The sequence below is a fragment of the Halalkalibacter oceani genome, from assembly GCF_040544555.1.
Lineage (GTDB): Bacteria > Bacillota > Bacilli > Bacillales > Bacillaceae_D > Halalkalibacter > Halalkalibacter oceani.
The window spans coordinates 57,672-115,342 of record NZ_JBEPKD010000006.1; the positions used below are offsets into that span (position 1 = coordinate 57,672).

General features: G+C 47.0%; 52 protein-coding genes (2 of these 52 cut by a window edge). 41 read left to right on the forward strand and 11 right to left on the reverse strand.

Going from position 1 to position 57,671, the window contains the following annotated elements; genetic code table 11:
- Positions 1-73: the beginning of a B3/B4 domain-containing protein gene (locus ABMB67_RS09040; protein ID WP_354571865.1), read on the reverse strand. Its footprint begins 602 nt before the window's first position; only the first 73 of its 675 coding nucleotides appear in the window; the start codon lies at positions 71-73; the stop codon falls past the left edge of the window.
- Between the two features lie 117 nt (positions 74-190).
- On the opposite strand from ABMB67_RS09040, the gene queG reads away from it, so the two are divergent.
- The 5 genes from queG (at position 191) to ABMB67_RS09065 (ending at position 4,668) form a co-directional block, all read left to right on the forward strand.
- Positions 191-1,330: a tRNA epoxyqueuosine(34) reductase QueG gene (gene queG / locus ABMB67_RS09045; RefSeq protein WP_354571866.1), complete on the forward strand. Its 1,140-nt coding sequence runs from the start codon at positions 191-193 to the stop codon at positions 1,328-1,330.
- 69 nt (positions 1,331-1,399) lie between these two features.
- Positions 1,400-1,930, forward strand: coding sequence for a methylated-DNA--[protein]-cysteine S-methyltransferase (locus ABMB67_RS09050; protein ID WP_251221403.1), 531 nt, complete (start codon positions 1,400-1,402; stop codon positions 1,928-1,930).
- Positions 1,931-2,242: 312 nt separating this feature from the next.
- Complete coding sequence (locus tag ABMB67_RS09055) at positions 2,243-3,133, forward strand: amidase domain-containing protein (RefSeq protein WP_354571867.1); 891 nt, start codon at positions 2,243-2,245, stop codon at positions 3,131-3,133.
- Between the two features lie 149 nt (positions 3,134-3,282).
- Positions 3,283-3,756, forward strand: coding sequence for a tRNA (uridine(34)/cytosine(34)/5-carboxymethylaminomethyluridine(34)-2'-O)-methyltransferase TrmL (trmL, locus tag ABMB67_RS09060; RefSeq protein WP_251221405.1), 474 nt, complete (start codon positions 3,283-3,285; stop codon positions 3,754-3,756).
- 354 nt (positions 3,757-4,110) lie between these two features.
- On the forward strand, positions 4,111-4,668 hold the full coding sequence (locus ABMB67_RS09065) for a DUF5366 family protein (RefSeq protein WP_354571868.1): 558 nt from the start codon (positions 4,111-4,113) through the stop codon (positions 4,666-4,668).
- A 62-nt stretch (positions 4,669-4,730) separates the two neighbouring features.
- Here ABMB67_RS09065 and ABMB67_RS09070 read toward each other — a convergent pair whose 3' ends face one another.
- Positions 4,731-6,587: a transglycosylase domain-containing protein gene (locus tag ABMB67_RS09070; RefSeq protein WP_354571869.1), complete on the reverse strand. Its 1,857-nt coding sequence runs from the start codon at positions 6,585-6,587 to the stop codon at positions 4,731-4,733.
- A 207-nt stretch (positions 6,588-6,794) separates the two neighbouring features.
- Between ABMB67_RS09070 and ABMB67_RS09075 the strand changes: the two genes are divergently transcribed.
- From ABMB67_RS09075 to ABMB67_RS09090, 4 genes are all read left to right on the forward strand, one after another.
- Positions 6,795-8,690 carry a PrkA family serine protein kinase gene (locus tag ABMB67_RS09075; RefSeq protein ID WP_354571870.1) on the forward strand — a complete coding sequence of 632 codons (1,896 nt, stop codon included), beginning with the start codon at positions 6,795-6,797 and terminating at the stop codon, positions 8,688-8,690.
- Positions 8,691-8,931: 241 nt separating this feature from the next.
- Positions 8,932-9,468, forward strand: coding sequence for a signal peptidase I (lepB, locus tag ABMB67_RS09080; protein ID WP_349775589.1), 537 nt, complete (start codon positions 8,932-8,934; stop codon positions 9,466-9,468).
- A gap of 391 nt (positions 9,469-9,859) precedes the next feature.
- Complete coding sequence (gene yhbH, locus ABMB67_RS09085; protein WP_251221409.1) at positions 9,860-11,032, forward strand: sporulation protein YhbH; 1,173 nt, start codon at positions 9,860-9,862, stop codon at positions 11,030-11,032.
- Positions 11,033-11,230: 198 nt separating this feature from the next.
- The gene (locus ABMB67_RS09090) at positions 11,231-11,677 is read left to right on the forward strand and encodes a hypothetical protein (protein ID WP_354571871.1); all 447 of its coding nucleotides are present in this window, start codon (positions 11,231-11,233) and stop codon (positions 11,675-11,677) included.
- Between the two features lie 262 nt (positions 11,678-11,939).
- Here ABMB67_RS09090 and ABMB67_RS09095 read toward each other — a convergent pair whose 3' ends face one another.
- The gene (locus ABMB67_RS09095; protein WP_251221411.1) at positions 11,940-12,293 is read right to left on the reverse strand and encodes a YhjD family protein; all 354 of its coding nucleotides are present in this window, start codon (positions 12,291-12,293) and stop codon (positions 11,940-11,942) included.
- A 420-nt stretch (positions 12,294-12,713) separates the two neighbouring features.
- Between ABMB67_RS09095 and ABMB67_RS09100 the strand changes: the two genes are divergently transcribed.
- The 13 genes from ABMB67_RS09100 (at position 12,714) to ABMB67_RS09160 (ending at position 24,893) form a co-directional block, all read left to right on the forward strand.
- Entirely contained in the window at positions 12,714-13,502 is a 789-nt protein-coding gene (locus tag ABMB67_RS09100; RefSeq protein ID WP_251221412.1) for an ABC transporter ATP-binding protein, read from the forward strand.
- A gap of 1 nt (position 13,503) precedes the next feature.
- Positions 13,504-14,334, forward strand: coding sequence for an ABC transporter permease (locus ABMB67_RS09105; protein WP_251221413.1), 831 nt, complete (start codon positions 13,504-13,506; stop codon positions 14,332-14,334).
- A 22-nt stretch (positions 14,335-14,356) separates the two neighbouring features.
- A complete protein-coding gene (locus ABMB67_RS09110; protein ID WP_354571872.1) occupies positions 14,357-15,397 on the forward strand; it encodes an ABC transporter substrate-binding protein in 1,041 nt (346 codons plus the stop codon).
- A gap of 9 nt (positions 15,398-15,406) precedes the next feature.
- A complete protein-coding gene (locus tag ABMB67_RS09115; protein WP_354571873.1) occupies positions 15,407-16,831 on the forward strand; it encodes a UbiD family decarboxylase in 1,425 nt (474 codons plus the stop codon).
- Positions 16,832-17,130: 299 nt separating this feature from the next.
- A complete protein-coding gene (locus ABMB67_RS09120) occupies positions 17,131-17,925 on the forward strand; it encodes a LamB/YcsF family protein (protein ID WP_354571874.1) in 795 nt (264 codons plus the stop codon).
- Positions 17,918-19,633 (forward strand): FAD-binding protein, encoded by a 1,716-nt coding sequence (locus tag ABMB67_RS09125; RefSeq protein WP_251221417.1) that lies wholly within the window; start codon positions 17,918-17,920, stop codon positions 19,631-19,633. Before ABMB67_RS09120 ends, ABMB67_RS09125 begins: the two co-directional genes overlap by 8 nt.
- A gap of 2 nt (positions 19,634-19,635) precedes the next feature.
- Positions 19,636-19,947: a 2Fe-2S iron-sulfur cluster-binding protein gene (locus ABMB67_RS09130; RefSeq protein ID WP_354571875.1), complete on the forward strand. Its 312-nt coding sequence runs from the start codon at positions 19,636-19,638 to the stop codon at positions 19,945-19,947.
- Between the two features lie 13 nt (positions 19,948-19,960).
- Entirely contained in the window at positions 19,961-20,785 is an 825-nt protein-coding gene (locus ABMB67_RS09135) for an FAD binding domain-containing protein (protein WP_354571876.1), read from the forward strand.
- 18 nt (positions 20,786-20,803) lie between these two features.
- Positions 20,804-21,763 (forward strand): substrate-binding domain-containing protein, encoded by a 960-nt coding sequence (locus ABMB67_RS09140; RefSeq protein ID WP_354571877.1) that lies wholly within the window; start codon positions 20,804-20,806, stop codon positions 21,761-21,763.
- Positions 21,764-21,789: 26 nt separating this feature from the next.
- Positions 21,790-22,278, forward strand: a complete 489-nt coding sequence (locus ABMB67_RS09145; protein WP_354571878.1) for a (2Fe-2S)-binding protein — start codon at positions 21,790-21,792, stop codon at positions 22,276-22,278.
- The gene (locus tag ABMB67_RS09150; RefSeq protein ID WP_354571879.1) at positions 22,262-24,499 is read left to right on the forward strand and encodes a xanthine dehydrogenase family protein molybdopterin-binding subunit; all 2,238 of its coding nucleotides are present in this window, start codon (positions 22,262-22,264) and stop codon (positions 24,497-24,499) included. Before ABMB67_RS09145 ends, ABMB67_RS09150 begins: the two co-directional genes overlap by 17 nt.
- Before the next feature lie 15 nt (positions 24,500-24,514).
- A complete protein-coding gene (locus tag ABMB67_RS09155; protein WP_251221423.1) occupies positions 24,515-24,763 on the forward strand; it encodes a ferredoxin in 249 nt (82 codons plus the stop codon).
- Positions 24,756-24,893 carry a hypothetical protein gene (locus ABMB67_RS09160; RefSeq protein WP_251221424.1) on the forward strand — a complete coding sequence of 46 codons (138 nt, stop codon included), beginning with the start codon at positions 24,756-24,758 and terminating at the stop codon, positions 24,891-24,893. Before ABMB67_RS09155 ends, ABMB67_RS09160 begins: the two co-directional genes overlap by 8 nt.
- Positions 24,894-25,089: 196 nt before the next feature.
- On the opposite strand, the gene ABMB67_RS09165 is transcribed toward ABMB67_RS09160, so the two are convergent.
- Together ABMB67_RS09165 and ABMB67_RS09170 are read right to left on the reverse strand one after the other, a co-directional pair.
- On the reverse strand, positions 25,090-26,511 hold the full coding sequence (locus ABMB67_RS09165) for a sigma-54 interaction domain-containing protein (protein WP_251221425.1): 1,422 nt from the start codon (positions 26,509-26,511) through the stop codon (positions 25,090-25,092).
- Between the two features lie 29 nt (positions 26,512-26,540).
- Positions 26,541-27,740, reverse strand: coding sequence for a trans-sulfuration enzyme family protein (locus ABMB67_RS09170; protein ID WP_354571880.1), 1,200 nt, complete (start codon positions 27,738-27,740; stop codon positions 26,541-26,543).
- 307 nt (positions 27,741-28,047) lie between these two features.
- On the opposite strand from ABMB67_RS09170, the gene ABMB67_RS09175 reads away from it, so the two are divergent.
- On the forward strand, positions 28,048-28,197 hold the full coding sequence (locus ABMB67_RS09175) for a hypothetical protein (protein WP_251221427.1): 150 nt from the start codon (positions 28,048-28,050) through the stop codon (positions 28,195-28,197).
- A gap of 383 nt (positions 28,198-28,580) precedes the next feature.
- Here the strand turns inward: ABMB67_RS09175 and ABMB67_RS09180 are convergent, their stop codons facing one another.
- The 3 genes from ABMB67_RS09180 to ABMB67_RS09190 form a co-directional block, all read right to left on the reverse strand.
- Positions 28,581-31,640 carry a hybrid sensor histidine kinase/response regulator gene (locus tag ABMB67_RS09180; RefSeq protein ID WP_354571881.1) on the reverse strand — a complete coding sequence of 1,020 codons (3,060 nt, stop codon included), beginning with the start codon at positions 31,638-31,640 and terminating at the stop codon, positions 28,581-28,583.
- Between the two features lie 167 nt (positions 31,641-31,807).
- Complete coding sequence (locus tag ABMB67_RS09185; protein WP_354571882.1) at positions 31,808-33,286, reverse strand: protein adenylyltransferase SelO; 1,479 nt, start codon at positions 33,284-33,286, stop codon at positions 31,808-31,810.
- Between the two features lie 233 nt (positions 33,287-33,519).
- Entirely contained in the window at positions 33,520-34,122 is a 603-nt protein-coding gene (locus ABMB67_RS09190) for a YdhK family protein (RefSeq protein WP_354571883.1), read from the reverse strand.
- A 166-nt stretch (positions 34,123-34,288) separates the two neighbouring features.
- Here ABMB67_RS09190 and ABMB67_RS09195 point away from each other — a divergent pair, with 166 nt between their 5' ends.
- The 9 genes from ABMB67_RS09195 (at position 34,289) to ABMB67_RS09235 (ending at position 45,461) form a co-directional block, all read left to right on the forward strand.
- The gene (locus ABMB67_RS09195; protein ID WP_354571884.1) at positions 34,289-35,677 is read left to right on the forward strand and encodes a sensor histidine kinase; all 1,389 of its coding nucleotides are present in this window, start codon (positions 34,289-34,291) and stop codon (positions 35,675-35,677) included.
- Positions 35,670-36,347: a response regulator transcription factor gene (locus ABMB67_RS09200; RefSeq protein WP_354571885.1), complete on the forward strand. Its 678-nt coding sequence runs from the start codon at positions 35,670-35,672 to the stop codon at positions 36,345-36,347. The genes ABMB67_RS09195 and ABMB67_RS09200 overlap by 8 nt, the downstream gene beginning before the upstream one ends.
- 182 nt (positions 36,348-36,529) lie before the next feature.
- Entirely contained in the window at positions 36,530-37,567 is a 1,038-nt protein-coding gene (locus ABMB67_RS09205) for a LacI family DNA-binding transcriptional regulator (RefSeq protein WP_251221431.1), read from the forward strand.
- A 109-nt stretch (positions 37,568-37,676) separates the two neighbouring features.
- Positions 37,677-39,179 (forward strand): MFS transporter, encoded by a 1,503-nt coding sequence (locus ABMB67_RS09210; RefSeq protein ID WP_354571886.1) that lies wholly within the window; start codon positions 37,677-37,679, stop codon positions 39,177-39,179.
- A 132-nt stretch (positions 39,180-39,311) separates the two neighbouring features.
- Positions 39,312-40,073: an SDR family NAD(P)-dependent oxidoreductase gene (locus ABMB67_RS09215; RefSeq protein WP_354571887.1), complete on the forward strand. Its 762-nt coding sequence runs from the start codon at positions 39,312-39,314 to the stop codon at positions 40,071-40,073.
- Between the two features lie 110 nt (positions 40,074-40,183).
- Entirely contained in the window at positions 40,184-42,412 is a 2,229-nt protein-coding gene (locus ABMB67_RS09220; protein ID WP_354571888.1) for a YcdB/YcdC domain-containing protein, read from the forward strand.
- A 403-nt stretch (positions 42,413-42,815) separates the two neighbouring features.
- Positions 42,816-43,769, forward strand: a complete 954-nt coding sequence (locus ABMB67_RS09225; protein WP_354571889.1) for an ABC transporter permease — start codon at positions 42,816-42,818, stop codon at positions 43,767-43,769.
- On the forward strand, positions 43,759-44,709 hold the full coding sequence (locus tag ABMB67_RS09230; RefSeq protein WP_251221436.1) for an iron chelate uptake ABC transporter family permease subunit: 951 nt from the start codon (positions 43,759-43,761) through the stop codon (positions 44,707-44,709). The genes ABMB67_RS09225 and ABMB67_RS09230 overlap by 11 nt, the downstream gene beginning before the upstream one ends.
- Complete coding sequence (locus ABMB67_RS09235) at positions 44,703-45,461, forward strand: iron ABC transporter ATP-binding protein (protein WP_251221437.1); 759 nt, start codon at positions 44,703-44,705, stop codon at positions 45,459-45,461. The genes ABMB67_RS09230 and ABMB67_RS09235 overlap by 7 nt, the downstream gene beginning before the upstream one ends.
- Before the next feature lie 115 nt (positions 45,462-45,576).
- On the opposite strand, the gene ABMB67_RS09240 is transcribed toward ABMB67_RS09235, so the two are convergent.
- Both ABMB67_RS09240 and ABMB67_RS09245 read right to left on the reverse strand, forming a co-directional pair.
- Positions 45,577-46,014, reverse strand: a complete 438-nt coding sequence (locus ABMB67_RS09240; protein ID WP_354571890.1) for a hypothetical protein — start codon at positions 46,012-46,014, stop codon at positions 45,577-45,579.
- 77 nt (positions 46,015-46,091) lie between these two features.
- Complete coding sequence (locus tag ABMB67_RS09245) at positions 46,092-47,270, reverse strand: DUF418 domain-containing protein (protein ID WP_354571891.1); 1,179 nt, start codon at positions 47,268-47,270, stop codon at positions 46,092-46,094.
- A 203-nt stretch (positions 47,271-47,473) separates the two neighbouring features.
- Here ABMB67_RS09245 and nfsA point away from each other — a divergent pair, with 203 nt between their 5' ends.
- Both nfsA and ABMB67_RS09255 read left to right on the forward strand, forming a co-directional pair.
- On the forward strand, positions 47,474-48,214 hold the full coding sequence (gene nfsA / locus ABMB67_RS09250; protein ID WP_251221444.1) for an oxygen-insensitive NADPH nitroreductase: 741 nt from the start codon (positions 47,474-47,476) through the stop codon (positions 48,212-48,214).
- Between the two features lie 395 nt (positions 48,215-48,609).
- On the forward strand, positions 48,610-49,797 hold the full coding sequence (locus ABMB67_RS09255) for a pyridoxal phosphate-dependent aminotransferase (protein WP_251221445.1): 1,188 nt from the start codon (positions 48,610-48,612) through the stop codon (positions 49,795-49,797).
- A 139-nt stretch (positions 49,798-49,936) separates the two neighbouring features.
- Here the strand turns inward: ABMB67_RS09255 and ABMB67_RS09260 are convergent, their stop codons facing one another.
- Positions 49,937-51,031, reverse strand: coding sequence for a polysaccharide deacetylase family protein (locus tag ABMB67_RS09260; RefSeq protein ID WP_354571892.1), 1,095 nt, complete (start codon positions 51,029-51,031; stop codon positions 49,937-49,939).
- A gap of 209 nt (positions 51,032-51,240) precedes the next feature.
- On the opposite strand from ABMB67_RS09260, the gene ABMB67_RS09265 reads away from it, so the two are divergent.
- From ABMB67_RS09265 to ABMB67_RS09295, 7 genes are all read left to right on the forward strand, one after another.
- Positions 51,241-52,452 (forward strand): CaiB/BaiF CoA transferase family protein, encoded by a 1,212-nt coding sequence (locus ABMB67_RS09265; protein ID WP_251221447.1) that lies wholly within the window; start codon positions 51,241-51,243, stop codon positions 52,450-52,452.
- Entirely contained in the window at positions 52,452-53,237 is a 786-nt protein-coding gene (locus ABMB67_RS09270) for an enoyl-CoA hydratase-related protein (protein ID WP_251221448.1), read from the forward strand. Before ABMB67_RS09265 ends, ABMB67_RS09270 begins: the two co-directional genes overlap by 1 nt.
- A gap of 13 nt (positions 53,238-53,250) precedes the next feature.
- Positions 53,251-53,670 (forward strand): PaaI family thioesterase, encoded by a 420-nt coding sequence (locus ABMB67_RS09275; protein ID WP_354571893.1) that lies wholly within the window; start codon positions 53,251-53,253, stop codon positions 53,668-53,670.
- 164 nt (positions 53,671-53,834) lie between these two features.
- Entirely contained in the window at positions 53,835-54,854 is a 1,020-nt protein-coding gene (locus ABMB67_RS09280) for a tripartite tricarboxylate transporter substrate binding protein (protein ID WP_251221450.1), read from the forward strand.
- An 80-nt stretch (positions 54,855-54,934) separates the two neighbouring features.
- Entirely contained in the window at positions 54,935-55,381 is a 447-nt protein-coding gene (locus ABMB67_RS09285; protein WP_251194878.1) for a tripartite tricarboxylate transporter TctB family protein, read from the forward strand.
- A 21-nt stretch (positions 55,382-55,402) separates the two neighbouring features.
- A complete protein-coding gene (locus ABMB67_RS09290; protein ID WP_251221451.1) occupies positions 55,403-56,917 on the forward strand; it encodes a tripartite tricarboxylate transporter permease in 1,515 nt (504 codons plus the stop codon).
- Positions 56,918-57,028: 111 nt separating this feature from the next.
- On the forward strand, positions 57,029-57,671 hold the 5' portion of the coding sequence (locus ABMB67_RS09295; RefSeq protein ID WP_251221452.1) for a GntR family transcriptional regulator. The gene runs 41 nt beyond the window's last position; only the first 643 of its 684 coding nucleotides appear in the window; it begins with the start codon at positions 57,029-57,031; its stop codon lies off the right edge, out of view.

The window sequence follows — 57,671 nt, forward strand, 5'->3', positions numbered from 1 at the left end:
CGTAGTGGACGACCCCGATTTTAAAGCCGGAAAGGATTTGACTGAGTGATTGGTGAATATGTACATGAATCACAGATAGAGAACCTCCTTTATTTGCTGGTTTGGATTGGTCCGTTATATGTAGGAAGATAGTGGCTACATCGCCTATTGTAGCATAATAATAGAAAAAGATAGAAGAAAGGTGAGGGCTATGACAAACGCCCAATTTAAGGATGAGCTTATTGCATATAGTAAGTCAATAGGAGTGGATAAGATTGGGTTTACGACGGCTGACCCCTTTCTTAAGCTGAAGGACCGCCTGCAAACGCAACAGGAGCTTGGCTACCAGTCTGGTTTTGAAGAGCCGGATATTGAAAAGCGGGTCGAGCCAAGGCGGGTTTTGCCGGAAGCCCGAACGATTATTTCAATTGCGCTTGCTTATCCATCAAAAATGAAAAATCCTCCTAAGAGCACAAAGGAAGAACGGCGCGGCATTTTTTGCCGGGCATCGTGGGGGAAAGATTATCATGATGTGTTGCGTGAGCGTTTGCAGAAAATTGAACAATTCATTCAGTCACGCTTTCCAGATGAAAGGACGCTTTCAATGGTAGATACAGGTGAGCTGGCTGACCGGGCTGTCGCCGAGCGGGCGGGCATTGGCTGGAGTGGAAAGAATTGCGCGATTATCACACCGGAATTCGGAAGCTATGTCTACTTGGGAGAGCTTATTACGACGCTGGCGATCGAGCCTGATGTGCCGATCACGGAGCAGTGCGGCTCGTGTACAAAATGTATTGATGCTTGTCCGACTGGTGCTCTGGTTCAGGGGGGACAGCTGAATTCCCAGTCGTGCATTGCTTTTCTGACACAAACAAAAGGCTTCCTCCCGGAGCCATATCGCAAGAAGCTGGGAAACCGGCTTTACGGTTGTGACACATGTCAACAGGTCTGTCCTGAAAACAAAGGGAAAGATTTTCATATACATGAGGAAATGGAGCCCGATCCAGAGATTGCTAAGCCGAAGCTGTTGCCGTTGCTAACGATGACGAATCGGCAGTTCAAAGAGAAGTTTGGTCATGTTTCCGGCTCTTGGCGTGGAAAAAAACCGATTCAGCGCAATGCGATTATCGCGCTTGCCCATTTCAAAGACGAAAAGGCGTTGCCCTTGTTAAGCACGCTGCTTACGGACGATCCGCGCCCTGTCATTCGAGGAACAGCAGCCTGGGCGATTGGAGAAATAGGGACGATAAAAGAGAAAAACGAGCTTGAAAAAGCGAAAAACAGCGAAACAGACGAGGAAGTCGCGCGAGAGCTGGAAAATGCGATAATTTTGTTGGAAAATAAACAGTAAGCCGCGAGCAATTCATGATAGGGTAAGGTAAGATTAGAACAACCTTGACAATTGGAAGGAAGGGATATCATGACAACGCAACTGACACATTTTGTTGACGAAATGGATAGTCCCATTGGTAAACTTACAATCGTTGCATCGGATCAAGGCGTTTGTCACATCCATTTTGGCGAACTGGAAGCAAGTATGGTCAACATAAAAACATGGTTAAAGAAAAATGGCCGAAAAGGCGAACTGCTCCGTTCGAAAGAACATATCCGCCCGGTTTGTGAGCAGCTTGAGGATTATTTTGCAAGGAAGCGTTTTGAGTTCGACCTTCCGATTGACTTGTGTGGTACGCCTTTTCAAAAGAAGGTTTGGAATGCGCTGCGAACAATTCAATATGGAACGACCAAGTCCTATAAGCAGATTGCCCAGGAAATAGGGGCTCCGAAAGCGATCAGGGCGATTGGTGGAGCCAACAACAAGAATCCGCTGCCGATCATCATTCCTTGTCACCGTGTTATTGGTAGCAATGGAAACATGGTTGGGTATGGAGGCGGCCTCGATAAAAAAGAAATCCTACTTGGCCTTGAGGGTGCGATCGAACAAATTTCATAACAAACGCAATAAGGATGTCCCGGAAAAGTCAGGGGCATCTTTTTTCAATAGAGTAAGAAAGTATAAAATCTTCGGGTTGATTCGGGGCGGGGCGTCGGCTTCGCACGTTACGCGCCTGGCTGAAAAAAGCCCGTTTTCAGCCAGCTTTAAATGATGGTAACGGCTGCGCACGCCGCTTCTAAGAAACCGCTGTGCGGTTTCTTATGTATGAAGGACAAAGGGCAAGGCATAGGATTTTTATAGTAGAAGATTTATTCCCATTTGCTCCGTACATCGAATCCTTTTGCGGCGTTACGAGAAAGGAGTAGCAGGATGAACAACTCAATTGTCAGGATGCTCCATCATCATATTGAAAAAGAAAACAAAGCCTTTGTCGAGCCACAAAAGCTTGACAGAACATCATTATCGGCTGAACGGGCGCAAAGAACAGTTCAGATGCATGAAAAACGGTCAGCGAAAATCGTCCGCTCTTATGTGGAAGGGGATGTTTTGCGAACAATCCGTGTTGGCACGCGGCAAATCATCGATTATTTTCTTCACTGTGAACAGTTAATTGCCTTGAAGGACACGGTATATTTGGAGGAAAAGCTGGAATTCAGAAGGGCGACGATTGAAGATAAACAGGTGAAAAGCGATGAGGAGCTGTTTCATCTCCCGGAAAAAAAGGCGCAGGCGAGAGATTCTGCTGACGTAAGACAATCTAAAAAAGGGAAGAGTGCGTATAATCGACGTGAAGCTGTGCGGTATGCTGAACTTTGGTGGGATGACTATAATCCGGCCTATCATCGGTTCACGGACAACTGTACGAATTTTATTTCGCAATGTCTGTATGCCGGAGGAGCACGAATGACCGGTTATCCGAACCGGGCAACGGGCTGGTGGTATCAAGGAGGAAATTGGAGTTTCAGCTGGTCTGTCGCCCACTCCCTGCGCTGGCATTTAAGCGGCTCAAAGGACGGCTTGCGGGGAGAGGAAAGACAATCGGCAAAGGAGCTGGAGCCGGGAGATGTGATTTGCTATGACTTTAACGGGGATGGGCGCTGGCAGCACTCAACGATTGTCGTGGCGAAGGATGCCAATGGTGAACCGCTCGTCAATGCCCAGTCTTCAAACAGCCGGATGCGCTATTGGGCGTATGAAGACTCAACGGCCTGGACGCCGCAAATTAACTATAAGTTTTTTCATATTATTGACGATGCGTAGCGGTTATTGAATGCAAGCATCCTCAAGCTGTAAAAAGATGCAGCTTGAGGAGACATTGACGCTATCTCTTTTTTGAATAGGAGGAAGGTGGTATAATACGGGAGTTGACGATATCGACAAAAGTGATGCAGAAATAGAGGTGCATGGATGTGGGTTTACATATCGTGCTTTATCAACCGGAAATTCCAGCGAATACAGGAAATATCGCCAGAACCTGTGCCGGAACGAATACGACGCTTCATCTGATCCGGCCGCTTGGCTTTTCCACTGACGACCGCATGCTGAAGCGGGCAGGCTGTGACTATTGGCCGAGTGTGACGATCCGCTATTATGACTCGGTGGACGAGCTGTTTTCGACTTATCCGCAAGGGGAATTTTATTTTATTGAGACGGTTGGAACGAAAAACTATAGTGAGTTTGATTATTCGAACCAGGAGCGGGATCATTTCTTCGTGTTCGGCAGAGAGACAACCGGACTTCCGGCTGAACTGATCGAACAGTATAAAGAGCGCTGCTTTCGCATTCCGCAGACGGAGCATATCCGCTCGTTGAATTTATCAAATACGGCGGCGATTGTCATTTACGAAGCGATTCGGCAGCAAGGCTTTCCCGGTTTGTCATAATAAAGTGCTTGAACCTATTGGCAATGGCTTCACACGCCAAAAGCCCGTTGTGAGTGCATTTCTCACAACGGGCTTTTAAAAAGATCGTGGCGGTTTGGGCAAAAGGTAAAAAAAACAACCTTTTGTCCCAGCCTCTTCATTAATGCTTGTGAGGGTTGTCCTCGTAGCCGGCTGTAAAGATAGCCGCAAGGAATACAACACAAACACCAAGGATGAGTAAAGTACCCATAAAGATTCCTCCTTGTGACAATCATAGTTTTATTATATACGAACTTCGATGTAAAAGAAATGAAAAGTCAATGAATTCTCAAACAGCTTACGTAAAAAGCGATCAGGAGATAGGAGCGCCAGCGCATGTCAAATCGATACATTACAAGTCATTTTCCGCTTATTTCAATCGTTTTATTCAGTCTTGCCTTTGCCATGTACAGCCAAACGCTCATCTTAAATGAGCTGGCCAAGCTTGGTCTTTACGAAGGAATGCGTGAATTTTTTTCGGAGAACGGCATTAAGCTGACCTTGCTTTTTTTACTCGTTTTATTCTTTTTTATGGTTTTTTCCGCATTGAAATTGATCGCCGATACGATAATCGAGCTTTCAATGCTGTTCTTTTCAAAGGATGAGGAAGGCAATGAGCTTAATAAAGCAAAAGCGGGCTCCTCGATTTACTTAGCTGCGAGTATTATCGTGCTTTTGCTGTCGGGCGAGCTTCTCTTGTTGATTATTGTATTCCTCGGGGCTAGTCTTATTTATTTTATTTACCTTGTTTATAAATTAACGGATGCCTTTCATCCGGCAGGGCTGATCGGAATGATTTTCTTTCATATGATTTTTTGGAGTGCCTTTGTGCTTGCTGTTGCCTATGCTGGACTCAAGCTGTATAACAGCTTTATCGCCAGTTTGCCGCTGTAGGAGGCCTCATCAAAAGGAAGGTCGAAAGGAAGCGACTTCAAGCACAGAGCCGCTTCAGCCGTCTACTGCAGCTTTCTCCAAATATGCAAATGCGGCGCCTCGCGGTAAATGGCAGACAGGTCAGCTGGCGTATCCTTTCCAACCCATACCCCGGTCGTATACGTGTCGGTCAAACCGACAAACCACAGGTCATAAAAGTCATTGGTCGTCCCTGTTTTGCCCCCGGCGTAACCGCCCTCAATCCGAGCCCGTTGTCCGGTGCCGCTCTCAAGCACGGCAGCGAGCAGCCTTCGCATTTGTTCGTTGGTTGACTCTCTCCATAGTTGTGTCTCCGTCTGCTCCCAGCTATATAGCACCTTGCCTTCCTTATTGGTCACCTGACGTATTCCGTAGGAGGGGGTAAAAGCGCCTCCTGTTGCGAACGTTGTATAGGCAGAGGTCAGCTCAAGCGGGGAAACCCCGTAGGTGAAGCCTCCTAAAGCAGCCGGAAGCCGGTAATCTTCAGGAGCAATCTTTGTGAAAGGCAGTTGCTCCAAATAAGAAAAGGCTGTTTCGACCCCAACCCGATCCATAATCCGGATAGCAGGTGTATTAAAGGAATGCTTAAAGGCCGTTTCAAGCGAAACCATCCCATATTGCCCCCCGCCGAAGTTTCGCGGACAATAATCGCCGCGACAGACATCGTTGGCGTTTATCGTGCTCTGCAACGGAATATCATATTCATTTAAATAAGGTGCATAGACAAGCAGCGGCTTGATTGCCGAGCCTGGCTGACGAAAGCTTTGAAAGGCGCGGTGGAAATTAAACTTTTTATAATCCTTCCCGCCGGTAAGCGCGACAATCTCATGCTTCGTGTGATCGATCATGACGACGGCGCTTTCAATATCGGAGCGGGGCAGCTCCTGCTGAACGGTTTGGACAGCCTGTTCCTGTTTTAGCGGATCGAGCGCTGTTTCAATTCGAACCCCCTGCTCAAGCACCTCCTGGACCTTTTCCTCCAGCTCAAACCTGATTTGTTCCTGCGCTTCCTCGGAAGCAGCCTGGCGCAGCCGCTGCTCATAGCCGTCGCTCGCTGAAATAAGCCTGGTCAGTTCGTGATGGATATAGGTGACGTAATCAGGATAACGATCGACACGCTGGCGCACCTGCAGCTTGATTTCTTCGGCAAGAGCGTCCTCATATTGTTCGGTTGAAATATAGCCTGCTTCGAGCATTTTCTGCAAGATCCATTCCTGTCTGAGCTTTGTCTGTTCACTTCGGGTCAGTGGGTCATAATGCGTCGGATTGTTCGGTACGGCGCTCAAAAAAGCGACCTCGGCGAGGGAGAGCTCGCGGCTTGGCTTACTGAAATAAAACGTGGAAGCCGCCTCAATCCCGTAGACGCCGTTGTGGAAATAAACCGTATTCAGGTAAAGCTCGATGATCTCTTCCTTCGTATAGCGTTTCTCCAGCTCACGTGCATAGAGAATTTCGCTCATTTTGCGATTATAGGTTTGATCATGTGACAAAAAAAGATTACGGGCCAGCTGTTGGGTCACGGTGCTTGCTCCTTCTTCGATCCCCTGCTGTCTGGCATTGGATACAATCGCGCGGGCAATCGCGATGGAGTCATACCCGTTATGCTCAAAGAAACGCTGATCCTCAGTGGCGATAAAGGCTTGTACGATTAAGGAAGGGATTTCCTCATACGTAAGGTATATTCGATTTTCATCGCGGTAAATATCCGAAATCAATTCCCCGTTACGGTCATACATTGCGCTGTTGGAGGAGAGCGTAACGTCTTCTATATTAATGTGCTGCTCAAGCGCACTGGAAAGAGATTGAACTTCTTCGACCTCTGCGGTGACTTCGGCCAGGAAAAAGATAAAGATGAACAGAAATCCGGTCGTCATCATCCAGCCTGTAGCATGTTTTAGCATATCCTCACACTCACTTCATCGTTCTCGCTCTCATTGTACACCAAATCAGGAGAAACAGTGGGAAAAATCTTCCGGCTGAGGCAACCGTTCCGTTCGGGTCAAGAGGCCTGGCAGGAGTGAAATGGAATTGAGATGCATGTTCGCCTTAGTTGGCGCATAAAGTGTAGTAATCTCGCTCTTGAACACGAGGATGGAGGTATTCGCCACATGAGTATTTTAAAAAAGATTGAGGACTTTAGAGAAGAAGAAGAACGTTTGAAATGGGAAGGAACCTTTGCTGATTATTTAGATCTTCTAAAAGAGAAGCCATGGATTGCCCAAACCGCTCACTCCCGTGTTTATCATATGATTAAGGATGCTGGTGTCGAGGAGGAAAATGGCAGAAAGAAATATGCCTTCTTTAGTGAACAGCTTTACGGAGTAGAGGAGTCGATTGAGAAGCTGGTTGAGGAATATTTCCATTCCGCGGCAAAGCGTCTCGATGTCCGAAAACGTATTTTGCTGCTGATGGGCCCGGTCAGTGGGGGGAAGTCAACGCTCGTCACGATGCTCAAGCGCGGGCTTGAACAATATTCCAAGACGGAGAGAGGCGCCGTTTACGCAATCAAAGGCTGTCCGATGCATGAGGATCCCCTCCATCTGATTCCGAATCATCTTCGCCAGGATTTCTATGAAGAATACGGGGTTAAAATTGAAGGAAATCTGTCACCGCTGAACATGATGAGGCTGGAAGAAGAGTATGGCGGCCGGATTGAGGATGTGCTCGTCGAGCGGATTTTCTTTTCGGAAGATAAGCGAACCGGGATCGGGACGTTCAGCCCGTCCGATCCGAAATCGCAGGACATTGCTGATTTAACCGGGAGTATTGACTTTTCCACAATCGCGGAATACGGCTCTGAGTCTGACCCGCGAGCGTATCGTTTTGACGGCGAGCTGAACAAAGCGAACCGGGGGATGATGGAATTTCAGGAGATGCTCAAATGTGATGAGAAATTCCTTTGGCATTTGCTTTCGCTTACACAGGAGGGAAATTTTAAGGCGGGACGCTTCGCCTTGATCAGTGCCGATGAGTTGATTGTCGCTCATACGAATGAGTCGGAGTATCGCTCCTTTATTTCAAACAAAAAAAATGAAGCGCTCCATTCACGCATTATCGTCATGAAAATTCCTTACAATTTAAAGGTTAGCGAAGAAGAGAAAATTTACAAGAAAATGATAGCCGAAAGTGATCTGTCTCACGTCCATATCGCTCCGCACGCCTTAAAAGTAGCGGCGATCTTCACGATATTGACCCGGCTGCAGGAGCCAAAAAAGCAGGGCGTCGATCTGCTGAAGAAGATGCGTCTTTATGACGGAGAAAGTGTGGAAGGCTATAATTCGCAGGACCTGGAGGAGTTAAAGCAGGAATATCCGGATGAAGGAATGAGCGGAATCGATCCGCGCTACGTCATTAACCGGATCTCATCGGCGATCGTGCGCAAGCAGCTCACGTCGATTAACGCACTTGATGTTCTGCGTTCGATTAAAGAGGGACTGAACCAGCATGCGTCGATTTCCAAGGAAGATCGTGAACGCTATTTGGACTTTATCTCAATCGCGCGCAAGGAATATGATACAATCGCTAAAAAAGAAGTGCAGAAGGCCTTTGTTTATTCGTATGATGAATCGGCGAAAACGCTGATGGATAACTATTTAGACAACGTAGAAGCCTATTGCAATAAAAATAAGCTACGTGATCCATTAACCGGCGAGGAAATGACACCTGATGAAAAACTGATGCGCTCGATCGAGGAGCAAATCGGCATTTCAGAAAACGCGAAGAAGGCGTTCCGTGAAGAAATCTTAATTCGAATTTCCGCCTACGCCCGCAAAGGGAAACGATTTGATTACAACTCGCATGAGCGTCTGCGCGAAGCGATTCAGAAAAAGCTGTTTGCCGACCTGAAAGACATCGTCAAAATTACAACATCAACAAAAACACCGGACGAATCCCAGCTTAAAAAGATTAATGAAGTCATTGCCCGTCTTATTGACGAACACGGCTATAATTCCGTCTCGGCCAATGAACTGCTCCGCTATGTAGGCAGCCTGTTAAATCGGTAAAACAAGCAAGGCTTCTCCCGCCGGTACATTCTCTGGCAGGAGGAGCCTTTTTTAAAAGGAAAGGCAGCGGCCACGCGTGTAGCATGCCTCACCCTTATGGAGAGCAAAGACCTTGAAACGACCCTGCACACTGCTTTGAGCACAGACAAAAGGGAAAGCTAACTTTTGTTTATGCCTCTGGGACTTGAGCTTGTCCGAAAACAGTGTTAAGTTAATAAGAAAAAAGGTCGGAGGAGCTACCGTGGAGACGAAGAAAAATGAGTGGCTTGAGTGGACAAAAGCAATTATGATTGCTGTCATTCTTGCCGTAATCGTGCGGACTTTTTTGTTTACGAGTTATGAAGTACAAGGTGAATCGATGATGCCAAATGTCTATGACGGAGAGCGGTTTATTATTAATAAAATCGGCTACGGTTTTACAGAACCGTCCCGCTTTGATCTGATTGTCTTCCATGCGACAGAATCAGAGGACTATATTAAACGCGTCATTGGCTTGCCGGGGGATACAGTAGCGGTGAAAGAAGATGTGCTCTATATTAATAATCAACCGGTAGAAGAACCATTTCTTGAACAGAAAAAGCAGGAATATGAGTTTGGCTTTTACACAAATGACTTCGCTTTCCCTGAGGAAATTCCTCCAGGTCATGTTTTTGTTCTTGGCGACAATCGGCCTAACAGCCTTGACAGCCGCCGTATCGGACCGGTTCCGATTGACCAGATTGTCGGCAAGGTTGACTTGCGTTTCTGGCCTTTGACGGAAGCTGGTGTCGTGGAATAATATCCACCCAGCCTCTCTAAGCAATGAGCGGAACCGCCACGATCTTTTAAAGCCCGTTGTGAGTGGGTTTCTCACAACGGGCTTGTGGCGTGTGAAGCCATTGCCAGTAGGTCCAAAGCTAGTTTTGTCTCAAGCTCTTTTTTATCTTTTAGCTAAAGGAGAGATGGTGAGTTCTCCATGCTTGTCCGCTTATTTTCCCTCTATTTGTCAGAATTTATTAGCAACTCTCTGACCTGTCTGCATAGGATAGAGTAAGTCATTTTAGATATGGCTCGAGACCATTATATTCAACCGGCTCAAAAGAGTGAATCATTTATAACATGGTCAGTTGCATGATCATTCTTTTTATAGGGATGTGACGGAAAAAGCAAGAAAAGAGGAGGGAAAGTACATGACAAGCAAGGACCAGCGCCAATTTGTTGTGTCACAAGAAAACTGGAGTCTGCATCGAAAGGGATATCAGGACCAGCGCCGCCACCAGGAAAAGGTCCAGGAAGCGATTAAGAAAAACCTGCCCGACCTTGTCAGTGAGGAGAGCATCGTCATGTCAAACGGACGTGACGTCATTCGTATTCCAATTCGTTCCCTCGATGAATACAAAATCCGCTATAACTATGATAAAAATAAACATGTTGGTCAGGGAGAAGGAGAAAGCAAGGTTGGAGATGTCGTCGCCCGCGATCCGAATGCGAAGCAGCAAGGTCCAGGCAAAGGTCAAGGAGCCGGCGACCAGGCGGGTGAGGATTATTTTGAAGCTGAAGTATCGATTATGGAGCTCGAAGAAATCCTCTTCCGTCAGCTCGAACTGCCAAACTTGCAAAAGAAGGAAGAAGACGAAATCGTGATTGAGGATATTTCGTTTAATGATATCCGCAAAAAAGGGCTGATGGGCAACATCGACAAGCGCCGGACGATTTTATCGGCGATTAAACGAAATGCGCTGGAAGGACGCCCCGGCCTTATTCCGATTCAAAATGATGATCTTCGCTTTAAGACATGGAATGAAATCATCCGCCCCGAATCAAAGGCTGTCGTGCTGGCGATGATGGATACGAGCGGCTCGATGGGACGCTGGGAAAAGTATATGGCTCGCAGCTTCTTTTTCTGGATGACACGCTTCTTACGGACGAAGTACGAAACCGTCGACATTGAATTCATTGCCCATCATACTGAAGCGAAAGTCGTCTCAGAGGAAGATTTCTTCTCAAAAGGAGAAAGCGGCGGGACGATTTGCTCCTCGGCCTACCGCAAAGCGCTCGAACGAATCGAAGCCGAATATGACCCGGCACGCTACAACATCTACCCGTTTCACTTCTCCGACGGCGACAACCTGACCTCCGACAACGCCCGCTGTCTGAAGCTCGTTGAAAAGCTGATGGAAGTATCAAGCATGTTTGGCTACGGCGAGGTCAATCAGTACAGCCGCCATTCAACCCTTATGAGCGCCTACAAAAACATCGACGACCCGCGCTTCCGCTACCACATCCTCAAGGAAAAAGGCGATGTGTACCACGCGATGAAGACATTTTTCAAGAAAGAAGAGGAAGGCGTGGCTGTCAGGTAACGTCTAACCAAATGAACGCAAGCAGGGAGAGGGTATCTTCCTGCTTGTCTGTTTTTAGAAAGCAGGAAATAGATGGGGATTAGCGCCTGCTTTCGTCGTTTTTTTATTGCTGATTACACTTTCATTATTGTCATGATATGATAATTTACGTGATACTAGCTGGAAGAGGAAGGTGCTGCGGGCATGGGGCAAATGAAAATGAAGAAACTTCTATGGGGGCTTGTTATAGTGGTCTCCGTTTTGTTTATAGGAAATCAGGAAAGTTTCACACCTTTCCATAAAGCGATTTCTTTTATTGAAGTGGAGAAAGAAGAAGCAAATCAGGATGTGGCATCGTTTATCCAGACGGTTCAAGAGAAAAATGGCGCCCATTTGTATTTTGACCGACAGAATGCGATTTATGTTTATTTAAACGAAGCAGCAGTAGAGGTCGGTGTACAGCCTGTTTCTTATACCGACTTTTCTGTTGAAGAGGATGGAGATACGTTGAATGTGTTATATCGTACGGAAGGAGCGGCGCTTGATTCAGACAAGCCGGTCAAGTTTCAGCGGCTATATAAAATTCAATTGAACAAAGCGTATGAAAACGTAATAGGATTTAGAAATGGTGAGGAAGAGCCATTTGCCGTAGTATCAGGGAATTAGTACGCCGATGCTCGTCATTTTGTTCCTTAAAAAGGAGATGTCATTTTGTGAGCACCTTTCATATACACCCCTTCAATATACTCCTTTTTCTCATAAGTGCAGCTTTGTTTTTAGAATTGACAGGATTGAAGGATCTCCCTTTTTTAACGCGAAAAAGATCATCATTAGAAGCTTACTGACGGTGATCCTAAATGTACTACTCCTGCTCATTTTGTTGTTTATTATCGGCAGCGCAAGTTTGCTTGGGTAACATGTCGTATGCTCATTTCTGAATGAGCGTCCGCTTTAAATAATCACTCATCATATCTGTTACGTGCCGGCGCATGGCGTCAGGGGTGTAACGGACCTCACTGCGGTATCCCCGCCATACGACAAGGTAGCTTTGTTCTTCTTTGTATATGGTAAGACCGCTTCTTCTCGCTTCTCTTCGTAGATTTCTCAGGTCAAGCGTAATTTTTGCAATCGCAGCATCGATCATTTGCATGTACGGGAAAGGGATTTTAAGTCTGGCCTGCTCAATCTTTTGTCGATCTCGCTCAAGAACGGTGCGGGTCAGCGGCAAAAAGATGAACTGGTGGACAAGCTGCTGAATCTGCTCTTCATGGAGGATACTCATCTAATCACCCTTTCTTTTTTTAAAGTTCAAATTTAGTAGGTTGTTCGAGAAAGGAAGTCGGCTTCGCACGCCGCTTCTAACAAGACCGCACAGCGGTTTTGTTATTTATTATATGCGAATATACGTTCGTTATACTAGCGGAAAAATGAACCAGTTGGCGCAGAAAGGTAAAGAAGTTTTATCGTTTGTGAGAAATTTATTTTTGTGAATAAGAAAAATCTAATTTTATTATAAGATTTAAAAATATTTTAATTATTCTGTGTAAGATTTGGTTACGAGATGATTGAAAGGAAGTTAGTTCTCGCCTAACATAAATGTCAAGAAACAAGAAAATTCTTAATTTTGATAAAATTCATTCTCACTTGAGAAAAAACAGTTGATCCATGACATTGCCAAAATCAGTTTCTGAAAGGAGAACGTATGACTGAAAGAAAGCCAAAGCTCGAAATTCAAAATCTGTCCGTAAGGTATCATTCCAAGGAACGAAGCACGCTTGCATTAACAGAGGTCGATTTAACAATTGAGGATGGTCAGTTTGTCGCGGTGGTTGGTCCTAGTGGCTGTGGGAAATCGACGCTTTTAAAAGTTGTATCAGGTTTGATTAAGCCGGCGGAAGGGAGGGCATTGCTTGATGGCGAGGTAATCGAAGGAATTCCGAACGAGGTTGGCATGGTGTTTCAAAACGATGCGCTCCTTCCGTGGAAGAGCGTGCTCGACAATGTCAGGCTGCCGTCTGTTGTGAAAAATAAATCACGCGAGGAGCAGGAAGAGATTGCGAGAAAGTACATTAACATGGTTGGATTAACAGGGTTTGAAGAGTTCTATCCGAAGCAATTGTCCGGGGGGATGAAAAAGCGTGTCGCGCTTGCCCGCGCTTTTGCTTATGATCCATCACTTTATTTGATGGATGAACCATTTGGTCCGCTTGATGCGCAAACGAGGGTGATCATCGGCGAAGAGTTTTTAAGAATGTGGGAGCAGGTTGGCAAAAGTGTATTGTTTATTACTCACGACATTGAAGAAGCGATTGCGCTGTCGGATAAAGTTGTTGTGATGTCAAATCGGCCGGGAAGGATAAGCGCTGAATTTGAGGTTGATATTGAACGGCCCCGACCATTTTATGAAACGCGCTTTGATCCTCGTTTTCAGAGGTTGCAAAAAGAGATTTGGGAAGCGTTAGCTGATTCAAAAAAGGAAGTAGGTGTATAACATGCTGAGCACGGAAGAAAGCAAAGTGAAAATCAGTACGGCCGCAAAGCGTGCGAGTGTTTCGGCGAACAAGCTTCAAGTTAATCGTGAATCGCTGCTTGTCTGGGGCGGAAGAGTAGCTGTCGGGCTGATCGTTCTGCTTATTTGGGAATTGACGTCGGGAACATTATTTAATGATTTTTGGATTAGTAAGCCGTCCGCGATCATTGAGCGGATCGTCACGTTGTCAATTTCTGGTGATTTGTGGTTTCATGTCGGTTTTACGTTGCAGCAGGCGTTGATCGGTTTAATTATCGGGATGGTTTTAGGGACGCTTCTTGGAATTGCGCTTGCTTCAAGCAACTGGATGGATAAATTGTTATATCCATACATGATGGCGCTGTATAGCTTGCCGCGTGTCGCGTTAGCCCCTTTATTCGTTGTCTGGTTTGGCATCGGGATGTCATCGAAAATCATCATGGTCATTGCAATGGTGATCTTCGTCGCCTTTTACAACGCTTATGAAGGAGTGAAAAACATTGATAAAGACCTGCTCGATATGATGAAAACCCATAAAGCGAAAAAGCGTGAAGTGTTCACATGGGTCATTTTGCCGTCGATTACGGTCTGGCTGTTAACAAGCTTACGGTTAAATATCGGCATGGCGCTCATCGGCGCGGTGATTGCCGAATTAATCGGCTCCAACCGCGGGCTTGGTTACTATATTACTTACTCTTCGGGTCTGCTTGATATTACAGGGGTGTTTACAGGGCTTGTCTTGATTATGATTCTTGCTGTGATCTTGGAGCAGCTCATTGTTCAATCTGAAAAAAGATTGTTGAAGTATCGATAATATGAAGCTGGAGGGAAAATCGATGAAAGTAAAAAGCTCTGTGTTGCTCATAACGATTGGCTTCCTAGTAATGCTAGCAGCGTGCAGTGGCGGAAATGAAGCGGGACAAAGCGCTCCTGAGCCAAATGATCAGCCTGCGGAACAGCAAGGGGCAGCGGAAGAAAATGACGAAGCCGCAACGGAACCGCTTGGAACGATGAAGGTTGGTCTCGTATGTGGGGGGATGACGCCGCTTTTAGCGCAAATCGGGATCAACGACGGGTCGTTTGCGGCAGAAGGGCTGGAAGTGGAAGAGATATGTTTTAGCTCCGGTGCTGATGCGGTCCAAGCTTTAGTCGGCGGCAGTATTGATGCCAACTTAGGCTCCTATGAACATGTGCTGCGATTTGCCGATAATGAACTCGATGTCAAAACCTATGGTCAGCTTTACAACGGTGCCAGTTATTCTCTAGTTGTAAAAGAGGATGCCCCGTTTCAGGACATTAGTGAACTGGCGGGCGAAACGATAGCGGTCACAAGAGCCGGCAGTCTTTCTGATACGGCGCTGCGAAAAGGCTTTGAAGGCACAGATATTGATCCTGACCGCGACGTCGAAATTATCGGCAGCGGCAGCGGGGCAACGATGCTCGCAGCGATTGAAAATAATCAGGTTGCCGGCGGAATGGTGTCAGAGCCTACGGTTTCACAAATGGTGGCGACAGGCGATTACCGTGTTTTATATGATCCTGATTTTGATTATGCGGGAATCGTCGTGATGTCGATGGCTGACTGGGTCGATGAGCACAGTCGGGAGATGGAGACATTTTTGAAAGTGATGCTCGACATTTACGAGCGTTCCGTAGAGGACCCGGCCTCAGTCGTCGAGGTCATGCAAGGAAACTTTCCTGAAGTGCCGCCGGATGTGCTGCAAATGGCGATTGAAGCCCAGCTTTCAAAAGTGCCTGATGGGTTGAGAGTTACCGAGGCTGGGGCGGAAAATGTCGTTGAAACGGCGATCGAGCTTGGCGTTATTGAACAGCCTGTCTCGTATGAAGAAGCGGTTGATTTATCATATTTGCCATAGGAGGCCAGCATGGGAAAAGACTTAAGAAGTTATTTGAAGCAGCTTAATGAAGCATACCCGGACAGTGTGAAGGTGGTGGAGCAGGAGGTGAATCCCCGTTTTGATATTACGGGGCATGCCGCTGCTCTCGCCGCAAAAGGAGAGTATCCGGGATTGATTTTTCATAATGTGAAGGGAGCCTCGCTTGCCTGCATGTCAAACTTGCTTACGACCTATGAGCGGATCGCGCTGTTTCTCGATTGTGACGTGCAGGACATTCCGCGGGTATTCGGCGAGAAAATCTTGAATTCCATTCCTCCGACAGCTGTTGAACCAGAGGAGGCGCCTGTGAAAGAAGTGATTCTCACTGGCGAAGAAGCGGACTTAAATCGATTGCCGATCCCCATTCACAATGAGCAGGACGGCGGACCGTACTTATCAGCGGGTGTGATGGTGATTAGAGATCCAGAAAGCGAGAAAATCAACGCCGGTATTTATCGTCATCATATTTACGGGAAGGACGAAATGGGCGTCTGGTTTTTAGGCGCTCATCATGGAGGGCTTATTTACAATAAATACAAAAAGGCGGGCAAGCCGGCGCCTGTTGCGATTGTTTTAGGACACCATCCGGGCTTTTTAATGGGGGCGGTGTCAAGAATCGAAGGAATCGGCGGCGAGTATGAAGCCGCGGGAGCGTTGATCGGTGAATCGCTTCGTTTAGTAAAAGCGGAAACCTCTGATTTAATGGTCCCGGCAGACGCCGAAATTATTATCGAAGGGGAGATCCTTCCTGACAAAGAAGCGCCGGAGGGTCCGTTCGGGGAGTGGCCGGGGCATTATTTAGGCGGCGGCTCCGTTCCTGTCATTCGGGTGACAGGCATCACGCACCGCAAGCATGCGATTTTCCAGGATATTGTCGCCTCGAGCCGTGAGCACTTAGTTGTCGGAGCTGTGCCGCGGTCAGGCAGTATTTATCGTGCAGTCAAATCAGTTGTTCCGAGCTTGAAAACCGTCAATGTTCCTCATTACGCAAGAATGCACTGCTATCTTTCCCTCAACAAGGAACGGGATGCCGATGTGAAAAAAGCCGCTTTTACGGCGTTAAATACAGAACAGGAAAATTTGCGTCATATCGTCGTCGTGGATGAGGATATTAACGTCTTTAATGGAGAGGAGGTCGCCTGGGCGATTGGAACGAGGTTTGACGCTGAACGGGATTTATTGACGATTCCAAAATGGAACGGCCCGGGCGGATTGCTGCCGACAAACTGGGATTATCATCAGGATGGCAGCCATACAGCGAGAATGTCTAGCGCGGTGATCGTTGATGCGACAAAGCCGGCTCCGCCTGTTCCGTATCCGGCGCGGGCCGTTGTGCCAAAAGAACATGTGAAACAAATTCAGACGAACAAGCTGCGTTCATTCAACGACGAGGAAAAAAGCAGATGGTTCTAAGAGCAGTGCGGCGCAAGATAAGCCAGCCTTAAGCTGGGCGAAGCTTAAAGATCGCGCCTCGGAGCAGGGGAGAAAAGGGCAGTTCAAGAGGAACTGGATTCCGTTATGCCTCTATTTTGATGCCCATTTCCATGACAAGAGGAACGAGATTTCGTTCGCAGGCAAAATTCGTGGAGGCAGTCCCTTGTAGCTCGCAATAGCGGAATAGGGTTCCTAATTGTCTGTGGAGAAGGCGCTGGAAGCGGAATGAGGCTTTCTTTTTCATGGCGAAGAAAAAAATAAGCAGGAGGCAGGGGCGTATGAATGTCGTTGATTTGAATTGTGATATGGGTGAAAGCTTTGGCGCGTACAAAATCGGAGCCGATGAAGAGCTGCTTCAGTATGCGACCTCAGTGAATATCGCTTGCGGGTTTCATGCCGGTGACCCGGCAACGATTAGAAAGACAGTCGGCTTCGCTTTAGAACGTGGAGCTGGAATAGGGGCACACCCCGGATTACAAGATTTAATCGGCTTCGGCCGAAGAAATATCGATATTTCGCCGCAGGAAGCGTATGACCTGGTTGTGTACCAAATTGGTGCTCTCTCGGCATTCGTCAAAGCGGAAGGCGGAAATGTTCAGCATGTGAAAGCCCACGGGGTGCTTTATAATATGGCCGCGATAAATAGTGCGTTATCGGAAGCGATTGCTGAAGCAGTGTATAAGGTCGACCCTGAGCTGATTTTGTTCGGACTCGCCAACGGAGAGCTGCTGAAGGCGGGGCGGCGGATCGGACTGCGGACAGCGAGCGAAGTTTTCGCCGATAGAACGTATCAGCAGGATGGGACATTAACGTCAAGGCGGCTTGCCGATGCGATGATTGAGGATGAAGAAGAGGCGGTCCGGCAAGTAATTCGGATGATTAAGGAGAAGAAAGTCCTGTCCCGGCAAGGGGTGGATGTCGGGATTGAAGCGGAAACGATCTGTATTCATGGAGATGGTCCGAATGCCCTCCATTTTGCCAAAAAGATAAGAAATGAATTGGAACAGGCCAACGTTGAAGTGAAGGCCATCGCTCAGATGAAAAAAGAGAGGGGAGAGGCGACAAATGTCTAAAGCGGTTGAAAACTTGCAAACGGATGTGCTAGTGATCGGAGCAGGAGCAGCCGGAATGATGGCGGCACGCGCCGCCGCGGATAAGGGCGCGAATGTCGTTATTGCGGACAAAAGCTTGATTGGCCGTGGCGGGGCGACGATTATTGCCCAGATGACGGTCGCGGTCGCGCTCGGGGAAGCGGACGATGACAGCACAGATCTGCACTTTGAAGACACGATGGCCGGCAGCCGCGGATTAGCCGATCCGGAAATTGTCCGGGCGATTGTCGAACGCGGACCGGAAGTGATCAATGAAGTCGAAACATATGGCGTCAAATGGGCCAAAATCGAAGACGGCAAGCGGTCTCAGGTCGTTTCGCCGGGCCATTCACGGAAGCGCTGCGTCTATGTCGATATTCTAAAGACGGGTGAATCAACGGCCAATGGCTTAAAGCGTTCGATCTGGCGTGATGAGAAGGTGACGCGTTTAAAAAACGTTATGATTACCCGCCTTGTCAAGCACGAAGGACAAATTGCCGGAGCGCTTGGTTTTTCAATGGAAACGATGCAGCCAATCAGCATTTCAGCTTCGCAGACGATTTTGGCGACAGGCGGACTGACCGAGGTGTTTGAACGCAATAGCGCCTCCTCCAATATGACGGGTGACGGTCATATTTTAGCGGCGGAGGCAGGCTGTGAGCTCCGCGATATGGAAATGGTGCAGTTTTTCCCGATTGCCCATCTGTATCCGCCGCTTGTCGGGATTGATCCGATTATGTGGGACCCGTTCCGCTATAAGCTTGGCGGGCGGTTATTAAATGGCAATGAAGAAGAGTTCATGGAACGATATGCTGGAGAAGTCGCCGGTAAATATACCGCAACGAGAGATTTAACGAGCTATGCGATTTTTAAGGAAGTCGAAGCGGGACGAGGCTCCAAGCATGGCGGGGCGTATCTCGATTTCCGCATGGTGCCGGAGGAAAAGCTGAAAGAAGGCTTCGGCCCGGTGATCGATATTTTAAAATCACAGGGAGTCGATTTGACGAAGGATTTAGTCGAGGTCGCGCCGATGGCCCATTTTATGCTCGGCGGTGTACGGGTTGACACTTCCATGAAGACGACTGTCGAGGGGCTGTATGCGTGTGGAGAGCTTATTTACGGCATGCACGGGGCCAACCGGTTATCAGGCAACGCGATAACGGAAGCGCTCGTGACGGGAAAAATCGCCGGAGAGCAGGCGGCCGATCGGCTTGTGGCCCGGGCTGATGATATCGTAGCTGAGGAGCTTGAACGGGAATGGGAGAGGCTGCAGCAGTTTTGGCATCCGCGCGAGGTGGAGCAGGACGAAAAGTCAATGCTGGCGTTAAGGCGCGATATACAAAGAACGTTATGGAAAGGCTCAGGGCCGCTGCGGCTTGAGGAAGAGCTGGTGCAGGCGCTGAAGGAGATCAAAGCGATTCGGACGGAAATTGAAAGGACAGCGCTGCAGCCCCAGGAAGACTATGCACTTTCTCTCGTTGAAAAAATCGAAGCCTACCATATGACATTGTTAGGTGAAGCGATTATTACAGGGGCGATTGAGAGGAAGGAGTCGCGAGGAGCCCATGTGCGGCTCGATTATCCGGAACAGCTTGACGAGGCTTACAGCAGCCGCTTTTTCCTAGAGGAAGAGAAGGAATGGAAGCTGGACAGACTCGTGCTGGAAGCAAAAGTAGGAAAGGGGTCATAACGATGGCAGAATTCAGCTTACAAATTGTCCGTGGTCAGCAAGGAAGCGAAAGGGCAGTTGAAAAACATACTGTTCCATTCGTCGAAGGAATGAGCTTGCTTGATGCGATTTTTTGGATCAGGGAACATAAAGATCCGTCGATCGCCGTTCGCTATTCCTGCCGCTCGGCAAACGCGTGCAAGGAATGCATGGCCGTCGTCAATGAGAAGCCCGGCTATTTATGCAGCTTGCGCGCAGAAGAGAATGCCGAGTTTAGCATTGAGCCTTTAGCAGCAAGGCCATGGCTGAAAGATTTGGTTACGTCGATTGAATAGAGGTGAAGCGTAAATGAGTTGGCACAGCCCCTCTACCTTAGAAGAAGCTTTGAATCTGCTTGAGGAGGAGCAAGCGCAAATTGTTTGCGGGGGAACGGATTTATTTGTCAATTTTCAAGCGAAACAGGAGCTGCGAAATCGGTCATGGCTCAATATTCAACATCTGCCAGAGCTACGGCAGATCAGGCGAGTGGAAGGCGGGATTGAAATCGGAGCGGCGGTGACAGCTTCCGAGATATGGCAAAGTACGCTGCTGGAAGAATTGCCCGCCCTTCAGGAGGCGAGCCGTGTCATCGGCGGCTGGCAAATCCAAAACCGGGCATCGATCGGCGGCAATCTCGCGAATGCGTCCCCGGCCGCTGATCTGATTATCCCTTTAGTCGCCTATGAAGCGACCGTGACGCTGAAAAGCAAAGAGCGGACGCGCATCGTTCCACTTGTTGATTTTGTAACGGCACCTAAGAAAACAACCCTTGAAAAGAATGAAATGATTACAGCTATTTTCATACCTGATAAAGTGAGCGGTCTTCCGCAAACATTTTTACGGCACGATCAGCGCGGTGGAACAGATATTTCGCTCGTTTCCGTTGCGGTCGTGCTGGAAGAAAGCAGCCGGCGGATGAACTGGCTCAATGTCGCTGTCGGTGCCGCGAATGGGAAGCCGGTATTCGCGGCGTTTCATGATGTCGAAAGCAATGAAACCGCCATCGCGCGGCTGGCAGAGCTTGTTGCCGCTCAATGTCAGCCGATCACCGATGTCAGGGCGAGCGCGGCGTATCGTCAGGCGATGGTCAGCGTTTTTATTAAGAAGGCTTTGACGAAGCTTGCCTTCACATGAAAGGAGAGAACGCTAACCGTGAAAGCACAAGTAAGCACAGCGGTGTCAATCAGCAGTCGCACGAATTGGATTGTTTCCGGGGAAGAACAGCTTCCTTCCTTTCAATTCAATCTGAAAAGCACGAATATAGAAGAGATTTTTGAGAAGCAAGTATCGGAAGCGTGCTATGATCTGTCGGAGCTTTCCCTTGCCTCCTATCTCATTGGCCTTGATCGGGGCGATCAGCGGCTGACGGCGATTCCGGTTTTTCTTTCGCGATCCTTCCGCCATAATACGCTCTATGTCCGCGCGGATTCACCGTGGAAGCACCCGTCAGAGCTAAAGCGTCTTCGCATCGGTCTTCCTGAATATCAAATGACCGCGGCCGTTTGGATAAGAGCCTATTTCCGTCATCTGTGGGACGTGAAGACAGAGGAGATTGACTGGGTGACGTTTCGCCCGGAACGGATCCCGATTGACACGCCAGCAACAGCAGCTAAGACGGCGAATATTTTCGATGCTCTCGTCGAGGGGGAGGTCGATGCCATTATGACTGTCAGACGTCCACCGGAGCACTATTTTCCTTTGGATGGGGAGGGAGGGAAGATTCGTCGCCTCTTTCCCGATGCCTGGGAGGAGGAAAAGAGATATTATCGGGAAACGAATGTTTTTCCAATCATGCATCTTGTCTCACTGAAAAAAGAAACGGTGAAAGCCTATCCGGCATTGCCGCAGCAACTGTATCAGCGCTTTCTCGCCCAAAAAAATGAAGTGATGAAAAGCACGTTTGAAACGATCAGCAATCAATCAATTGTGCCGTGGGTCTGGGAATCGGCGGAGCGTTCAGCTGCCTTAATGAAGAACGACCTCTGGCCTTACGGGCTGCAAAAGAACTGGCCGCAAATTGCGCAGTTTATCGAGTTTTTAAAAGAAGACGGCCTGATCTCAAGAACATTTACGAAAGAAGAGATGTTTCACGAGTCTGTCTTAACAACGTAAGAAACAGGAATGTCAGGAGGGCAGCTATGACGAGCGGAGAAACAGTTCAATTGAAACTGAATGGACAGCAGCAGACTTGGCACGGGTCACCAACGAAGCCTTTAGTGGACTATATTCGGGAAGAAGCAGGGTTAACAGGGACGAAAATCGGCTGTAAAACGGGGGAATGTGGAGCTTGCATGGTGTTACTGGACGGCAAGCCTGTTGTCTCTTGTATTTTACCAACAGCGGCTGTGCAGGGGGCGCACGTGGAAACAATTGAAGGAATCAAGCAGCATGACATCTTTCAAAGGCTGACCGATTCAATGATTGTACATGGCGGTGTCCAATGTGGATTTTGCACGCCAGGCATCATGATGACAGTAACCGCTTATGTCAATGCCCCCGCTCCATTCAATGGAAATGTAGCACAGGCGTTGAAAAATAATCTTTGCCGTTGCACAGGCTACCGAGGTATCATCCAGGCTGTTGAAAAGATCGAAAAGGAGGAGAGCGATCGTGAACAGCACGTTTAAATCACCTCATGCTCATGTTCAAAAGCTAACCGGCGAGACGAGATTTGTTGAAGATATCAGCTTACCTGGCCAGCTGGCAGGCGGTATTTTACGAAGCCCGCACGCTCATGCGCGAATCGTCAACATAGACACAACGAAAGCTCTGGAAATAGAAGGCGTGCATGCAGTACTGACGGCGGCCGATGTTCCAAGGCTTGCCTATGGACCGACGAAGTATAAGGACTGGAACATTTTCGCGGAATCGGAGGTACTCTTTATCGGGGATGAAGTCGCGGCTGTCGCAGCTGACTCAAAAGAGCTCGTTCAAGCCGCCCTGCAGATGATTGATGTGCACTATGAAGGGTTGCCGGCCGTTTTCGACGCGGAGGAGGCGCTCTCCCCTGAAAGTCCGCTGCTTCATCCACAGACGGAGCAGAACCGCCCGATGCATTTACAGCTTGAGCGCGGGGATGTGGAGACGGCTAAAAAGGATGCGGAAATCGTCCGCGGCGGCCGGTATGTGATTAACCCGATTTACCAGGGGCATCTCGAGCCGATTGCCGCGCTTGCCAGTTGGTCGGAGGAGGAGGGCATAACGCTGTGGGCCGGTTCCCATATTCCGTATCGGGCCCGTGAAACGTACGCGGCGGCGTTCGGCTTGCCGGAAGACAGAGTCCGGATCATCGTGCCGCCAATCGGAGGGTCATTTGGCGCGAAATATGTGTTGAAAATGCATATTATCGCAGCCGCTTTGAGTATGGAAGCAAAAAGGCCTGTCAAAATGGTATTCGACCGTAAGGAGGATATGATCAGCGCTCATCCGCGCGTGCCATTGAAGATGGATGTTGAAATCGGGGCAACAGCGGATGGTAAATTTGTTTATAAAGATGTGGTCGTCTACGCCAATGCCGGCGCGCGGATTTATTGGAGTCCGAATATTGTCGCCACCGCCTGCACACGTCCTGATGGAATTTACCATTTTAACAATGTCAGAGCTGAAGGGAACCTCTGCTATACAAACAATAGTCCAACGACATGCATGAGAGGCTTCGGAAACGCGGAAATGCTGTTCGCGGTGGAAAGCATCATCGACGAGATCGCCGATAGTCTGAAGATCGATCCGGCTGAGCTGCGGCGGATGAATATTGTCCATCAAAATGAGAGAACAGCTCACGGCTATCAGCTCGACAGCTGCAAGCTTGAAGAATGTATCGACACAGTGAAGAAGATGGCCAATTGGCAAAGACGCGACAGCCTGCCGAAAAATCGCGGTCTCGGTCTGGCCCTCGGCAATCATGTGTCCGGCTTTCGGGGCATTGATCCAAGATTCGACGGCTCGACGGCGGTTCTTCGCTTGAAAGCAACGGGAGACATCGAGGTCGAAACCGGAGAAATTGACCTCGGCCAAGGATTGAGCCAAACCTATGCGAAAATCGCCGCGCGTGAATTGGGAATCAGTGATCAGGCGATCATTGTCAAATCGGGAGACACCGCTCGTCACCCATTTGGAATCGGGACATTGGCATCAAGAAGCACGGTGATGGGAGGCAACGCCGTTCAATTAGCGGCCGCTGAATTCAAGCGAAAGCTGTCTGCCTTTATGAAAGAGCTATACGGGACGGAAGGGAAGTGGGATGAACGGTCTATCGTCGTTGGGGAAACCGCACATTCTTTCAAAGAGATTGCCACGCTTTTTCGAATGAAGAATGCCGGCGAGGAATTGCTCGTTCGCAGCACATATGTCCCAAACACGGAGCTGCCGGACCACACATATTACGGGAATCCGTCGCCTAATTATCCGTTTGCCGCTCATGTGGCGGAGGTTGAGGTGGATCCTGATACAGGCCGAGTAAAGCTGCTTGGGTACTGGGCGGCACATGATTCCGGGACGATCTTGAACGAAGTCGGCGCGATCAGTCAGGTGAACGGGGCTGTCGCTCAGGGAATCGGCTGGGTGACGATGGAGGAATTGAAGCTTGAAGAGGGGCGGGTGATGAATCCGAGCATCATGGATTATCGGATGCCGGGGGCGGCGGATATTCCAGACATACAAGTAAGCTTTATTGAAGGAGAAGACCCGCACGGTCCTTTCGGGGCCAAATCTGTTGGGGAGGTCGCGTTAGACCCTGTGCCGGGGGCGATCGCCAATGCAATTGCCCATGCGATAGGAAAACGCGGGTATTCGCTCCCATTCACACCGGAGAAAGTTTGGACTTTGCTTCATACAGAGGAAAGCAAATAAAGAGGGAGGTTACATATGGCTCATTATACGATTGTCGATCAAGAGACTTGCATCGCCTGCGGTGCCTGTGGCGCGTCCGCTCCTGATATTTATGATTATGACGATGAAGGAATTGCCTATGTCGTGATTGATGAGAATAAAGGAATGAACATCATCGCCGAAGACTTGATTGACGATGTCATCGATGCGCTGGAAGGCTGTCCGACGGAATCCATTAAAGTCGCGGAACAGCCGTTTGATGGAGACCCTTTAAAATATGAATAAGAGGGTCGGGACAAGCTGGTTCCTTATAGCAAGGCTTTCAAAATCAGGCAACGGCTACGCTCATTACGAAAAAGCTGCCGGAAAAGTGAAAACCGTACTTTTTCAGCAGCTTGCTCACAACGGACTTTAAAAAGATCGTGGCGGTTCCGTTCATTGCAGTAGAGGCTGAGATATAACTAGCTTTGGACCTACTGGCAATGGCTTCACACGCCACAAGCCCGTTGTGAGAAACCCACTCACAACGGACTTTAAAAAGATCGTGGCGGTTCCACTCATTGCTTAAAGGCTGTGACAAAAGGTAAAAAAACAACCTTTTGTCACAGCCTCTATGAAATCTGGTATTTTTCTAGTTTGCGGTAGAGGGTGGAGAGGCTGATGTTTAAGTCGTTGGCGACTTTTTCTTTTTCAGAGGTGGAATGAGCGGATTCCAGTAATTGTTGTAGAATCGTTTTTTCGTATTCAGCGACGAGTTCATCGAGGCTTCTTACTTTGTCAGGATGCAGCACTTTCTCTTTCTGAAAAAAGGAGTCCGGCAAGTCTCCGCTTGTAATTACGTCATCTTGAGCAAAATTAACAAGGTATTCGGCGACATTTTCCAGCTGTCTAATGTTGCCCGGCCACTGATGGTGCAGCAGCCATTGCTCGACAATAGGCTCTACTTTCATCATTGGTTTGTTCAAACGCTCGCCGTGCTTTTTTAAGAAAAAGGTAAACAATTTCAGGATGTCCTCTTTTCGCTCTTTTAGCGGCGGTAACGTAAAAGGGAGGACATTTATTTGGTAATAAAAATCCTCTCTGAACATCCCTTCCTGGATCATCTGTTCAAGGTTTTTGCTCGTTGCCGCGATGATCCTCACATTAATGGAAAGGGACCTGCTGCCATTTACGCGATAGATGCTTCCCACTTGCAGTGCCCTTTGCAGTTTTGCCTGCAGGGAAAGAGGCAGGTCGCCAATCTCATCAAAGAAGACTGTCCCGTTCGCGGCTTTCTCCAACCATCCCGGCTCGTCATCTCCATAGCCAAAAAGCTCACGTTCCAGCACCTCGGCTGGTACCGCTGAACAGCTGATTGGAATAAAGGAAGCGCTCGCCCGGTTTCCCCCGTAATGGAGAGCTTTCGCCAGCTGTTCCTTCCCTGTGCCGGCCTCACCCTGAATGAGAACGGCTGAAGGGCTGGAAGTGACCCGCTCGGCCCTTTTCACGATATCTTTTAATGAAGTGTCGTACCCGATGATGTCTTGAAAGATGATCGCGTTTTGAACCGGTTCAGCGGGAGGCAGTGCTTTTGGTGAATCCGCAGTCTCGAACAGGGCGATTTTATTTTCAATAAATTGGTGGGTCTGTTTGAGCAAATCCCACAACGTCGATAAGTTCTCGACGACTTTTTCTTTTTGCTGCGGGGAAAAAGCGATAATTCCGATGACGCCGATTGGACGGTTATCGAGAATGATCGGGTACCCCATCGTCGAAAGCTCCCGGCAATGTCGATTAAAGACACAGTTTCGGCAGTTTTCTTCTTCGTTTTGAATATCTAAAATAAACCGGGGGATCCCTGTTTCCAGCACGTTTTGAAAAAGGGAACCTTCCGGGGCGATGCTGCCAATCTGCTCTTTGTAAGAGCCAGTGCCGGCAATTCTGACTAATTTGTCGTTGACAACGGTAAATTCTAAGTCGATTAGTTCAGCGAGAACATCTAAAAAACGTTGCAGCTCTTGTTCAATGGCCGTTAAATAAGAAGCATGATTCATCGTATTCCCCCCTAAAATGCACGGTTAGGTCATGTAGTGATATTCTGAGAGAGCTGGGCCAACGCTTGTTCTAAATCAGCGATAATATCCTGAGCTTCTTCCAAGCCGAGAGAAAGCCGGATTAATCCATCGGTAATGCCGAACTTCTCCCGTTCGAATGCCGGAACGGATGAATGAGTCATCGTCGCCGGGTGCTGTACCAATGTTTCGGGATCTCCTAAGCTGAAGGAGATCATCGCTAATTTTAAAGCATTGATAAATTGCTTACTGGCCTGATAACCGCCTTTCACTTCAAAAGAAACAATTCCGCCCATCGCCCTCATTTGTTTTTTTGCTAACGCATGCTGCGGATGAGAGGGCAGGCCGGGATAATAGACTTTTTCAATGCCGGGATGTGTCTCTAAATAGTGAGCAATTGCATGCGCGTTGTCGCAATGGCGATGAACGCGCAGCGCCAATGTTTTCAGGCCGCGCAGGATGAGGAAGGCGTCCCATGAATTTAACACTTGACCGAGATCGCCCATCACATTTTTCCGCATATGATGGATGTCCTGTTTCTTGGCGACGATAAAGCCGGCAAGGACATCGCCATGACCGTTTAAATACTTTGTCGCGCTGTGGACAACGACATTGGCTCCAAGCTCCAGCGGTTTTTGTAAATAAGGGGACATAAAGGTGTTATCAACAATCAAGGGGATGTTATACAAATTAGCAATTTTGGCAATGTCCCTAATGTCTAAGACTGTAAGACAAGGGTTGGAAGGCGTCTCGATATAAATCGCTTTTGTGTTCGGCTGGATCGCCTGTTCAATAGCGTCCATTGATGTACAGTCAACAAAATCATAAGAGATGCCAAAGCGCGGCGCCAGTGTTGTTAAAAATTTATGAGTACCTCCATAGACATCCTTCGTCACAAGCACATGCTCTCCGTGCTTGACGTAAGCAAGAATGGCAATGCTGATCGCGGCCATCCCCGAGCTGACACCGAGAGCGGCTTCACCGTTTTCCAAATAGGCGATTTTATCTTCTAACGTTTTAATCGTCGCATTTCCATATCTGCCATAGTAGATTCCTTCTTTGTTTCCTGTTACGACATCGGCAGCAGTTTCGCAATCAGGAAAAGCGTAAGCAACTGCCGGAACAATTGATTGGGCGATCGCCCCAGTTTTTTCATCAGGCTGTACCATAGCATGAATCAGCTCTGTGTCCATAGACCGATAGTTTGTCATACAAGCCTCCTGCAGATTAAAGATTTATTAAGAACGGGAATTGTTAACGTGGAAATTATCATAATCGGGAATTATTTTCTTTCCTTGTTTTCATTTAATCGTATTTTTTAAAAAATCTCAATATTCTTGTAATGAAATGTATCAAATGAATTGTGATTTTTTGCGAATTAGATAATGGATTTTCATTTTCTATAAAAATCCCGCCTATTTTCAATGATACATGCACATTTTGCTTGAAAATAATCATCACACCTATTCATCGTCTCCTTTTGAAACATTATAATGATAGTAGGAAGGAGGCGAATCAGTGGATGTCGAAAAGCTCATCGCGCTTTTCGCTCTTATCGCTGGAGCTTTCAAAGCGATTATTTCAAGTGTGAAGGACTTATACGAGTTAAAACAAGAACGAAAAAATGAAAAACGGCGTTCTCCCCCTAAGAAGAAACGCCGCCGCTAATGAAGAGGGAGGATGTTTCCTTGCCTTCCCGCTAAACGATAAATCTCACATCCACTTCTACTGATGCTTGAAAAATTTGGGTATATGAATCTATTGATGCTTGGAATAGGATTGGCAATTATGATGCTTTTTGTTGATTTTCAGACACCTGCTGTTTTTGATCTTACATTAATTGGCCTGTTTAGTCTCACGATTTTCGTTCATGCTGTTCGGCTTTTTCTGCTACTGACTGCTGAAAAGCGTTGAGAAACGTAAAAAAACAGCCGATCTGCATTAGTAAAAGTTATTTCACTTGAACAGCAACATGCAGCTGTTGTTTGCTCCCGAAGATCGAAAAGAGATAATTGAAAATGGACGAGCGAGGGGCCGGGCAAAAGATTTTTTTATCTTTTGCCCGGTCCTACAGTGTTTTGCAACGGAACACGGAAGGAAACAGTTGTCCCCTTGTTTGCAGTGCTTTGGATGACCAATCCGTGTCCGTACAGCTGTTTAAGCCGCCGGTCGGTGTTGTACAGACCAACGCCCTTTCCCGGTTTGGCTTGAGTGAACGCTCCCCGGGTTATTTCTGCAGGCATTCCTACCCCGTCGTCAGAGATCGATATCGTCACTTCCTGTTCGTCTCTGATGATAGCAAGTCGGATCGTTCCCCCTTCAGCCTGCTTTAAAATCCCGTGATTCAAGGCATTTTCCACCAATGTCTGGATCGAAAGAGGAGGAACGTCAACCTCAATCTCTTCTTCTCCTTCCCAAATCACGTTTAAGCGATCACCGAATCTTGCCTGTTCAATAAATAAGTAGGAGCGAACGACCGCAAGCTCCTGCTGTAGCGGAATCGCCTGTTTTGAGTTTTCAAAATCAAAGCCTGACTGCAAATAGTCAATAAAGGCTTCAAAGACAGCTCTCATTTTTTGCTGATCATATTCCATTAAAGCAAGTATCGTATTCAGTGTATTAAACAAAAAGTGCGGTTGGATTTGTGCCTGCAGCCATGCCGCTTCCATTCGTAAATGCTCGGAAGTCGTTTGCTTAATGTGAACCAATGTCCGGACGCGCGCTCGCAGCTCTAAAGAATTAACAGGCTTTGTAATATAGTCGTTTGCGCCGGATTGGAAGCCGGTATAAATGTCTTCCGGACGATTGCGCGCCGTCAGCAATAAAACCGGAAGCTCGGAAATCGTGAAGCGTTTACGAATTATTTCGGTTAGCTCATAGCCGGACATTTGCGGCATCATCACATCACTGATGACCAAATCCCAATTCGGATCTGTCAATTTTTCCAGCGCTTCCTCTCCGCTTAAAGCAGTTGTAATGGCATAATGCTCTGCTGAAATTGTTTTGTCCATAATATGCAAATTGACGGGATCATCATCGACAATTAAAATATTCGCCACAGCCGGCAGATTTTCTTCATTTGCTGGCTCTGAAGCATGAATCGAGGCTCCGGATTGCTCAGGTTCAATAAACAGCTCATTCTGTTCAAGACTTTCAGGAATTTCATCTGCTATAGGCAGGAAGAAAGTAAAGGAGGAGCCGTTTCCTTTGGATGAGGTGACGGTCAGTTCGCCGCCATGAAGCTCGACAAGCTCCTTGCATATTGCCAGCCCGAGCCCGATTCCTCCGGCCGAAGCAGCTTTTCCTGGATCGCCTTGTTCATATGGTTCAAACATCCGCTTTTGCACATCTTCATCGATTCCCGGCCCGGTATCACTTACGCTAATATAAGCTTTCGTGCCAACAACTGACGCGTGAATGGTAATAGAGCCGTTTTCCGTATACTTCACTGCATTATGGGCAAGGTTGAACAGAATTTGAAGTAAACGATTCTCATCAGCCTTCACAGCAGGAAAATCGCCGGTTACTTTCGATATGAAGCGGATCGGCTTTCCGGCAGCCATAAAGCGCAGCATATCAAGCACTCCTTTTACAACTGCTGATAAATCGACTGGCTTTAGCTGAAGTCTGATCTGATTTTCCTTTAATTGCGTCATATCGAGAAGGTCGTTAATAAGGAGCTCCATTCTGCGACCGACTGTCAGCAGAAGCTCCAGATCATGCCTGCTTTCGGCTCTGATCGCCGCTCGTTCGGTTTTTAACACATGTTCGGCGATATTGACAATGCCATGAAGCGGATTGCGCAATTCATGGGATGTATTGGCGAGAAACTCATCTTTTTTCTTGTTGGCCCATTTCAGCCGTTCTGATAGCAGCTTTGTCCGTTCGACATTGCGAAAGTAGCGTTTGAACCAAAAGATACAGAAAATTATGATCGCAAACAGGAGGTCGAACGGGTAAAACACATACACAGGAGTAATTCTCGGACTTAATACAAGCCAGACGACATTGCTCGTTACTGCTGTTACACCTAACATAATATAAACGCTGTCCGCCATTCCGTGGAACGTCACACGGATCAGCTGAATCGTAATAATCAGCGAAGGAATCAGCAAGACAAGCAGCAACAGTGATTTGACGCTCAATATCATCGAAACCGGTGCCAGGATAATAAAAGTGAGATAGACCAGACAGCCCAGACGCATGAGCCGGAAAAGCCGGTTGTTCATATAGTCCGGTATTAAATACTTAAAATAAAGCAGTAAGAACAGCATCACCGCTGAATATATGTAATACGTCATTTTCATTTGCCAGTCGTAAGGGACGCTCAAAAATACATAGAGAAGCTTACTGTCTGATGCCAAAATCATTAACGTGGCATGAAGCGTAAGCAACATAAAAAAGATTAATTCTTTTTGCCTGATCCCTAACAGATAAATGAGTCCGGCATAAAGAGAATGAATCAGAAAAACGACTGCGACCATAATCTCGCTGATAAGCGAGATCAGCTCTTCCCGTTTAAGAACGTCCATATGACCAAGCGTGATGTGCTGTTCAACACTGCCGGGACCAGTATCAGGCAAATTAGCGACTTGAATGAACAGGTCGATTTCCTCCGTATCCGCATAGAAATATACATAATACGGAACATTGCGAGAAATAAAATCCGACTGATCAGCAGCTGGAACCCCGGCCTGTCCGAGTGATTTCCCGTTCAGGTAAACATGGGAGGCTGAACGGATCGACGGAATTCGTATCCCGTAAGGCTTTTCGGTATCTGCTTCGTTTAATAGAAGCCGTAAATGATAGGTACCGTATTGGAGGGAAGCTTGTTCATTTCCCTTTTCCCATTCGCCTTGAACAGACTGATAACGCTTTTCGGACGATTCGAGGTCCTCTGTTTGATGAAGCAGCTGGTTCGGGTAAAAAGACCAATCTCCGCTTAATGTAATAACGTCATCACTTGGCATGTTCTCGCTGCGCAGATCAAGAACGCCATCATTAGCGTAGCGTTCATCCGGAATAACATGGAAGGTGAGCCAAAATAGCCGGATACAAGCCAATACAATGAAAAAAATCGTAATATAGAGAAATAACTTAGTTTTTTTCATGAAATCCTCATTTCGCAATCAGCTAGATTGCTAGTTAAACGATAACGTTTTTTTACTCGTATTATGATACAACTGTTGCCGGAAAAGCAAGAAAACTTAGAAAAAAGCAAGAGACTTAGCCGGAAGGGGTAATTTTCCCTTTTGGCTAAGCCTGCTGCCTTGCACATTCATGTGCCGCAATACGTCTGATAAGGCTGGGAGGGCGGGGGAGGTAAGACGGCATACGCGGTTTGCTCGGGCGAGTAGGCGTATGGATCGGCCAGAGCAGCGAGGAGGCGGTGCAGCACGTCATAGTCTCCATGATCAACTGCGGCGGCTAATGCTTCTTCCACGAGGTGATTGCGTGGAATAATCGCTGGATTATGGCGCTTCATAAGCTGCTTGCTCTCCGCTTCCGGGCAAGTCTGGCGGCCGAGTCTCGATTGCCAGCGTTCTTCCCATTGTTTGAACGCTGAGCCGGCAAAAAGAGCGGTATCTGCTGGATATTCTCCAAGCGTCAGGGCGCGGAACGTATTGGTGTAGTCTGCTTTTTCCTGCTGCATCATACCGAGCAGGTCTTCCACTAACGAGATATCCTGTTTTTCTTCGTTGGTGATTCCGAGTTTGGCCCGCATTCCGTTTAGCCATTCTTGGCGGAATTGTGAGGCGAAATTGGAAATGACGTCCTGAGCCTGATCGACGGCTGCTTGCTCATCGTCATCAAGCAGCGGCAAGAGCGCTTCCGCAAAACGGGCAAGATTCCATTCGCCAATCCGCGGCTGGTTGCCGTAAGCATAACGGCCTTGGACATCAATCGAGCTAAATACGGTTTTCGGATCGAAGATGTCCATAAAGGCGCATGGTCCATAATCGATCGTTTCCCCACTGATCGTCATGTTGTCCGTATTCATAACGCCATGAATAAAGCCGGCGAGCTGCCACTTGGCGATTAGCTGGGCTTGGCGTGCGGCAACCTGCTGCAGCAAAGACAAATAACGGTTCTGACCGGCCGGGAGATCAGAAAAATGGCGGTCCCAGGCATAGTCAGCCAGTGCTTGCAGATCCTTTTTCGAACCCCATCTGGCCGCATATTGAAATGTGCCGACACGCAAATGACTAGCGGCGACACGGGTAAGAACAGCGCCCGGCAGTTCGGTTTCCCGATACACGACTTCCCCCGTTGCGACGACTGCGAGACTGCGGGTCGTAGGAATGCCAAGCGCGTGCATCGCTTCACTGATCACATACTCGCGCAGCATCGGACCGAGAGCAGCGCGCCCGTCCCCACCGCGCGAATAGGGTGTGCGTCCGGAGCCTTTAAGCTGAATATCAACTCGTTCACCAGTCGGAGTCAGATGTTCCCCGAGCAATAGAGCCCGTCCATCACCGAGCATCGTAAAATGTCCAAATTGATGTCCGGCATAAGCCTGGGCGAGCGGATAAGCGCCCTCGGGCATTTGGTTGCCTGCAAAAATTTCGACTCCTTCTTTGCTTTTAAGCGCTTCACTTTGAAAGCCTAAAGCAGAAGCCAGGGAATCGTTGAAGATCACAAGTTCCGGCGAGGGTACGGGAGGCGGAGTAAGATGAGTAAAAAAGATGTCCGGCAGGCGTGCATAGCTGTTGTCCAGATTCCATCCTTGATGCGGAAAGTCGTTGTTTGTCTTCATGATCATCACCTTTTCGGCTTTGTTTTCAAAAGAACTTTAGCATATTATAGCATGGAAGCAAAGCAGGTTAGAAAGATGGCAAAAGGAGAAGGCGCAATAATTTCGAAAGCAGAAAATGAGGCGGCGGTTTTAGGCCGGCACAAGTGAGCAGAAAGAAAAGCCCTGTTCACCTTTATTATGATATGCAGACTCTACGTGCCGCCGTACCTCAATGCGGGAGGAAGTCCAAGACACTATTCAGCAGCAAGCTCACTTTCTGTGACCCATTTATGATTCTCCACTTCTTCTCCGCTTGTTGTGGACGTGTAGGTGACCATGTAAACAGTCGTTTCTTCAGCGGACTCAATTGTTGCTGTTGCTCCTTCCATTCCTTCCATATGATCGGCCAGTAAAATCACGTCTGTTCCTGGCGCAATTACCTGATCTTCTGTCGCTTTTTCAATTTCCTCATGAACAACCCATTTATGATGTTCAACTGGTTCGCCCCCGGTTGTTGGAGTGTAGGTGACGACGTAAGCAACCGTATCGTAAGCTCCTGTGATTGTTGCCTCGGCACCTTGCATTCCCGGCATATGATCGGTTTGAAGAACGGCGTGACTGCCGACTTCATAAGCGGGGTTTTCGGCAGGCTGTAAATTGTCAGGAACCTCACCGGAGCTTGAATGATCCATTTCTGCATGAGAGCCGTGATCGGCCGTCTCCTCCACGTCATGGTTCATCTCCACTGGCTCCTCGTTGTCTCCAGGTGCCGTCTTGTCCTGATTGGCGCCGCACGCTGTCAGCGCCAATGCAGCAAAAGCAGCTAACATTCCGATTCCGAATTTTTTCTTTTGCATTATTTATCCCTCTTTTCTTTCTATGTTATGAGTAGTTTACCCATTAAATTTGCAAGAGTTGTGCAGAAAGTATGGCACTTTTTAAAAAGAAAAAATAGATTCTGCACAAAAAATCGAAAATTGTGCGGTACACTTATCGTAAGACAGGATATAAAAGAGGGTAGCTATGGTTACGAAACTTTCGTTGAAAATCGGATTGCTATTTTTTTTCTTCATTTTGCTAATTGAGTCATTTTTGTTTGTTACTCTCTACTTTACTTTAGTGAACGAGAGGGTGGAGGAAATCGTTGGCAATCTCCTGGCGCGTGGAAATACGCACCGGGAAGTATTGGAGGACAGCTTTGAGCAAACAACCTTGGAGCACGTCGGCATGATGGAATCCGCTTCGGATTTTATTGTCATTATTACGGATGAAAGTGGAAATGTGATCGTTCATTCAGATCCAATCGCTCCAGAAATAGACGAGATTCTAAGGCATACCGATTTAACGAACATCCCAATTGAAGGGAAAGTGCTTGAGGAGCGCTGGAATGAAAAAGATTATATTGCCACAGATAGTCCGATTACGATAAACGGTGAGCATAGCGGCCATGTTTTTATGTTTGCTGATACGAATCAAATAAAAAAAATTGTCGATCATTTACGCCGGCAGTTTATCGTCGTTGGTCTGATTGTCATCGCCACAACGATTTTAACGATTTTCGTTCTGTCGAAGCTCATCACGCTCCCATTAATCCGGATGAAGGAGGCGACAGAACAATTAAGCCAAGGACATAACAAGGTTCTGCTGAACATTGAGCGCAAAGATGAATTAGGGGAACTGGCTAACGCGATTACGAGGCTTTCAACCGACTTAGCGCGCTTAAAAAGCGCCCGCAATGAATTTCTGGCGAGCATTTCCCATGAGTTGCGCACCCCTTTAACATATTTAAAAGGCTATGCTGATATTGTCAGTCGCCCGGAAACTTCCGAAGCAAATAAACAGGAATACATCGCGATCATCCGTGAAGAAAGCGAATATTTATCAGCACTTGTAAAGCGCTTATTTGAACTGGCCCAATTAGATAAAAATCAATTCATCATTGAAAAGCAACAGGTGAAGCTGGCTGACTTGCTCCGCACGATTATCGATTTGATCCGTCCGATGTTTAGCGCAAAAGATGTCCAGCTGGTACTATTATGTAAGGAAGACATCACTGCGTGTATCGATCCGGAACGATTTCAGCAGGTGCTGTTAAATGTATTGGATAATGCCAAGAAACATTCCCCCGCGAAGACACAGGTCACGGTGAAAGTGACCTGTACGGCGCAGCATATTACAATAATCGTAAAAGATCAAGGAGAAGGCATTCCGTCAGAGGAGCTCCCCTATGTGTTTGAGCGGCTTTATCGCGTGGAAAAGTCAAGATCGAGGCAAAGTGGAGGGATGGGACTTGGACTTGCGATTGCAAAGGAAATAATCGAATCTCATGGTGGAATGATGAAGATTGACAGTGTGTCTGGTGAAGGGACATGTGTGAGTATAAAGCTGGAAAGAGGTGAGGGATGTGCATAAACTATTACTTGTGGATGATGAAAAGCGAATGCTGGACCTCATTGCATTGTACTTGAAACCTCATTATTATTATTGCCAAAAAGCGTTGGGTCCGTACGAAGCTCTCTCGTATTTAGAAAAAGAATCTTATGATCTCGTTTTGCTGGATATTATGATGCCGGAATTGGACGGCTTTGTCCTGTGTGAGAAAATTAGGGGCTTTTCCGATGTTCCGATTTTAATGCTGACGGCTCGAGGACAGCAGGAGGATATCGTAAAAGGGCTGAAAATGGGAGCAGATGATTATGTGACGAAGCCTTTTCATGAAGAAGAGCTGTTGGCTCGAATAGAAGCATTGCTGCGGAGGAGCCCGAAGAAGAGCCTTGTTGAAGTTGATGGGCTAGTTTGGGACGAGGATCATTTTCAGCTATCCTATCAGCAAAAGCTCATCAAGCTGACGCCGAAAGAGTTTTTAATGATCGGTCATCTGATGAAAAATCCAAATAAAGTTTTTGCACGTGAGCAATTGATCATGACCATTTGGGGGTTGCATTCTGAAACAGAAGGAAGAACAGTTGATTCACATGTCCGCAATGTGCGTGAAAAAATCCGTCAGGCCGGATTTCCGATTGATGACTACTTTCAAACGGTCTGGGGAATCGGCTATAAATGGGTGAGTCGCAAATCATAAGTTGTGCTGCTCATAATGGAGACCGGAGTAATTATTCGTATTTTCAGAATTTTATTGACCGCGGGGATTGGGAATGATAAACTATTCTCAAGTGTTTTTGACTTTTTTGCATTCCTTGATATTGTAAACGTGTACAATGGAAAAAATAAACATGTAAACATCAGTTGAGGCAGGCGATTTAAGTGCAGGTGACGATTAAAGATATAGCGGTGAAGGCAGGCGTTTCGACAGCGACAGTATCAAGAGTGGTAAACAACAATCCTTTTGTGAAGGAAAGTACGAAGAAGAAAGTATTACAGGCAATTGAAGAGCTGGATTATCAACCAGATTTGATTGCACGAAGCATGGTGATGAAAAGAACGTTCACCGTTGGCTTAATTGTCGGCAATCTCGGCAATCCGTTTTTTGCGGAGACGGCGGAAGTCATTATTAAAATTGTCGAACGCTACAATTGCCATGTGAATGTATATGTAACCGATGAGAAAAAAGAAAAAGTGACGGAGTATATCGACCTTCTCGTCAATCGAAGAGTAGATGGGGTCATTATTGGTGCTGCTTTTAAAGACACGTCGTTTGAGAATCTTGAAAAAAACAACATTCCTTATATCCTTTATAACCGCAAAACGGATCAGGATGATACTGATTACGTGATCCATGACAGCTTTAAAGCGGCGTATACAGCGGTAAAGCATCTGATCCAATTAGGGCATAAGCGAATCGGCATCATTCATGGGCCCAATAAGTTTAATACGGTGCAGGATCGGATCTCCGGTTATTATGCAGCGTTAAATGAATACGGTTTGAAGGCTTACGACCATTTTATCCGCTCGGTTGATTTTACGAATACGAAAACCGAAGTGCCAAAGGTATTGGATGAAATGCGCAGCAAAAAAGTGAAGCCGACAGCTATTTTCACAACGGCTGATCATATTGCGCTCGATGCCCTTAATTATTTAACAAAGCAACATGTCGCCGTCCCGGATGACATCGCGCTGATCGGCGTCGATAATATCAGCTTGTCGGGGCACAGCTTAATCGAATTAACGACCGTCGGCATACGGGCAGAAGAGATGGCTCAATTAGCGGCGGAAAAGCTAATGCAAAAAATCGAAGATAAAAACAGAGCTTCTTCGGCGTCTAATTCGCTGCCGTTTCGTATTACATTAGAGCCGGAGTTAGTGATCAGAAATTCATGCGGCTCCAAAAAAGCAAGAACTTAATCAAAAAAACTGAGAGGAAGGAGGGGATAGCTCGAAGAAAGGCATGTCGTATTTTGTAACCGTTTACAATTAAAGAATAATGATGTTATGGAAAAGGAGGGGAGATGTCATGTCAAAAGAAAAGATGTCCCCGGAGCAAAAAAAAGGGTTACATACCGTCATATTAGGATATTTTATGGTGCAGTTTGCCCTCGTCCCGGTGGCGGCGATGCTGCCAAGCGTCAGCCGGGATCTTGGGCTGACGATGACCGAAAGCGGCTGGATTATGGCCATCTATTTATTATCTTTAACCGGGCTGCTGTTGATTTCGGGGAGAATTGGTGACCAGTTTGGCGACAAAAAAGTATTTACAACCGGGACGGTTATTTTTTTAGTAGCGTCCATTGCTTGTGGGTTTGCAGCTTCTTACATGCAGCTGTTTTTATTTCGCGCTCTGCAAGGGATCGGAACTGCGCTCATGTCGGGCAACGCGCTTTCGATCATTTCAAAGTTGTTTCCGGAGGGCGGGTTGAGGGCGCGCGCTTTTGGCAAAGTGACGTCCGCTGCGGCATTCGGTTCGCTGATCGGCATTTGCATTAGTACAATCTTTCTTCAGTTTTTTAGCTGGCGCCTTATTTTCTGGATTACGATTCCGATGGCGATTCTCGTTCTATGTCTCGTGTATACCATTAAGGAAAAGAAAGTCGAGGCCACATCGGCGAAAATTGATTTGCGCGGAGCTTTGCTGATTTATGTCATTATCGTTTCGACCGTTTTTTATGTAAGCGCGATTCCTGATTTCGGCAGCTGCAGTCCGACTGCGGGAGGAATGCAGGCCCTTACCTGTCAGCCTCTGTTCCCGTTTGTCGTGCCTTTATTCCTAATCGGGTTGACGCTTTTGCTGATCAAAGTGGAAAGGCAGGCGGAACAGCCGATCCTTATTCTGCATGAATTTAAAAATCAGTTATTCGTTTCGTCGCTAGGCGCGAATTTTATTCTTCACCTGGCGATGATCAATGTTACTTTCTTTGTCCCGTTCTTAGTCGAGGACGGCTTGGGGATGGCGCCGGTTTATGCCGGGATTGTGCTCATTTCGGTGGAATTCATGAATGCAATCTTTCCACGGATCGGAGGAGCAATTTATGATCGTACAGGCTCAAACGCCATTCGGCCCATCGGGATGGGTATCATTCTTTCAGGCTTTATCATTTATTGGTTTGTCCTCGGTTCGACCTCTCTTATTCCGTATATTCTGGTCGGTGCCTGGATTGGCGCGGGAATGGGGATATTCTGGTCGGTTAATAACAATGTCATCATGAATTCAATCAAGGGAAATTACCAAGGCTTTGCCTCAGGAATGCTGGAAACGACCAGGCAAATGGGTCATACGTTTGCTTCGGCCATTTCAGCCGTTGCGATGACGTTGGGCGTCATGAGCAGCGACATTTCTTTAAAAATTCACGGCCACGGAAGCGGGGGAGGGGGCAACCTTGATGCAAGCACGATTTTCGATGGCAGCAAAAATATTATTATGGTCAGCATCCTGCTGGCGTTAATCGGTTTCCGACTCGCATTTTATCAGGAGCGCAAGGCAAGCGTTCTCGCTGAAGAAGCGCCGGCTCAGCAGCAGTAAGCGGCTGCTGAGCCGCTTGGGCTGAGCGTGTAAAGACTGGAATCAAACGAAAAGTTTTCAGAATATTCAATTGACTATTTTTACTATTGGTGGTAAAGTTCTTTTGATTTTACGAGAAAGCGAGGAGATAGAATGAGAGTAGCAGAACAGGTGGCTGTCGTGACAGGAGCAACTTCTGGCCTTGGGGAAGCGATAGCGAAAAGAATGGCCGAAGAAGGAGCGAAGGTGGCTGTCGTAGGAAGGAATCAGAAGCGTGGCGAAGGAGTAGTGGCCCACATCCGGCAGAAAGGTGGCGTGGCCGAGTTCTTTCAGGCAGATGTCACGGTTGAAGCAGAAGTGGAAGCGATGATTGAGGCGGTCAGCCGGCAGTTCGGCAAGCTCGATATCGTCGTCAATAACGCCGGTGTCGTGATCCCAGGCAGCGTGGCAACGGTGAAAAAGGAAGAGTGGGATGAGGTTTTTGCCGTCAATGTTACCTCTACTTATTTGGTAAGCCATTACAGCCTGCCGCATCTGATCAAGCAAAAGTCCGGCTCTATCATTAATATTGCGTCAGAAGCAGGGTTGAAAGGATTGGCCAACCGGGCAGCTTATTGTGCAGCGAAGGCGGCCGTCGTAGGGATGACAAAAGCGATGACCGTTGACCATGCGGCAGATGGCGTGCGGGTAAATTGCATTTGTCCCGGGACGATTGAAACGCCAATGATAAAAGAAATGCTCGCTAAGCACCCGCAGCCGGAGGAGCTGATGGAGCAGTTTTTTAGCCGCCGCGTTACGCCGCAGTTAGGAACAGCTGAAGAAATTGCTGAAGCATGTGTTTATTTTGCTCTGCCGGACAACAAGTATGTCACCGGAGCGGTCTTATCGATCGATGGGGGAGCCCTGGCAAAATAAAAAGAAGCTAAATTATGAAAAATCTTGGGAACTATATACAAAATATTAGAAATTGTAATATATTTATACGGAGAAGTAAAAAATTTTGGATATTTTCTAGGAGGGATATTTTGAGAAGTAGCAAAAGATTAGGTATTTTATCATTGGCGGCTGTAGTTGGATTGGGGACTTTTGCCCCCGTGGCGGGGGCGAGCGCGCTTCCGGTCCAAGAGGGGGCTCAGCCTGTTGAGATTAAAATATCTTCTACGGAAAACATTGTTGAAAAACAGCAGCTGATTGATAAGCTAAAAGAATTATTCCCAGGTACATTTGATTTTCTAAGTGCTGATGATTTCCAGATGGGAAGTGGCTTTCGTTATGGCGGCGAGGATGAGGATGTCGTTCGCTATGCATTGGATTTCGATAAAGAAATGGGTAACGGCAAGTATGTGTACGGGAATGCGCTTTTTGTCGGGGAAGATTTACATATTGAGCAATTTAACTACCAGCCAGCAGATCTGTCTGATGCCTTATTCCCTGGCAAGATAACAAAGGAAGAAGCCGAAGAGATCGCTTTGGAGCTTCTCGGACGGTATCCGGATGGTAGCTCTTATCAATTATCAGACGATCAATTTTTTTATTACGGCAACCAGACATTAACGGAACCGATTCGTTATCACTTCACATTTAATCGTCTGCATAACGGGGTACCAGTGGCTGATCAATCTTTGCAGGTTACCGTACTGGCCAATGGCGTCGTGACTGATTTTTATAAGATTGAGAATGGCAGCGAGGACCACAGCTATGATGCGGCCGATGCTGTGATTGATGAAGAAAATGTAGTGGAGAAAATAAAAGAAAACATTCATTTACAGCTACACTATCAAATTCGTTACGATGAACCAAATAGTAAAAAAGTAGAGCTCGTCTATTCTCCTTTCCCTCTCGTAACAGGCGTTCACGCTTTGTCAGGTGACTGGAAGACAGCAGCCGCCTTTAGTGAAGAAGTGCCTACCCTTGGTGAATTCACGATGCTCACTGATGAGCCGCTGGAATCCGCCGGGAACGAAATAACGCTGGAAGCAGCGCGCCGTTTTGCTGAAGAACTGCTGGCGATTGATTCAGATGAAGTGAAGCTCCGTATTGAATCGGTCGAACGGAGGGACAACAGCTATAGTGGACGTGAAGTAATTAGCGTCAACTATATGTATGAGTATCGCAATGGCGGGTACGGAACGAATCTTGAGCTTGATGCACAAACGGGCGAAATTGTGAATTATTACAATATTAAGCGGGACGTCCTGAACGAAATCGGGCAGGAGCCAAACCTTGGACGTACGTTATCCGAGGAAGAAGCATTGACGAAGGCAGTCGATTATTTAGAGGAATATGCACCATCGTATTTGCATCACTATGCTTACCCGGTGAAAGAGAATGGTTATTCCTATAATAATGAATTCAACTTTGTCTTTCCACGGATTGAAAACGGACTTGAAGTAGTAGGCAATCAGTTGTTTGTAACCGTCTCACCGGACGGCGAATTGATTAATCTTGCCGCTGAATTCGAGGAAATTGATCAATGGCCTAATGCAGCAGAAGCAATCTCTGAAGAGGAGGCGATTGAACGATTTAATGAGGCTCTTCAAGTCTCGCTTTCTTACGTAAGAGATTATAGAGAGGATCAGGATCAGCATTATCATTTGCTCTATGTTCCGGCATTCTCTGACAAGGGCTACGCTTATCTGGATGCCTTAACTGGCCAGTGGGCAACCGGCGAAGATCGCGTGCTTCCAGAAGTTTCTCACCCTTGGGCGGAGGAGGAACTGAATCACTTGCTTCAGGCGGGTATTTTAACCGTTGATGATCCAGAAAACTTCAATGCTGATGAGAAGATTACGAAAGGAAAAGCACTAGAGGTCACAATGAAGTCACTCACGTATATTTATCCTCCATTCCCGGGAGAGAATGATCGCGCTCAGTCCTTTGACAATATCGGGCCGGATCATCCGCTCTTTCAAGTTGTAGAGCAGGCTGTGAATTACGGCGTGCTTGATACGGATGAAAGGGAATTTGCTCTTGATGAGCCGCTTACACGCGAAGAGTTGGCTGTCTGGTACATTAAAGCGCTCGGATTGGAAGCGGCGGGCAAGCATGATGAAATCTATCAATTAGGCTTTGCCGATACAAACCTCGTGACGGAGGAATATCGCGGATATGTCGCTCTGGCGAATGCGTTAGATCTTCTAACCGCCAGTCAGAACCAGTTCCGTCCAAAGGAAGAAACAACATATGCTCAATTAGCTGTTTCAAGCTTCCGTCTGGCGAGAGAAGCTGCCGAACAAAATCAAAGATTCTATTAATAATCGGAAGAATCATCCTAGGGGGCTGGGGAAAAGGTTTATTTACCTTTTTCCCCAGCCCCTAAAATCATTTAAAATCCGTATTTAAAACAGACAGCTTCCCACAGAAAGCGACGTGTATGTCAGGAGCGTCATGGAGGTAAACTACTTGATCTCCCTTTCCAAGTGAATACCGCTCTTTCACGGCGATGAAAAAGAGACAGCATTGTCGATTAAACATTGACAATCAACGGTGAAGAAAGGTAAAATGAGGCTGGAACGATAATCATTATCAATATAATATCTCTCGCTGGAAGGCTTTCTTTTTACATGGTGTTGATAACCATTATCATTTTTGATTACGCCATCAGCGATTGTACGTATTGAAAAAACCCTTAGCCAATAGAAAGAGCGGGAATTTTTAATGAAGAAAAGATATTTAGTGATTCTGTTAATTGTGTTATCCATTGTTTCTTTATTCATTGGTGTCCGTGATATTTCGCCACTCGACATTTTCTCGATGAATGAGGAGCAGGCTCAGACGATGTGGCTCGTACGGTTCCCGCGTCTGGTGAGTATTTTGATTGCAGGTGTCAGCATGAGTATTTGCGGGATGATTATGCAGCAGCTCACAAGAAATAAATTCGTTTCACCGACGACGGCTGGAACGATGGATTCTGCCAGGCTTGGTATTCTTGTCTCGTTAATTTTGTTCAGCTCGGCAACGCCGCTGCAACAAATGCTGGTTGCCTTCGCTTTTGCGCTGGCGGGTACTTTTATTTTTATGCAAATTTTAGAGCGGATCAAATTTAAAAATACGATCTTTATTCCGCTGGTAGGATTAATGTTTGGAAATATTGTCAGCTCGATCACGACATTTTTTGCTTACCGTCATGATCTGATCCAAAATATGTCCGCCTGGTTACAAGGTAATTTCGCCACAATTATTAAAGGTAATTATGAGTTGCTTTACATAAGTATTCCTGGACTTATTCTTGCTTACTTATTCGCAAACCGCTTTACGGTGGCAGGGATGGGAGAAGAATTCTCCGTCAATCTCGGATTAAACTACAGGCGGGTCGTCAATTTAGGACTTATTATCGTTGCGCTGATTACATCCGTTGTCGTGTTAACGGTTGGAATGATCCCTTTTCTCGGTTTAATTATCCCTAATATTGTGACGATTTACCGCGGGGACAACCTGCGGGATAATCTTCCGTATACCGCTTTATTAGGAGCCATCTTTGTCCTGGCGTGTGATATTTTGGGCAGACTTATCATTTACCCTTATGAGATTGCCATTGGTTTGATGGTTGGTGTGATCGGAAGTGCGATTTTCCTCTATTTGCTACTAAGGAGGAAATCATATGGGTTTTAAGTCGAAAATTATTGCTCTAGCTGTCCTGTCCGTCATTTTAATCGCGGTCTTTATGACGATCAGCGCCAATGGAAATTGGGAATACATTTTGCCGAGAAGAGGATTCCGCGTTTTGGCGATTGTCATCACCGGAGCGGCGATTGCCTTTTCAACGGTTATTTTCCAGACGATTACGAACAACCGGATTTTGACGCCGAGTATCATCGGACTGGATTCTCTTTATTTGCTGCTACAAACATTTATGATTTTTGCCTTTGGTTCAATCGGTTTTACACTGATTCATCCATATGTCAACTTTCTCTTATCCGTCACATTGATGGTCGTGTTCGCGGGAGTTCTTTATAAGCTTCTCTTTAAAAGAGAAGGGCAAAATATTTATTTGCTGCTCTTGATCGGGCTTGTCTTCGGGACCTTGTTTTCAAGCTTGTCGACCTTCATGCAAGTGCTGATCGATCCAAACGAGTTCATGACCGTGCAGGATCGGATGTTTGCCAGCTTCAATAATGTCAATACCGATTTGCTTGGGATATCTATTGTTCTGATTCTGTTATTAAGTCTCTATTTTTATCGTTTTATTAAATATTTGGATGTGATTTCGCTCGGCCGGGAGCAGGCGATTAATTTAGGAGTCGATTATGATTATGTTGTTAAACGGCTGCTGTTCATCGTCGCGATCCTCGTTTCGATCGCAACGGCGCTTGTCGGTCCGATTACATTCCTCGGGCTGCTCGTGGCCAATGTCGCGCACGAATTCATGAAAACATATCAGCATAAATATTTAATTACTGCAGCGATCTTTATTAGTATTATCGCCCTTGTCGGTGGCCAGTTAATCGTGGAACGGGTCTTTACGTTTTCAACGACACTTAGCGTCATTGTCAACTTCATCGGCGGAGTTTATTTCCTATATTTATTGTTAAAGGAGAGTAAAAAATGGTAGAAGTCATTGATGTAACGAAGCAATATGCAACGAAAAATGTCGTCGACCATGTCACAGTCAGCATTAAAAAACAGCAAATCACCTCGTTCATTGGTCCGAATGGTGCTGGAAAAAGTACGCTCCTTTCGATTGTCAGCCGTTTGATTGCCAAGGATTCAGGAGATGTACGGATCGATGACGTTGATATAACGAAAACAAAAAGCCGGGATCTGGCAAAGAAAATCTCGATCTTGAAGCAAACCAACCATATTTCGTTGCGGTTAACGATAAGAGAGCTTGTCTCGTTCGGACGTTTCCCTTATTCGCAGGGAAACTTAACAAAAGAGGATAAGAAGCATATTGACGAAGCGATTGCCTATATGGAGCTTGAGGATATTCAGGATAAATTTCTTGACCAGTTAAGTGGCGGGCAGCGCCAGCGGGCTTATATCGCGATGGTCATTGCCCAGGATACCGAATATATTCTACTGGATGAGCCGCTTAACAATTTAGATATGAAGCACTCTGTGCAAATTATGAAGGTGCTTAGACGGATGGTAGATGAGCTTGGCAAAACGATCGTGATCGTGCTGCATGATATTAACTTTGCTTCATGTTATTCCGATCATATTGTCGCCTTGAAGGACGGGAAGGTTGTCAAGCAGGGAACGACTCCGGAAATTATTAACAGAGAAGTGCTGAAAGAAATTTACGATATGGATATTCCGATTAACGATATTAACAACTGCAAGATTTGTGTCTATTTCACGTAGGTGAATGCTGAGTATAAGAGGCCGTCGACAAAGGGGTTTCACGTTTCCTTTGAGGCGGCCTTGTTTTGTTATGTGAAAGATAAAGGCTGCGCCACCTTGACGGCAGCCTTTGTTTCTACCGGATCAGCGTTTGTAAAATCTCCTCTACTTCTGACGTTTTATTCAGATAATAGGTTGCGAAAACAACGAGGAAGATGGTCAATAGGGGAAAGTACAACGCAGTGTAGGCCGCCATATTAAGCCTCGATCTGACATCTTTTTTGAAAAATACAACACTGCCTGCTGTAAGGAGAGAAAAACCAACGATGAAGAGATGCCAATGGTGCTTGATTTTCTCCATTAATAAGGTTAATGAAATTAATTGTTCTATGTTGCCTTCTATAGGGACCGTATAGGATTCATGAGTAAGTATCCCGGTTTGAATGTCCATTGAATCCTCGTGCAGCTCACTATTAATGCCAAAGGGATTCATATTTATGAGTGGAGGACCCCAGAGTAAAACAGCGGCGGTCAGCGTAAAGGCGATCAGAAAAGCCGTGTATTTCTTTTGCATGTTCATCCTCCCGTTCTGATTTTGATAAAGGAAATAGCAGGAGGCCGAAGATGAACGGGCCCTCCTGCTTGCGTTATTCAGCGTTTCAAACGTGGGACGGTCAGGTAGGTTCCCATCCGCCAGAACCATTCAAACGGCCCGATATAAAAGCGGTGAAGCCACCATTTGCTGGCCAGAATTTGAATTGCAAAGAAGACGAAGGCTGCCGCCATTCCGAAAAAGAAGCCGATTTCCCCGAAAAGTCCTGCCCCATAGCCATAAAACAGCGTCGTAAAGACGATCGATTGAGCGAGATAGTTCGTCAGCGACAAGCGTCCGACATAAGCGAGCGGCATCAGTGCCTGCTGTCCTTTTTCAGTGGAGGCAATCAGGGCAATGCTTGATGCGTAAAACATCGCGACAAATGGCCCTCCGACCGTCGTATGAAGCATTTCATTTTGATACGAGTCATGAAGCACAAATGCGAGCTTACACGGAAAGCCGACCAGCAGCGTCGTCCACCAGACCCGCTTAATGAGCGGGCGGTACGCCGCAACGTCTTCGAGCCATTTTTTACGGGCGACGAAGGAACCGAGCAAAAACATGCCGAGAACACTGACCATCGCAGAAAGGTCCATGATGATATCGCCGATGATACCCATGCCGAGTGGATCGGCATTCATCCGGAAGGAGACGACCTCCGGATAGCTTCCAGCGGAAAGAACCTCTTTTTCCTCAGCGGAATAGTGAGCGAGCTGCTGATCAAGGAGCAAGGTCGAGTCATCCTCGGGCGTCGCGATTGAGCTGGCCATGAGCAGCAGCAAAATAATCGCCCACATAAAAAGTGCCTTCTCCTTTAGTTTCAGGAAAAAGAATAGCACAAAGGAAGTGAGCGCATAAACAAAAAGAATGTCTCCATCCCAAATGAAAACTCCGTGCACATAGCCGACACCAAGTAAAATCAGCATTCTGCGCCAATAGACGACGCCGAAGCGCAGCTCCTGTTGTTCAAGTCTTTCTTTAAGCATCGCCATCCCATAGCCAAATAAAAAGGAAAAGAGCGTATAAAAGCTTGCCTGGGCGAATAAGACGATAAACATTTCTGCAGCGCGGTCGAGCGCACCGAGCGGGTAATAATCGTGCAGATCAGGTATTAAAAATAAACCAAATTGAAAATGCATACTATTTGCCAGTAAAATACCGAGTAAGGCCAGCCCTCTCATCATATCGAGCGAGAGAATGCGGTTTTTTTCCGGCAGCGGTTGTCGGGCTGTCATAAGGTTCGAAAAACCTCCTATTCTATTTGTGCATAACTGGAATGATTAATCATACACATTATGAACAATTTATCAGCTGCCGTCCAGTTCAGTGAAAGGAATTTTGTCTAATCGGCTAAACAGATGGGCAGACATTTTGCTTTTGGTTACAGGCGATCTTGTGTACACTTAAGAATACAAACGTTACTGTAGGAGGAAATAATATGGAACATTCTGAAATGATTGATCTTATTCAAAGCCATCGTTCGATTCGGGCGTACACGGAGCAGGAGGTAAGCGAGTCGGCGATTGAGACAATTGTCACTTCAGGAAGGTGGGCGCCATCCTCGCATCATGTCCAGGCATACAGCATTATTGTCGTTCGCGACAAGGATAGAAAAAAGCAGCTTGCAGCCTATGCCGGCAACCAGAAGTATGTGGAGACGTGCCCGGTCTTTTTTGTCATTTGCGCGGATTATTATCGTCTGAAATATACAAGTGAAAAGTGTGGCCAGCCATTTGAAGCATCGGAGCTGGAGCAGGTGATCGTCGGCGCTGTTGATGCGGCTCTTGTGGCGGAGAATATGCTTTTGGCTGCCCGCTCGCTCGGAATGGGAGGCGTGATGATTGGCGGAATTCGCAACAATCAGGAGGCGGTTGCCAAGCTGCTTGATTTGCCTGAGTATACATTTCCTGTAATGGGACTTTGCGTCGGTTATCCAGCGCAGCAGCCCGAGCAGAAGCCGCGTCTGCCGGAGCGGGCTGTTGTTCATTATGAAAAATACGATACGTCGGTGATGGACGAGGCGCTTGCCAGCTATGACGAGATTACAGAGCGCTATTATCAGTCACGATCCGAAGGGAAGCGTCAGGACAAATGGTCGCAGCAAATGGCAAATTATTTCGCCAAACCGAATCGGCCGGAAGTGGAAGTATTTATTCGCAAACAAGGCTTCCTGAAATAGTCCGCAGCCTTGTATTGACAACATTCCTGCTTTCTACTAAGCTGGGCATAGGACTAATTTTATATGTAATCAACCGTGACTGAGAGATCAGGCATTGACGTTCGGTAACGCCTGGTAAGAGAGCTGCTTGCCAAATGATAAAGAGAAAGCAGCGGGATGGTGTCAAGCGCAGGCGGATGACACCATTTCGTTCCTGGCCAAGCTAAACGGCACATTCTGCCTCGTGCTGGAGGTCGTCGCCAAAAGGGTTCATTTCCCTTTTGGGGCGGCCTCTTTTTGAAAGATTTGCAGATGGAATCGGGGAAGGCCTCGGCTAGGTGTGTGACGTATGTCCAAGGTGCGGCGCTTGAACCGTTTTCGTAGGAGAAGTTAGTAGAGGATAGAGGGTGGAGAGAATGAAGCAATTTTCAAAAGCGGAAGCATTAAACCGTTTACCTGACCAATTTTTTTCAAAGCTGGTGCAAAAGGTAACAAAATTAAAGGCGGAGTATGATGATGTTATCAATCTCGGCCAGGGAAACCCGGACCAGCCTACGCCGGTGCATATTATTGAGAAGCTGAAAGAGGCGGCGGAAAATCCGCTTTATCATAAATATTCTCCGTTTGAAGGATATTTCTTTTTGAAGGAAGCCGTCGCGGCCTATTATAAGCGGGAATATGGCGTTGAGGTTGATCCGCATACCGAGGTTGCCGTATTGGCAGGAACGAAAACGGGACTTGTTGAAATCAGCCAATGTTTGCTCAATCAAGGTGATGTCGCGTTGCTTCCGGATCCGGGCTATCCCGATTATTTATCCGGTATCGCCTTAGCCGGCGCTGAGATTCATCCGATGCCGCTCGTAGCGGAGCACCGGTTTCTGCCGGACTTTTCCGCGATTCCGGCTGAAGTAATTGACAAAGCTAAGCTGATGTTTTTGAATTATCCCAATAATCCAACCGGAGCGGTCGCGACGCCGGCCTTGTTTGAGGAAGCGATTGAGCTGGCGAACAAGCATGACGTGTGCATCGTCCACGACTTTGCTTATGGGGCGATCGGATTTGATGGGAAGGCGCCGTTAAGCTTCCTGCAAATGGAAGGCGCAAAAGAAGTAGGCGTCGAAATGCTGACCCTGTCGAAAACGTATAATATGGCAGGATGGCGGGTTGGTTTCGCCGTTGGAAATCGAAGCGTCATCGAAGCGATTGAGCTTTTGCAGGATCATTATTATTGCAGCATCTTCGGCGGAATCCAGGAAGCGGCCGCTCACGCTTTACTAAGCGATCAATCAGGCGTCACTGAGCTTGTCGCGATGTATGAACGCCGCAGGGATGTTTTGGTCAAGGCAGCGCATGACATGGGCTGGGAGGTTACCGCCCCAAAAGGCTCTTTCTTTGCCTGGTTCCCGGTGCCAAACGGCTATACGTCGGAAGAGTTTGCCGATAAAGTTTTGGAGGAGGCACGGGTCGTGATCGCCCCGGGAAGAGGGTTTGGCGAGCATGGCGAGGGATATATCAGAATCGGCCTCCTATGCGATGAGGACGTCCTCCAGGAAGCGATGGACCGAATTAAAAAGCTTCAGCTTTTTCCTCAGCCGGCTTCATGATAGAGGAACAGGAAGCCCCGCTTGCCGGACATACATTCGGAAAGCGGGGCTTTTAATGCTTGACAGTGCGGCAGAGGATAAACAGCCATGTTAGCTCCGCTGCCATGTCGCTCTCTCCGATCGATCAACTTTCCTTCACTTACTCCAGGCTGTCCGCCTCCAATAAAGTTTGTACCGTCACAAAGGTATAGCCTTCCTCTCTTAATTCATCAATGATTTTAGGCAGCGCCTCGATCGTGCCATCCAATACATGCTCCTTGCTTCCGAAACTGTGCTGCAGGATGATGCCGCCTTTAGAAATATTTTCGTGAACGATCAGGAGGATGTCATCCGCTGTTAACCCGCTCCAATCGAGCGTATCCACAGACCACAAAATATTTCGCAGACCGATTTCGTGTAATAAGGCCATATCCGCTTTCGTTATCGAACCGTAGGGAGGGCGGAATAAATCCGGCTGTCTCCCCACTGCTGCCTCCATCGCTAATTGGGTTTCTTTGATTTCTTCCCTTACCTTTTCAGTCCAGAGCGTTTCAAGATTCGGATGCTGCCACGTATGGTTCCCGAGTCCATGTCCTTCCTGAACAATCCGCCTGACCATATCCTGATGAGTTTGTATTTCTTTGCCTACGAGAAAAAAGGTGGCGACCGCCTTTTTTTCTTTCAAAATATCGAGTATTTGCGGCGTGTAAATATTGTCAGGGCCATCATCAAATGTTAAGGCGACAAGCTTTTCTTCCGTGTTCACTTTCCCGATTGAATGGAAGGGAGCGGGGATATTTGTCGTGATAAACGTTTTCGCTTTAACTGAATCATAATGGACTACCATCGCCAGGTTACGCGCCACTTCTTCCAGTGGGACAAATATTTCTTCGTTAAAAAAAAGAGCATGCTTTCCATGATCGGTCATGCGTAAGAAGCCGAGCGCGCGATCAAAGATATTTGAACGCGGTTTGCCGGCCGGAACTGTAATTGCTTTTTCTTTCGCTCTAAAGAGAACCGCTTGTTCATGTTCCAGCCAATCAACATAAGTACCCGTATGCTTGAAAAATAAGGCCGGGACGTACATATGACCTTCATGGCTTATGTAATTTGTCGTCACAGCCTTATTGTCAACATAAACCGTCGTTTCCTGGATTGTCGAGGGAAAATCAGGATGCTCCGCTTGGACTGGAATGGTAGTAAACAGCCCGATACTGACGACAAAGGTCAAAAAGGAGAGCTTTTTGGAAATCATCATCACATCCTCCTTTCTATACAGTATTATATCTTTTCCAACTGGTTGATTTTTACTCTTGCCCGAGGATAAGACAAAACTAGCTAGCATGGAAGGACAAAGACAACACACTATTCTTTTATTTATGATTTTTCGGAATATTTGTTGACATCGCCCAATTTAACGAGTATATTGTATATTGTACACAATATACGAGAGGGAGGGGTATCATGCTACCTTTAGATGGTGTGAAAATCCTGGACTTAACACAATTTCTCGCCGGGCCTTATTGTACGATGGTTCTTTCCGATATGGGGGCGGAAGTTACAAAAATTGAACGCTTCCCGGGAGGAGATGATTCACGGAGACTGGGCCCGTTTATAAATGACGAAGGCTATTGCTTTGCAATGGCAAACCGTAATAAGAAAAGTCTCGCTCTTGATTTGAAATCGGAAAAAGGAGTGGAGATTTTTCATAAGCTCGCCGCCGAGGCTGATATTATTATTGAAAATTTCCGCCCGGGCGTCACAAAGAAGCTGAATATCGACTATGAAACAATTAAAGAAGTCAAGCCTGATATTATTTATTGCTCCATTTCAGGCTTCGGCCAAACTGGACCGTACAGTCAAAAGGGCGGCTTTGATATCATTGCTCAAGGTGTGACCGGCTTTATGAGAATGACTGGTGAACCTGGCGGGCGACCGGCCAAAGTCGGGATTGCGATTAACGACATCGCTGCCGGAGCGTCGGCTATCTATGGTATTCTCGGAGCCTATATTCATCGGCAAAACACAGGCGAGGGACAATATCTTGAAACGTCATTGGTCGATGCAGGATTAGCGTGGACGATTTGGGAATCGGCTGCCTATTTCGGGAAAGGCGAAGTACCGGAGGCAACGGGAACAAGACATAGACGATCCACGCCGTACCAATCGTATCGCACACAGGACGGCTATGTAACGGTCGGGGCTGGAAGCCAGCGTTTATGGGAGAAGTTTTGTCAGCACGTCGTTGAAAAGCCGGAATGGATCACGGCGGAAAAATACATTGACTTGCAAAAGCGGATGGATAACATTGATGAGCTGGAACAAGACATTGAAGCGATTTTGCAGGAGCACCCAACCGCTTATTGGGTTGAAAAATTAGATGCGGCAGGTGTGCCGGCAGGGCCTGTGTACACCTATGATCAGACGCTCAATGATCCTCATATTAAGGCGCGAGAGATGATTGTCGAGATGGAGCATCCGAAGCTCGGCCAGATTAAAACAATCGGCGTTCCGGTGAAATATTCGAAAACGCCGCTGCAAATTCGTTCGGCTGCGCCGTGGTTAGGTCAGAACACAGCAGAAAAGCTGCGAGAAATCGGCATGGATGAAGCGGAAATTGCCAAATTGTATGAAGAAGAGGTTATTTATAATAAATATAGAGAGGAAGAGGTGTAATGGAAAAAAAGGATCTTGTTTTAGAAAAGCAGGGTGAAATTGCTACGATTATTTTCAATCGTCCCGAAAAAAGGAATGCGCTTACGCACGAAATGTGGAAGGAAATTCCTTCACTCGTCGAAGATGTGGAAAATGATAAGAACATTAAAGTACTTATTTTGCGAGGGGCAGATGAAACAAGCTTTGCTGCCGGAGCAGATATAAGCGAATTTAAGACGCTGCGGGCTGATGCGGAAGGGGCGAAGATTTACAACGCCGCTACTCATAAAGCGGAGCGCGCCCTAGCCACGATGACAAAGCCGAGCATCGCGATGGTTCAATCGTTTTGTATCGGCGGGGGACTGGAAATTGCGCTTGCCTGCGATTTCCGTTTCACGGATACGAATGGAAAGTTTGGAATTACTCCAGCGAAGCTTGGCCTTGTGTACGGCTTAACGGCAACAAAGCAACTCGTTGATCTCGTTGGTCCGTCCACGGCAAAATATATTTTATTCTCCGGACAAATTCTTGATGTTGAGCACGCGCTGCGCGTCGGGCTCGTTGATGTTGTTTATGAGCCGGAGGAAATCGTCGAAAAAACGTATGAGTTTGCCCAAGGACTTTGTGAAAAGGCGCAGTTCACCGTTCGCAGCATGAAAGAGATTATTTCATTGATCACTTCCGGTCAAACCGAGGAAAGTGAGAGAACAGAGTACTTACGAACGATCTCGTTTGATACGGATGATTATAAAGAGGGGGTGCAAGCGTTCCTTGAGAAGAGAAAGCCAAAATTCACGTACTCTTAAGGACTGAAGAAATATGAATGAAAATGCGGCAAGAGAAAGCTTTGAACGCGCACTTCAGGAACATAAGCCGGAATTTGAACAATTTTTCTTAGCTAAGCTTTTTGGATTATCGTTTTCATATGGGGAGGATACATGCACAATCGAGCTGGAAAGCAAAGATTTTATGTTTAATCCCCAAGGTACGTTGCATGGTGGTGTCATTTCATTTATTCTGGATGTTTCGATGGGACATTTATGTAAGCGGTTTCTTGGGGCGGCTATCACCTTGGAACTTAAAACGCAATTTCTCCGTCCGGTTCGCACAGGAACGATTTCGTGTACGTCTTCGTTTTCGAAGAAGGGAAACAACGTCATTTTCTTAGAATCAAAGCTATACAATGAAGAGGGAAAACTGGCTGCTGTTGCGACATCGACCTGGTATAACATCGAGTAAATCCCAAAAGGCGAGGACCTTTTGGGATCAACTGAAAAGTAGTCAATCTCTATCTAATTCTGAAACAAAGTAAGAACCTTGCCAATCTGTTAAGAAAAATCGCTACGAGGTTTTCTTAAAATAATAAAAGTAAATGAAAGCGTTTACTTAAGGGGGATTTATTGATGAAGAGATTTTTATTACTTGTCCTGATGTTAGTCGTAATGGGAATGATCGCAGCGTGTGGATCTGATGAAACGAGTCAAGAAGGAGGCGGAGCTGCTGAAGGAGCGGGAGCGGAAGGAGAAGCTGAATTTGAACCGTCCGGCCCTCTTGATTGGACGATTGCTTTTGGACCGGGAGGCGGAAATGATGTCATGGCAAGAAGCATGATTAAGATCATTGAACAGTATGAGCTTTATCCGGAATCAATCGTTCCTGAAAATCGTGAAGGGGGAAGCGGAGCAGTCGGCTGGGGTTATTTAATGGGCAAAGCAGGCTCAGACAGCGATATTTCGACAACGAGCGGAAGCTTTATTACGACTCCATTGCAATCTGATCCAGGCTGGACGTATGAAGACTTCACCCATGTCGCTTTAATGGCAACGGATGACATGTTCCTCGTCGTGCCGGGAGATTCAGAATTTGAGACGTTGGAAGACTTTATTGAACATGCGAAAGCCAACCGGTTGAATTTCGGCGGGATCGGTGTTGCCAACGTGGACAGAATGATTGTCGCCACTTTTGCGGAGGAAGCAGGAGTCGAAAATTATGAATATATTCCATATGATGACACCGGCTTACAGCTGGCGGATATGTTGGCAGGGACGTTGGATGCTGTCGTATCGAATCCTGGAGACGTGCTCGGACAGCTTGAAGCAGGAGAATTGAAAGCGCTCGCATTTTCAGGGCAGGAAAGATTGCCCGGCCAGTTTGAGGAAATCCCGACCTTTATTGAATCAGGCTTAGATGTCAACATTTCGATGCCACGCGGGGTCATTCTGCCGCCGGATGTGCCGGATGAGGTGCGTGAGTATTGGATTGATACGATGAAGCAGATTGCCGAAACGCCGGAATGGAAAGAGTATATCGAGAAAAATCACTTATCTGAATACATTTTGTATGGCGATGACTTTTCGAATTATTTGGAGGAGACGGTAAGCACATTTGAAGAGATTTTGACTGAACTCGGTGTCATTGGCTAGCTGGATAATGATAGATAGGTAGACAAGAAAGGGTGACTCATGCACCTGAGAGTCCCCCTTTCACTTTAAGGAGGAGCGAAATGAGAGTTATATTCTCAGGAATATTGCTTGCCACATCTATTTTCTTCACCGTGTACGGCACAAGATATGAATACGTCACCAGCTCGGGACAGGTGGGGGCGGGGTTTTTCCCATTATGGCTTGGTGGTCTGTTAATTGTCTTTACAGCTATTACCTTTGCGAAAGATCTTAAGCTTCATCTGCAGAATAAGCCATCCTTTGCCATCACGGAAAATGTAAGAACGATGATCATTATGATTGTGTTAACGATTCTCTTTATTGGAACTTTGCAAATTATAGGGGCCGTAATCGGAATGATTCTTTATACGTTTGCCGTCTTGTTTGTCCTTAACCGTCAAAGAATGGTCGTAAATACGTTGATTTCCATCTTAGTGCCTTTAGGAACCTACTATTTGCTGGATGTCTGGCTGAATGCCGGCTTTCCAGAAGGAATATTCGGCTTCTAACGGAGAAGGGAGGAGAAAATAGTGGAAATACTTTCAGATCTTTGGTTAGGACTTTCGGTGGCAATCACCCCTATTAATATATTATTTTTAATGATCGGCGCTTTTGTTGGTATGGTCGTCGGCTTAATTCCCGGATTTGGCCCGACAGCGGGAATCGCAATTTTACTGTCGCTGACCTTCTCGCTTGAGCCGGTTACAGCCGTTATCATGCTCGCCGGAATTTATTACGGATCGATGTACGGGGGAACAATCACTTCGATCATGATTAACACTCCCGGTGAGTCGGCGACGGTTGCCAGTACATTTGACGGCTATCCGCTGGCGAGAAACGGCCGCGTCGGTCCGGCTCTGGTGATGCAGGCGGTCGCTTCCTTTGTAGGGGGAACGATCGGCGTTCTGCTTATCACTTTATTTGCTCCTTATTTTGCGATGGCCGCGGGAGCGTTCGGCTCACCTGAGTATTTTCTCGTGATGGTCGGCGGGTTGCTGACATTGGTCATGATTATGGGAGATAACAAAATTAACGGCGTGATCTCGGCACTGATTGGTCTGGCGATCTCTGTCGTCGGTGTCGACGTCATCTCAGGAGCACAGCGCTTCACCTTTGGAGAGGCCGAATTAATTAACGGCATTTACTTTCTACCTGTAGCGATCGGGTTGTTCGGGATCGGGGAACTTTTTTATTCGCTTTATTCCGGTCAGCATAAGAAAGAAAAAGAAGAAATCATCCGTCTGGACGACAAAAAAAGCTTTTGGCCGAATGCACACGACTTTGTCGAAAGCAAGTTCACCCTGCTGCGGGGCTCGTTTCTCGGGTTTGTCGTCGGAATCCTGCCAGGAGCTGGAGCGACGATTGCATCTTTAATGTCCTATTCACTTGAAAAGCAAGTATCAAAAACGCCTGAAAAGTTCGGGAAAGGTCATATGCCTGGTCTTGTCGCTCCTGAATCGGCGAATAACGCGGCTTCTTCCGGAGCGATGATTCCGCTGCTGACGCTCGGGATCCCGGGTTCGGGAGCGACGGCCGTTTTACTCGGAGCCTTTCTGATGTGGGGGCTGCAGCCGGGGCCGCTTTTAATGGAACAGGAGCCTGAGTTTGCCTGGGGGCTAATTGCAAGTATGTATTTAGGGAATATCATTTTAATTGCGATTAATATTTTCGCGATTCCGGTCTTTGTGAAAATAATGGAGGTTCCTTATAAATTACTCGTGCCGGTGATTATGATTCTTTGTACGATTGGAACGTTCAGTTTACATGGCAGTATGATCGAAACATGGATTATGCTCGTCTTCGGTTTGATCGGCTTCTTCATGAGACTGTATGGGTTTTCCCCTGCTGCCCTTGTCCTGGCGCTAGTACTCGGGCCGATGGCCGAGCGTTCGCTCAGACAATCATTACTTGTATCTGAAGGCTCGTTCAATATCTTTGTTTCACGGCCGATTTCCCTTGCCCTGGTCATTTTTATTGCTGTACTGATTGCTTATCCGATTGCGAAATGGATTTACAGACGGATCAGGCGAAAAGGACTCAATTAGTTGCTAAGTAGGCTCTCTATATTTAAGGAAGTCGCTTAAACATGATATAATGAGACAATTAAAAAAGCTGTAGCGACAGGAATACAGAGAGGGACTGTGAGGTTGAAAGCGATGACGATAAAAGCGAAAACAATAACAGGTGCCGTGTATGAAAGAGTGAAGTCAGATATTTTATCAGGAAAGTATAAGCCGGGTCACCATCTATTGGAGAAAGAATTAAGCGAAGAGCTTGAAGTCAGCCGCACTCCGATTCGTGATGCCCTGATTCGCTTGCAGGAAGAAGGCTTGGTTGTTCTGAAACCTCATAAAGGGGTGTTTGTCCGGAAATTAACGCAGCGAAACATTCAGGATTATTACCAGACGAGAGCTGTTTTGGAAGGACTGGGGGCAGAGCTGGCCGCGGAGCATGTCACGGCGGATGCGGAAGAGCAGTTCCGGCAGTTGCTGAAAGAGATGAAGAAAACGCTTGCTGAGGATGTCGGTCCGCAAAGCGATGAGAATATTATTAAACTCAATGATCAATTTCATAATTTTATTTTTCAATTAGCTGGAAATGAAGTGCTCGATAAGATGAGGAGAACGCTGGCTCATCCGATCGCCTTAATCCGCGCGACTTCTTGGATCAATCATGATCGAAAGCAGGAGGTGTTTCGCGAGCACGAACAAATCATTGAAGCGATTATTGCCAAGGATAAGAAACTGGCGAGAGAACGGGCGGAAATGCATATCCATAAAGCCTGGAAATCAGCAGAAT

Coding starts and splice junctions, on each gene's coding strand:
- ABMB67_RS09145 (WP_354571878.1), top strand. CDS start 21,790: ATGACGAGCGGAGAAACAGTTCAATTGAAACTGAATGGACAGCAGCAG.
- ABMB67_RS09195 (WP_354571884.1), top strand. CDS start 34,289: ATGGTTACGAAACTTTCGTTGAAAATCGGATTGCTATTTTTTTTCTTC.
- ABMB67_RS09120 (WP_354571874.1), top strand. CDS start 17,131: ATGAATGTCGTTGATTTGAATTGTGATATGGGTGAAAGCTTTGGCGCG.
- ABMB67_RS09105 (WP_251221413.1), top strand. CDS start 13,504: ATGCTGAGCACGGAAGAAAGCAAAGTGAAAATCAGTACGGCCGCAAAG.
- ABMB67_RS09055 (WP_354571867.1), top strand. CDS start 2,243: ATGAACAACTCAATTGTCAGGATGCTCCATCATCATATTGAAAAAGAA.
- ABMB67_RS09230 (WP_251221436.1), top strand. CDS start 43,759: ATGGGTTTTAAGTCGAAAATTATTGCTCTAGCTGTCCTGTCCGTCATT.
- ABMB67_RS09275 (WP_354571893.1), top strand. CDS start 53,251: ATGAATGAAAATGCGGCAAGAGAAAGCTTTGAACGCGCACTTCAGGAA.
- ABMB67_RS09255 (WP_251221445.1), top strand. CDS start 48,610: ATGAAGCAATTTTCAAAAGCGGAAGCATTAAACCGTTTACCTGACCAA.
- ABMB67_RS09170 (WP_354571880.1), bottom strand. CDS start 27,740: ATGACAAACTATCGGTCTATGGACACAGAGCTGATTCATGCTATGGTA.
- ABMB67_RS09155 (WP_251221423.1), top strand. CDS start 24,515: ATGGCTCATTATACGATTGTCGATCAAGAGACTTGCATCGCCTGCGGT.
- ABMB67_RS09240 (WP_354571890.1), bottom strand. CDS start 46,014: ATGCAAAAGAAATACACGGCTTTTCTGATCGCCTTTACGCTGACCGCC.
- ABMB67_RS09235 (WP_251221437.1), top strand. CDS start 44,703: ATGGTAGAAGTCATTGATGTAACGAAGCAATATGCAACGAAAAATGTC.
- ABMB67_RS09185 (WP_354571882.1), bottom strand. CDS start 33,286: ATGAAGACAAACAACGACTTTCCGCATCAAGGATGGAATCTGGACAAC.
- ABMB67_RS09130 (WP_354571875.1), top strand. CDS start 19,636: ATGGCAGAATTCAGCTTACAAATTGTCCGTGGTCAGCAAGGAAGCGAA.
- yhbH (WP_251221409.1), top strand. CDS start 9,860: ATGACAAGCAAGGACCAGCGCCAATTTGTTGTGTCACAAGAAAACTGG.
- ABMB67_RS09285 (WP_251194878.1), top strand. CDS start 54,935: ATGAGAGTTATATTCTCAGGAATATTGCTTGCCACATCTATTTTCTTC.
- ABMB67_RS09075 (WP_354571870.1), top strand. CDS start 6,795: ATGAGTATTTTAAAAAAGATTGAGGACTTTAGAGAAGAAGAAGAACGT.
- ABMB67_RS09225 (WP_354571889.1), top strand. CDS start 42,816: ATGAAGAAAAGATATTTAGTGATTCTGTTAATTGTGTTATCCATTGTT.
- ABMB67_RS09090 (WP_354571871.1), top strand. CDS start 11,231: ATGAAGAAACTTCTATGGGGGCTTGTTATAGTGGTCTCCGTTTTGTTT.
- ABMB67_RS09070 (WP_354571869.1), bottom strand. CDS start 6,587: ATGCTAAAACATGCTACAGGCTGGATGATGACGACCGGATTTCTGTTC.
- ABMB67_RS09050 (WP_251221403.1), top strand. CDS start 1,400: ATGACAACGCAACTGACACATTTTGTTGACGAAATGGATAGTCCCATT.
- queG (WP_354571866.1), top strand. CDS start 191: ATGACAAACGCCCAATTTAAGGATGAGCTTATTGCATATAGTAAGTCA.
- ABMB67_RS09115 (WP_354571873.1), top strand. CDS start 15,407: ATGGGAAAAGACTTAAGAAGTTATTTGAAGCAGCTTAATGAAGCATAC.
- ABMB67_RS09095 (WP_251221411.1), bottom strand. CDS start 12,293: ATGAGTATCCTCCATGAAGAGCAGATTCAGCAGCTTGTCCACCAGTTC.
- ABMB67_RS09245 (WP_354571891.1), bottom strand. CDS start 47,270: ATGACAGCCCGACAACCGCTGCCGGAAAAAAACCGCATTCTCTCGCTC.
- ABMB67_RS09265 (WP_251221447.1), top strand. CDS start 51,241: ATGCTACCTTTAGATGGTGTGAAAATCCTGGACTTAACACAATTTCTC.
- ABMB67_RS09280 (WP_251221450.1), top strand. CDS start 53,835: ATGAAGAGATTTTTATTACTTGTCCTGATGTTAGTCGTAATGGGAATG.
- ABMB67_RS09100 (WP_251221412.1), top strand. CDS start 12,714: ATGACTGAAAGAAAGCCAAAGCTCGAAATTCAAAATCTGTCCGTAAGG.
- ABMB67_RS09065 (WP_354571868.1), top strand. CDS start 4,111: ATGTCAAATCGATACATTACAAGTCATTTTCCGCTTATTTCAATCGTT.
- nfsA (WP_251221444.1), top strand. CDS start 47,474: ATGGAACATTCTGAAATGATTGATCTTATTCAAAGCCATCGTTCGATT.
- ABMB67_RS09135 (WP_354571876.1), top strand. CDS start 19,961: ATGAGTTGGCACAGCCCCTCTACCTTAGAAGAAGCTTTGAATCTGCTT.
- ABMB67_RS09165 (WP_251221425.1), bottom strand. CDS start 26,511: ATGAATCATGCTTCTTATTTAACGGCCATTGAACAAGAGCTGCAACGT.
- ABMB67_RS09210 (WP_354571886.1), top strand. CDS start 37,677: ATGTCAAAAGAAAAGATGTCCCCGGAGCAAAAAAAAGGGTTACATACC.
- ABMB67_RS09190 (WP_354571883.1), bottom strand. CDS start 34,122: ATGCAAAAGAAAAAATTCGGAATCGGAATGTTAGCTGCTTTTGCTGCA.
- ABMB67_RS09260 (WP_354571892.1), bottom strand. CDS start 51,031: ATGATTTCCAAAAAGCTCTCCTTTTTGACCTTTGTCGTCAGTATCGGG.
- ABMB67_RS09110 (WP_354571872.1), top strand. CDS start 14,357: ATGAAAGTAAAAAGCTCTGTGTTGCTCATAACGATTGGCTTCCTAGTA.
- ABMB67_RS09270 (WP_251221448.1), top strand. CDS start 52,452: ATGGAAAAAAAGGATCTTGTTTTAGAAAAGCAGGGTGAAATTGCTACG.
- ABMB67_RS09215 (WP_354571887.1), top strand. CDS start 39,312: ATGAGAGTAGCAGAACAGGTGGCTGTCGTGACAGGAGCAACTTCTGGC.
- ABMB67_RS09125 (WP_251221417.1), top strand. CDS start 17,918: ATGTCTAAAGCGGTTGAAAACTTGCAAACGGATGTGCTAGTGATCGGA.
- ABMB67_RS09160 (WP_251221424.1), top strand. CDS start 24,756: ATGAATAAGAGGGTCGGGACAAGCTGGTTCCTTATAGCAAGGCTTTCA.
- ABMB67_RS09180 (WP_354571881.1), bottom strand. CDS start 31,640: ATGAAAAAAACTAAGTTATTTCTCTATATTACGATTTTTTTCATTGTA.